This is a genomic window from Candidatus Peregrinibacteria bacterium (assembly GCA_016220175.1).
In the GTDB taxonomy this organism is placed as follows: Bacteria; Patescibacteriota; Gracilibacteria; order CAIRYL01; family CAIRYL01; genus JACRHZ01.
In genome coordinates this window covers 1-57,671 of sequence record JACRHZ010000006.1, presented here as the reverse complement: position 1 = coordinate 57,671, position 57,671 = coordinate 1, and the positions used below count along the sequence as shown (strand labels likewise).

The 57,671-nt window shown below is 39.1% G+C and carries 54 protein-coding genes, 1 tRNA gene and 2 pseudogenes (1 of these 57 running past the window's edge); 22 read left to right on the top strand and 35 right to left on the bottom strand.

Going from position 1 to position 57,671, the window contains the following annotated elements:
• Window positions 1-102, top strand: the final stretch of a protein-coding gene (locus HZA38_00645; GenBank protein ID MBI5414009.1) for a PIN domain-containing protein. It extends 168 nt beyond the left edge of the window; only the last 102 of its 270 coding nucleotides appear in the window; its start codon lies off the left edge, out of view; its stop codon occupies window positions 100-102.
• An 87-nt stretch (window positions 103-189) separates the two neighbouring features.
• Here the strand turns inward: HZA38_00645 and HZA38_00640 are convergent, their stop codons facing one another.
• The 5 genes from HZA38_00640 to HZA38_00620 are packed head-to-tail and all read right to left on the bottom strand — an operon-like array spanning window position 190 to window position 4,454.
• Complete coding sequence (locus HZA38_00640) at window positions 190-1,743, bottom strand: transglycosylase SLT domain-containing protein (protein ID MBI5414008.1); 1,554 nt, start codon at window positions 1,741-1,743, stop codon at window positions 190-192.
• Complete coding sequence (locus HZA38_00635) at window positions 1,736-1,903, bottom strand: hypothetical protein (protein MBI5414007.1); 168 nt, start codon at window positions 1,901-1,903, stop codon at window positions 1,736-1,738. Before HZA38_00635 ends, HZA38_00640 begins: the two co-directional genes overlap by 8 nt.
• Window positions 1,904-1,924: 21 nt before the next feature.
• Window positions 1,925-3,835 carry a hypothetical protein gene (locus HZA38_00630; protein MBI5414006.1) on the bottom strand — a complete coding sequence of 637 codons (1,911 nt, stop codon included), beginning with the start codon at window positions 3,833-3,835 and terminating at the stop codon, window positions 1,925-1,927.
• 5 nt (window positions 3,836-3,840) lie between these two features.
• The gene (locus HZA38_00625; GenBank protein ID MBI5414005.1) at window positions 3,841-4,143 is read right to left on the bottom strand and encodes a hypothetical protein; all 303 of its coding nucleotides are present in this window, start codon (window positions 4,141-4,143) and stop codon (window positions 3,841-3,843) included.
• On the bottom strand, window positions 4,140-4,454 hold the full coding sequence (locus HZA38_00620) for a hypothetical protein (protein ID MBI5414004.1): 315 nt from the start codon (window positions 4,452-4,454) through the stop codon (window positions 4,140-4,142). Before HZA38_00620 ends, HZA38_00625 begins: the two co-directional genes overlap by 4 nt.
• Window positions 4,455-5,004: 550 nt before the next feature.
• Here HZA38_00620 and HZA38_00615 point away from each other — a divergent pair.
• Window positions 5,005-5,910: a M23 family metallopeptidase gene (locus HZA38_00615; GenBank protein ID MBI5414003.1), complete on the top strand. Its 906-nt coding sequence runs from the start codon at window positions 5,005-5,007 to the stop codon at window positions 5,908-5,910.
• A gap of 21 nt (window positions 5,911-5,931) precedes the next feature.
• On the opposite strand, the gene HZA38_00610 is transcribed toward HZA38_00615, so the two are convergent.
• The gene (locus HZA38_00610) at window positions 5,932-6,996 is read right to left on the bottom strand and encodes a 1-deoxy-D-xylulose-5-phosphate reductoisomerase (GenBank protein MBI5414002.1); all 1,065 of its coding nucleotides are present in this window, start codon (window positions 6,994-6,996) and stop codon (window positions 5,932-5,934) included.
• A complete protein-coding gene (locus HZA38_00605) occupies window positions 6,997-8,277 on the bottom strand; it encodes an MgtC/SapB family protein (GenBank protein ID MBI5414001.1) in 1,281 nt (426 codons plus the stop codon). It abuts the gene before it with no gap.
• 264 nt (window positions 8,278-8,541) lie between these two features.
• Between HZA38_00605 and HZA38_00600 the strand changes: the two genes are divergently transcribed.
• Complete coding sequence (locus HZA38_00600; protein ID MBI5414000.1) at window positions 8,542-9,072, top strand: hypothetical protein; 531 nt, start codon at window positions 8,542-8,544, stop codon at window positions 9,070-9,072.
• A gap of 145 nt (window positions 9,073-9,217) precedes the next feature.
• A complete protein-coding gene (nadA, locus tag HZA38_00595) occupies window positions 9,218-10,138 on the top strand; it encodes a quinolinate synthase NadA (protein MBI5413999.1) in 921 nt (306 codons plus the stop codon).
• A gap of 59 nt (window positions 10,139-10,197) precedes the next feature.
• Here the strand turns inward: nadA and HZA38_00590 are convergent, their stop codons facing one another.
• The 5 genes from HZA38_00590 to HZA38_00570 all read right to left on the bottom strand — a co-directional run bounded on the left by HZA38_00590 (window position 10,198) and on the right by HZA38_00570 (window position 17,400).
• Window positions 10,198-11,397: an ATP-binding protein gene (locus HZA38_00590; GenBank protein ID MBI5413998.1), complete on the bottom strand. Its 1,200-nt coding sequence runs from the start codon at window positions 11,395-11,397 to the stop codon at window positions 10,198-10,200.
• Between the two features lie 394 nt (window positions 11,398-11,791).
• Window positions 11,792-12,022: a hypothetical protein gene (locus HZA38_00585; protein ID MBI5413997.1), complete on the bottom strand. Its 231-nt coding sequence runs from the start codon at window positions 12,020-12,022 to the stop codon at window positions 11,792-11,794.
• Between the two features lie 21 nt (window positions 12,023-12,043).
• Window positions 12,044-15,784 (bottom strand): hypothetical protein, encoded by a 3,741-nt coding sequence (locus HZA38_00580; GenBank protein ID MBI5413996.1) that lies wholly within the window; start codon window positions 15,782-15,784, stop codon window positions 12,044-12,046.
• A 2-nt stretch (window positions 15,785-15,786) separates the two neighbouring features.
• Window positions 15,787-16,104 (bottom strand): hypothetical protein, encoded by a 318-nt coding sequence (locus HZA38_00575; protein MBI5413995.1) that lies wholly within the window; start codon window positions 16,102-16,104, stop codon window positions 15,787-15,789.
• Window positions 16,105-16,164: 60 nt separating this feature from the next.
• Window positions 16,165-17,400 (bottom strand): ATP-binding protein, encoded by a 1,236-nt coding sequence (locus tag HZA38_00570; protein MBI5413994.1) that lies wholly within the window; start codon window positions 17,398-17,400, stop codon window positions 16,165-16,167.
• Window positions 17,401-17,635: 235 nt separating this feature from the next.
• Between HZA38_00570 and HZA38_00565 the strand changes: the two genes are divergently transcribed.
• The 6 genes from HZA38_00565 (at window position 17,636) to HZA38_00540 (ending at window position 23,196) form a co-directional block, all read left to right on the top strand.
• Window positions 17,636-18,220, top strand: coding sequence for a hypothetical protein (locus HZA38_00565; protein ID MBI5413993.1), 585 nt, complete (start codon window positions 17,636-17,638; stop codon window positions 18,218-18,220).
• Window positions 18,192-19,028, top strand: a complete 837-nt coding sequence (locus HZA38_00560; GenBank protein MBI5413992.1) for a nucleotidyl transferase AbiEii/AbiGii toxin family protein — start codon at window positions 18,192-18,194, stop codon at window positions 19,026-19,028. The genes HZA38_00565 and HZA38_00560 overlap by 29 nt, the downstream gene beginning before the upstream one ends.
• Window positions 19,029-19,110: 82 nt before the next feature.
• The gene (locus HZA38_00555) at window positions 19,111-19,401 is read left to right on the top strand and encodes a type II toxin-antitoxin system HicB family antitoxin (protein MBI5413991.1); all 291 of its coding nucleotides are present in this window, start codon (window positions 19,111-19,113) and stop codon (window positions 19,399-19,401) included.
• Complete coding sequence (locus tag HZA38_00550; GenBank protein MBI5413990.1) at window positions 19,361-20,023, top strand: type II toxin-antitoxin system HicA family toxin; 663 nt, start codon at window positions 19,361-19,363, stop codon at window positions 20,021-20,023. The genes HZA38_00555 and HZA38_00550 overlap by 41 nt, the downstream gene beginning before the upstream one ends.
• Window positions 20,024-20,044: 21 nt before the next feature.
• Window positions 20,045-22,477 (top strand): hypothetical protein, encoded by a 2,433-nt coding sequence (locus HZA38_00545; protein ID MBI5413989.1) that lies wholly within the window; start codon window positions 20,045-20,047, stop codon window positions 22,475-22,477.
• Between the two features lie 353 nt (window positions 22,478-22,830).
• The gene (locus tag HZA38_00540; protein MBI5413988.1) at window positions 22,831-23,196 is read left to right on the top strand and encodes a hypothetical protein; all 366 of its coding nucleotides are present in this window, start codon (window positions 22,831-22,833) and stop codon (window positions 23,194-23,196) included.
• A gap of 63 nt (window positions 23,197-23,259) precedes the next feature.
• On the opposite strand, the gene HZA38_00535 is transcribed toward HZA38_00540, so the two are convergent.
• Both HZA38_00535 and HZA38_00530 read right to left on the bottom strand, forming a co-directional pair.
• On the bottom strand, window positions 23,260-23,409 hold the full coding sequence (locus HZA38_00535) for a type II toxin-antitoxin system YafQ family toxin (GenBank protein MBI5413987.1): 150 nt from the start codon (window positions 23,407-23,409) through the stop codon (window positions 23,260-23,262).
• 49 nt (window positions 23,410-23,458) lie between these two features.
• Window positions 23,459-23,962: a hypothetical protein gene (locus HZA38_00530; protein MBI5413986.1), complete on the bottom strand. Its 504-nt coding sequence runs from the start codon at window positions 23,960-23,962 to the stop codon at window positions 23,459-23,461.
• Between the two features lie 482 nt (window positions 23,963-24,444).
• Between HZA38_00530 and HZA38_00525 the strand changes: the two genes are divergently transcribed.
• A complete protein-coding gene (locus HZA38_00525; protein MBI5413985.1) occupies window positions 24,445-24,696 on the top strand; it encodes a type II toxin-antitoxin system Phd/YefM family antitoxin in 252 nt (83 codons plus the stop codon).
• The gene (locus tag HZA38_00520) at window positions 24,696-24,968 is read left to right on the top strand and encodes a type II toxin-antitoxin system RelE/ParE family toxin (protein ID MBI5413984.1); all 273 of its coding nucleotides are present in this window, start codon (window positions 24,696-24,698) and stop codon (window positions 24,966-24,968) included. Before HZA38_00525 ends, HZA38_00520 begins: the two co-directional genes overlap by 1 nt.
• Here HZA38_00520 and HZA38_00515 read toward each other — a convergent pair.
• Entirely contained in the window at window positions 24,925-25,113 is a 189-nt protein-coding gene (locus HZA38_00515) for a hypothetical protein (GenBank protein ID MBI5413983.1), read from the bottom strand. The two genes, HZA38_00520 and HZA38_00515, sit on opposite strands and share 44 nt — an antisense overlap.
• A gap of 48 nt (window positions 25,114-25,161) precedes the next feature.
• On the opposite strand from HZA38_00515, the gene HZA38_00510 reads away from it, so the two are divergent.
• On the top strand, window positions 25,162-25,611 hold the full coding sequence (locus tag HZA38_00510; protein ID MBI5413982.1) for a hypothetical protein: 450 nt from the start codon (window positions 25,162-25,164) through the stop codon (window positions 25,609-25,611).
• A 63-nt stretch (window positions 25,612-25,674) separates the two neighbouring features.
• On the opposite strand, the gene HZA38_00505 is transcribed toward HZA38_00510, so the two are convergent.
• The 3 genes from HZA38_00505 to HZA38_00495 all read right to left on the bottom strand — a co-directional run bounded on the left by HZA38_00505 (window position 25,675) and on the right by HZA38_00495 (window position 27,790).
• Complete coding sequence (locus HZA38_00505) at window positions 25,675-25,944, bottom strand: type II toxin-antitoxin system mRNA interferase toxin, RelE/StbE family (protein MBI5413981.1); 270 nt, start codon at window positions 25,942-25,944, stop codon at window positions 25,675-25,677.
• On the bottom strand, window positions 25,935-26,195 hold the full coding sequence (locus tag HZA38_00500) for a hypothetical protein (protein MBI5413980.1): 261 nt from the start codon (window positions 26,193-26,195) through the stop codon (window positions 25,935-25,937). Before HZA38_00500 ends, HZA38_00505 begins: the two co-directional genes overlap by 10 nt.
• Before the next feature lie 74 nt (window positions 26,196-26,269).
• The gene (locus HZA38_00495) at window positions 26,270-27,790 is read right to left on the bottom strand and encodes a YifB family Mg chelatase-like AAA ATPase (GenBank protein MBI5413979.1); all 1,521 of its coding nucleotides are present in this window, start codon (window positions 27,788-27,790) and stop codon (window positions 26,270-26,272) included.
• A 285-nt stretch (window positions 27,791-28,075) separates the two neighbouring features.
• Between HZA38_00495 and HZA38_00490 the strand changes: the two genes are divergently transcribed.
• The 9 genes and pseudogenes from HZA38_00490 (at window position 28,076) to HZA38_00450 (ending at window position 41,918) form a co-directional block, all read left to right on the top strand.
• On the top strand, window positions 28,076-33,142 hold the full coding sequence (locus tag HZA38_00490) for a hypothetical protein (GenBank protein MBI5413978.1): 5,067 nt from the start codon (window positions 28,076-28,078) through the stop codon (window positions 33,140-33,142).
• 794 nt (window positions 33,143-33,936) lie between these two features.
• Entirely contained in the window at window positions 33,937-34,833 is an 897-nt protein-coding gene (gene truB, locus HZA38_00485) for a tRNA pseudouridine(55) synthase TruB (GenBank protein ID MBI5413977.1), read from the top strand.
• Window positions 34,834-34,920: 87 nt separating this feature from the next.
• Window positions 34,921-36,522 (top strand): polysaccharide biosynthesis C-terminal domain-containing protein, encoded by a 1,602-nt coding sequence (locus HZA38_00480; protein MBI5413976.1) that lies wholly within the window; start codon window positions 34,921-34,923, stop codon window positions 36,520-36,522.
• A gap of 80 nt (window positions 36,523-36,602) precedes the next feature.
• Window positions 36,603-37,382: a hypothetical protein gene (locus HZA38_00475; GenBank protein ID MBI5413975.1), complete on the top strand. Its 780-nt coding sequence runs from the start codon at window positions 36,603-36,605 to the stop codon at window positions 37,380-37,382.
• A gap of 264 nt (window positions 37,383-37,646) precedes the next feature.
• Complete coding sequence (locus HZA38_00470; GenBank protein ID MBI5413974.1) at window positions 37,647-38,822, top strand: cell division protein FtsW; 1,176 nt, start codon at window positions 37,647-37,649, stop codon at window positions 38,820-38,822.
• A gap of 21 nt (window positions 38,823-38,843) precedes the next feature.
• On the top strand, window positions 38,844-39,920 hold the full coding sequence (locus HZA38_00465; GenBank protein MBI5413973.1) for a UDP-N-acetylglucosamine--N-acetylmuramyl-(pentapeptide) pyrophosphoryl-undecaprenol N-acetylglucosamine transferase: 1,077 nt from the start codon (window positions 38,844-38,846) through the stop codon (window positions 39,918-39,920).
• A 52-nt stretch (window positions 39,921-39,972) separates the two neighbouring features.
• Window positions 39,973-40,560, top strand: coding sequence for a hypothetical protein (locus HZA38_00460; GenBank protein MBI5413972.1), 588 nt, complete (start codon window positions 39,973-39,975; stop codon window positions 40,558-40,560).
• Window positions 40,544-40,876, top strand: coding sequence for a hypothetical protein (locus tag HZA38_00455; GenBank protein ID MBI5413971.1), 333 nt, complete (start codon window positions 40,544-40,546; stop codon window positions 40,874-40,876). Before HZA38_00460 ends, HZA38_00455 begins: the two co-directional genes overlap by 17 nt.
• 217 nt (window positions 40,877-41,093) lie before the next feature.
• Window positions 41,094-41,918: pseudogene (locus HZA38_00450) on the top strand (KilA-N domain-containing protein).
• Window positions 41,919-41,933: 15 nt separating this feature from the next.
• Here the strand turns inward: HZA38_00450 and HZA38_00445 are convergent.
• The 17 genes and pseudogenes from HZA38_00445 to HZA38_00365 all read right to left on the bottom strand — a co-directional run bounded on the left by HZA38_00445 (window position 41,934) and on the right by HZA38_00365 (window position 57,671).
• Complete coding sequence (locus tag HZA38_00445; GenBank protein ID MBI5413970.1) at window positions 41,934-42,863, bottom strand: hypothetical protein; 930 nt, start codon at window positions 42,861-42,863, stop codon at window positions 41,934-41,936.
• Window positions 42,864-42,922: 59 nt separating this feature from the next.
• Complete coding sequence (locus tag HZA38_00440) at window positions 42,923-43,399, bottom strand: hypothetical protein (protein MBI5413969.1); 477 nt, start codon at window positions 43,397-43,399, stop codon at window positions 42,923-42,925.
• Window positions 43,396-43,845 (bottom strand): hypothetical protein, encoded by a 450-nt coding sequence (locus HZA38_00435; protein ID MBI5413968.1) that lies wholly within the window; start codon window positions 43,843-43,845, stop codon window positions 43,396-43,398. Before HZA38_00435 ends, HZA38_00440 begins: the two co-directional genes overlap by 4 nt.
• A gap of 24 nt (window positions 43,846-43,869) precedes the next feature.
• Entirely contained in the window at window positions 43,870-44,376 is a 507-nt protein-coding gene (locus tag HZA38_00430; protein MBI5413967.1) for a hypothetical protein, read from the bottom strand.
• Window positions 44,373-44,873, bottom strand: coding sequence for a hypothetical protein (locus HZA38_00425; GenBank protein MBI5413966.1), 501 nt, complete (start codon window positions 44,871-44,873; stop codon window positions 44,373-44,375). Before HZA38_00425 ends, HZA38_00430 begins: the two co-directional genes overlap by 4 nt.
• Before the next feature lies 1 nt (window position 44,874).
• Window positions 44,875-45,414 carry a hypothetical protein gene (locus HZA38_00420; GenBank protein MBI5413965.1) on the bottom strand — a complete coding sequence of 180 codons (540 nt, stop codon included), beginning with the start codon at window positions 45,412-45,414 and terminating at the stop codon, window positions 44,875-44,877.
• Between the two features lie 327 nt (window positions 45,415-45,741).
• Complete coding sequence (locus tag HZA38_00415) at window positions 45,742-46,326, bottom strand: hypothetical protein (GenBank protein MBI5413964.1); 585 nt, start codon at window positions 46,324-46,326, stop codon at window positions 45,742-45,744.
• 300 nt (window positions 46,327-46,626) lie between these two features.
• Window positions 46,627-47,652 (bottom strand): tRNA preQ1(34) S-adenosylmethionine ribosyltransferase-isomerase QueA, encoded by a 1,026-nt coding sequence (gene queA / locus HZA38_00410; protein MBI5413963.1) that lies wholly within the window; start codon window positions 47,650-47,652, stop codon window positions 46,627-46,629.
• Complete coding sequence (locus HZA38_00405; GenBank protein MBI5413962.1) at window positions 47,652-48,728, bottom strand: DUF3048 domain-containing protein; 1,077 nt, start codon at window positions 48,726-48,728, stop codon at window positions 47,652-47,654. Before HZA38_00405 ends, queA begins: the two co-directional genes overlap by 1 nt.
• Window positions 48,729-48,800: 72 nt before the next feature.
• Entirely contained in the window at window positions 48,801-49,502 is a 702-nt protein-coding gene (locus tag HZA38_00400) for a 50S ribosomal protein L25 (GenBank protein MBI5413961.1), read from the bottom strand.
• A gap of 74 nt (window positions 49,503-49,576) precedes the next feature.
• Window positions 49,577-49,663: transfer RNA gene (locus HZA38_00395), tRNA-Leu, on the bottom strand.
• 110 nt (window positions 49,664-49,773) lie between these two features.
• Entirely contained in the window at window positions 49,774-50,247 is a 474-nt protein-coding gene (locus HZA38_00390; protein ID MBI5413960.1) for a regulatory protein RecX, read from the bottom strand.
• Between the two features lie 115 nt (window positions 50,248-50,362).
• The gene (locus HZA38_00385; protein ID MBI5413959.1) at window positions 50,363-50,965 is read right to left on the bottom strand and encodes a dCTP deaminase; all 603 of its coding nucleotides are present in this window, start codon (window positions 50,963-50,965) and stop codon (window positions 50,363-50,365) included.
• Between the two features lie 170 nt (window positions 50,966-51,135).
• The gene (gene purB, locus HZA38_00380; GenBank protein MBI5413958.1) at window positions 51,136-52,500 is read right to left on the bottom strand and encodes an adenylosuccinate lyase; all 1,365 of its coding nucleotides are present in this window, start codon (window positions 52,498-52,500) and stop codon (window positions 51,136-51,138) included.
• 95 nt (window positions 52,501-52,595) lie between these two features.
• Window positions 52,596-53,624, bottom strand: a complete 1,029-nt coding sequence (gene ruvB / locus HZA38_00375) for a Holliday junction branch migration DNA helicase RuvB (protein ID MBI5413957.1) — start codon at window positions 53,622-53,624, stop codon at window positions 52,596-52,598.
• A 206-nt stretch (window positions 53,625-53,830) separates the two neighbouring features.
• Window positions 53,831-55,549, bottom strand: a complete 1,719-nt coding sequence (locus HZA38_00370; GenBank protein ID MBI5413956.1) for a class I SAM-dependent methyltransferase — start codon at window positions 55,547-55,549, stop codon at window positions 53,831-53,833.
• Window positions 55,536-57,671 (bottom strand): annotated as a pseudogene (locus HZA38_00365) (Eco57I restriction-modification methylase domain-containing protein). The gene HZA38_00370 and the pseudogene HZA38_00365 overlap by 14 nt, the downstream one beginning before the upstream one ends.

Sequence of the window (57,671 nt, the reverse complement as noted above, 5' to 3'; positions counted from 1 at the left end):
TCTTTTGCAGACATTACTCTTGTATTTCTTGCGTACAAATACAATGCTTCCCTTGTTACTTTTGATAAGGAGCAGGAAAAATTATATTTGAAATACAAATAGAAACAAAACAATTTCGCAGGAATTATATCATTTGCACGAAGAAATTGGGAATGAATCGCGATGCGATGATTCTACGGTGAGGTTCTTTTAGTTTTTTGTCTTTTCTCTCGCGGTATTAGTCATAATTCCGCGGATTTTATCACGATAATCATTCAATGATTGTGGATTGTTAGGATCAATTTTTCCTAAAGATGGTCCCTCATGCCACTGACTTTTGAGAGTTCTTCCAACGCCAGCATAATGCGACACAATAAGGGCATCTTGAAGGTTTTCGGTGAGTGTAAATGTCTTGGAGAGTTCGTTCTCATGATAATTGTAATTTGCCTCCCACAGTTTTAAAAATCCTTCAATTGAGGAATCGATATTAAATGGATTGAGATGCAAATCTTCAGTATTTCCTCTATTAAACTGGAAAATTCCCATACATCCAGTAGTAGATATTTCAAATGGCTGGAATCCAGATTCATTATTTGCTATTGCGATCATCACCGCTTTTAGGTCTTCTTTTCCAAAAAGATGGACAAGATTGTTCTCATTTGGGAGAGAATCTACTGCGGTTGCAATTTTACTTTTCACTTCCGCTGATTTTTCTATATGTAAAATTTTCGTCGATTTAAAAACCGATTCCATCACTTCCCATCCGCCCCAATCCTTTCTCATTTGTAAAATATCCACAGAGCTCAATGTCGGTATTTTATCTTCAAGCCTTTCTCCAGGTTTTACAAAATCTTCAACGAGTCTAATTCTCGTCATCACATTTTTTGGGAATTCATATCCAGGATGATCTTTTGTATATTGCGTAGTAAAGACATCTATATTTCTATTGTCCTCAGAAAAATAATCCTGCAGGAGCTCATCTTCCTCAAGACTGTTTGCATATTTTTCTCGAAGCTCCTGCTCTTTTGCTGCATCAGGGAAATCTGTCTCCTTGAGAGTGGCGAATGGTGCAGGAATTCCTAAAGAATTTTGTGGAGTTTCACCGACTTTTGCAACGCTTGGTGACGATGGAAGGCGTTCAAACGGCTCAAATCTATCTCCATTTACGATAGGAATATATTTCCCACTTTCATCAACATATCCGTTTCTATTTTGACCGCGAAATTCTCCGCTTCCTCGCCTTCCCCAAATCGGAACATCTGAGCCCTCTTTCCAAACGCGTACAAATTTATATTTTATCGGCAAAATATCGCCAAGACCGACATTCTGAAGAGCATCAGTACCTGCTGGAAATTCCGCTTCGTAGACAAGAATTCCCTTTCCTTCGACCGTCTGCGTTGTAAGTGTAGCAACGCTTGCCAAAAGACTCTCTGGATCGCTTTTTCTCACTATTTCTGAAAATCCTTTTGTTTGAAACAAATATTTACTGTCTTCTGAAAGTTTATATTTCTCTCTGAGATCCAAAAAATCTTTAAGTGGCTTAAATTTTCCTTCAGGAGCATTTTTCGCTTGCTTCATGATTTCTTCCATATTTCTCCCCACAACTCCGAACATTTCCCTGCTCTTTTCATGCAGTTCATTCTTCTTTTCTATCGAAAGTTTTGAAAGCTGTTCTTTGTCGACCTGAAGTCCATCAAGTTGCTTTTGCAGCCCTTCAAGTTCTGGATTTTGTATTTCGCCGACATTTGTAGGAGAATCAACCATTTTTTAATGAATGTAAAAATTCTTCAAAAATTTGAATGTTTTTCGCAGTGAGATCAATGTGCATTTGCGTGAGTTTTATATCCATTCTCAGCTTTTCATTATCTTTCTCAAGAGTTTGGAGTTTTTGAATTTGTGATGATGTTTGTGTTTTTGCGGGCATAGGGAATTATTGAGGAGGAGATTACTGTGCTTGTGCTGGAGCGCCAGGAGCAGCTGCTGGAGCTGGTGCTGGTGCAGGTTGAACTGCGGGTCTTACTGGAGATTGAGCTGGAGTTGTTGTTGCCACTCCGCCTTTTAATTCAGTAATTTTAGCGAGAAGATCTGATTCGGTTGTTATCTCGAAACTTTCAACTCCCACTTTTACGGTCCACGACGTTTTTGCATCTTTGGTTGTGATGACGACATCTTTCAGAGGAGGAGTTGTTCCAATTTGATTTAATTTTATTGTGACTTCATTTTTATCGTCGATTTCTACTTTTATATTCGCTTCTGGAACTCCAAATGTCGCCGCATATTTTTCTTGAGCAATATTAATAATTTGTTCCTTGGCATACTCAGCACCAGTAATAGCAGCAATAACATCTTCTAAGGATTTTCCCTTTAAGGAATTATACATTTTATCGATTTGTCCTTTTGCTTTATCAAGCTCGGTTTTCGCTTTACCTGCTTCTGTTATTCCGTGAGTAACATCGCCCTGCCAAAGTTTTTTAATGCCATCGACCACAGGAACGAGTGAAGTTTCTTGTATGGGATCCAAATCTAGAGTATTACCACCATTTTCTAATGGTGCCGAAAGTGTAATTTTAAATTTATCTCCTTCTAGCAGAGCAATTTTATCTATTGGCAGTTGTTTATTTCCCACCATCTGCAAATTTTTTATTGTGGCGCCATCATCATCAACTGCTACCTTTCCCACATGCAGTTCCTCTGCAATTTTTTCAGTAAGCACTGGAATGAGACTCTCGCTTGCGGCTATTTTTTTTACCTTTTCAGGTGTTCCAGATTTGATCTCCAGATCGAATTCTTCTTCTGTTCCCTTAATTCCTTTTTGTGCAAATTGATAAATTACTAATAATTTTCCTACCGACTTTTCGTCTTTTATCTTTTCTGCAAAAACTTTTTTATTCTCCTCATTTACAATTTTAATTTTCCCCTTTTCCTCATCAATAAATTTTCGTACAGCTTCTTCCGTTGCTCCCCCTTTTATCTTCCCATCTAAAGTTTTAATAAAATCTCCTGTTCCAAATGTTTCGATTGAACTCAATGTTAAATCATCAGGCTTAATCGAATATCCTTTCGTTCTCATTAATTCAGCAAACTTTTTAAAATTCGCATCATCTAAGCGGGCATTCATTTCCTTCATGAAATCTTTATCTTTATTTGCAGGTACGCCAAGAACATTATCCCTCAAAGCGATGATACCTTTTTGCCAGTCTTGTGCCTGCACAACATATTTTTTGCTTTCCATAAGTTTTATGGTTGCGTTGAGATTGGCTTTTATCCACAATTTATTATAAAAACTGTCGAGCTCTGTCCCAATTGCCCATCCAAAACCTTCCTTTATCCACTCGATAAGCTTCAAAAAAATTCCGCTCGCGATCGATTCTCCAAAAGGGAGTTTATCTGTAAACTTCGTCACAAAACCTTCTATTGCTCTTATTCCTTTCTCTTGTGTCGAAAGTTTCGCCTTTTCATTTTTTTTCGCGGCGTCAATACTCTCATTCATCTCTGTCTCGAGCGTTTGGATCGCGATTCGGAGTTGACCAATATTTGTAATATTTCCTTCCTTCTGTAAACACTGAAGTACATCACTGCTGTCGTTATCCGAAATTAATCCTTTCTTTTCCAAAAAACTCTGCCACTGTTGCTGTGCTTCGATTTTTTCAGGACTATCTTTAAGCGTGGAAATCAAATCGTTAATTTGATTTATATCATTTTGTAAAACTCCAGAAACACTTATGAGTGCGTCTTCAGACACTTCTGTTTTTTTGGTTTTTTCCAATGCTGCAACGGCAGCTTCTGTCAGATCTAGATTGGCATTCACTTTATTTTTTTCTTCCTCTGCCTTTGGTTTTTGCTCTTCTTGTGCCATATGTTTTAAGAAAGTTGTGCTTCAAAATTGCTTAATTGTCCTGTTTCCGCCTGCCGATAAATCTCCTCACCCTTCTTCCGAATCAGTTTCTGCATTTCTCTTCCCTTTGCGCGTATTTTGTCCGCCTCTTCTTTGGGAATCATTGCTGATCTTTCGTCATTAATGCGCTTCGTAAACGTGATCACGAGAGTAGAAATATGACCTTTGTGTTCTTCGTCTGCCACGCATGCAAGCGTTATCAGCCTGTCCTTTTCTGCCTGAGGGAAAGGAGCGTTTTCGATGAGCGCGACGAGTTCGTCTGTAGTCATGGAAGAAAAATATGTTTTAAAAAGTTGAGAATTTTTTGCAGAAATGTCAGTTGTTGTTTTGGTGGATTTTTAAAGGGAGCTGTTTTTGTTCCTATTAAAGCGGATTCTTTTTGGAAAATGGTATCCATTTTTGTTTCGGCCATCGGGACTTCAAGCTCACTATGATGTTTTTTAGATATCTCTCGGATTTCATCTGCTATTTTCCCGCCCCGTATTATTTTTGCCCGCATATTTCGCCTTTGCTGCGCTGTCATCCGTATATTTCCCCTCCACATTGGCTCTGATTCCATAAATTTCAGTGAAGTATTCATAGTATTCTAGCACAAAAATGAGATTTTTTCAAAGGAAAAGAAAGAGGAGCAATTTGACATTTTGAAGCCGATATTTTTCAAAAACTTTTCAGAACTTATAAAAATAAGAAAGAGGAAATCGTAGCTTTTAAAGCCGAGTTTTCCAGAATTCTGAAATGATGAATTCTGAGTTTTGAGAATTTTTTCTGAGAATTCTGAGGGGTTGACAAATTCACAGAAGATATCTTAATGAGAATATTCTCTTGCCTTTCTTGTAAAAAGTGGATAAAATCTCCCGTCGAGAAGTTAAAAAGGGTATGGGAAAGGGAAGGGAGAGGGCGTCTAACCCAACTCAATGAGTTTTTTAAACTCAGATATCTCTAGCGTGAATAGAGCCGCTCAAAGGAAAAGACATGCACGCATTAAAGTCTTTTCCCCATTTTTTTCGACGTGGAATCGTATTGAGGGTGCATTACCTCTTCGAGAAAAGAAGATTGAGAGGAGCTTTTTCTGGAGAGTAATTTCCTTTAGCACAGTTGGATTTTTCTCCCTTGCAATTCTCCCCCAGGTGGTGAGTACAGAAGAGGAGTTTTGGCTCGTGCCCGATGCTCCCGAAGTATCGTCGACACTTGAGAAAGTAGCGAGCCTTGGAAATGATGGATTTATTATGAAACCAGAGATTGTCAATGCTGAAGGGAATAGAACAGGTTTAACGGATATTGTCTATTACGAGGTTGAAAAAGGAGATACTATTTCTAGCATTGCTCAAAAATTTGGTGTCACGAGAAGAACCATTTCCGAGAGCAATGAAATGGGGAATTCAAATTATCTCAAAACAGGGCAAATCCTCAAAGTTATTGCAGTAAACGGGCTCGTACACACGGTAAAAAAAGGCGAATCGGTGAAAAAAATTGCAGCAAAATATAGTGTAAAAGAAGAGGATATAATTGCTCAAAATAAACTCGAAGCCTCAGAAGAGCTTTCGGAGGGAGCGGATCTTATTGTTCCCGGCGCAAAAATGCCAGAACCTCCTCCACGTATTGTCGTGACGCAGCCAAAATATCCAACTGGTATTCCTGGAGATCCGAGTTCAGAAGTTGCTGCTAATGGAAAACTCATCTGGCCTACAGCAGGAACGATCACTCAAAAGTTTCATAGTGGTCACTATGGCTATGATATTGCGAATAGATCGGGAGGAAATATTTATGCCGCGGCTGATGGTGTTGTAGAAAAAGCTGCGTATGGATGGAATGGTGGATATGGAAACGAGGTAATTATTGATCATGGGAACGGGATGAAGACTCTTTATGGTCATAATCGAGAACTCTATGTTTCTGTAGGACAGACCGTGTCTCAAGGGCAGGTAATTTCTGCTATGGGGAATACAGGACGAGTATATGGCGTCACAGGAACGCATTGCCATTTTGAGGTGATCATAAATGGAGTTAAGAGAGATCCCGGGATTTATCTAAATTAAGTAAGGAAAATTTTTTGCACCTCAGAGCCTCTCGAATATCTCGAGGAAGCCTATTTCCTTTGAAAGAAACTTTTCTACGGCTTCATCATTTCTTTTGCACAGTTCCGCACATGCTTTCTCTCCTTTTTTTAGCGCATTTCGCGCGAGCTCTAGAGAGGGGAATCTCTTCTCATCAGGTGGGAAGAATGTGAGTTTCATGCCGTTTAAATAGAGTTTTTCTGGAGAATCTTTGTGAACACCAAGCGCTTCGGAAAGTATCATCGCTATGGTTTCCTTCATATCTGGATTTCCTAAATGCGCCACAATTTGTCCATCTGAAAATTGTACTGCAGCATGAAGAATAGCTTCTGGATGAATTACCACTTCAATTTTTTCGTGAGGAATTCCAAAGAGTCGGACAATTTCAATCATTTCAAATGCCTTGTTCATGAGCGTGGCAGAATCGATGGTAATTTTTTCCCCCATTTTCCACCGAGGATGCCGGAGCGCTTGATCTGGAGTCACATTTCGAAGTTTTGAAATCGGCCATTTTTTGGCATCGAAAAATGGACCTCCAGAACACGGAAGAAACACTTTTTCTACATGCGATATTTTTCGATGTTTGAGGAGAAACCACAGAGCCGTGATTTCAGAATCTACAGGAAGAATTCGAGCACCTGTTTTTTTTGCGGTTTTTACCAGGAGTTTTCCAGAAATAACGAGAGATTCTTTATTCGACAATAAAAGAGTTTTCCCCTCTTTTACCACCTTCATGCTTGGCAGAAGTCCACGACTTCCCGGAAGAGCATTCAGGCAATGTTCATACTTGGAAATTGACATCATCTCGAAAAGTCCTTCGTCTCCCGAGAAAACATGTGTTTTCGGAAATTTTTTCTGGAATTTTTGCGCTACTTTTGCATCATGAATATGGAGATATCTTGGTGAAAATTCCTGAAGAATTTCTGTAATTTTCGGCTTTTTCCTTCCAAAAACAGAAATCCCCTCAAGGCAAAAGAATTTTTTTAGGGACCGCAAAACTTCAAGTGTTTGAGTCCCAATTGAGCCGGTTGCTCCGAGAAGAAGAAGCTTTTTCGGATAGCCGCTCATTTATAAAATGAAATAAAGAGTTATTCCTCCGGCTCCTAAAACTATCAATTGTGCCAGTACAACACCCCAAAATAGAGAGCGGGATCCAAAAAAGTACACAATTCCCATTTTCATAATCGTATTCACGACAACAGCAAGAAAAATGACCTGAGCTCCAAGAAAAAATGCGATCTTTTCCGATCCTGACAAATTTGCCATGGCAAGAGTAATCGCATCAACATCAGTAAGTCCCGCGAGTCCTCCTGTTACGAGAAGCCCTGCGTTTGCGACGACATCAAGACTTTGAATTTTTTCAGAAAGAAGCACAATTCCGAGAAAAAATGCTCCGAAAATGAGCGCTGGCCGAAGCTCGAAAGGATGAGTAACTTGAATCGGCTCCTCCAAATTATTGTTCTTTCGACTCTGAAAAAAAACAATACCACCAACAAGAGCAAGAGTAACAATTCCCATTACAAAAAGTGGCCAAACGAGAAAACTCAGGAGATCAGGAGAAAGAAAAGAGATCTCAAAAATTACCCGAAAAAACATAATTCCCGATGCAATCAGAATAGCAATAGCATAAGGAGTACCTTGCTTCTGATTCCGAGATTCGAGTGAAAGAGCCGTGGTCACTGCAGTAGAAGAAAGAAATCCTCCAATTATTCCGGAAAGAAGAATACGTTTTTGTACTCCCACAATTTTTGAGAGGAAATATCCTATGAATCGAATCGCGGCAACAAACGTCACCATAAGCCACACGAGCCGAGGTCTCCAATCAAAAAATCCCCAGGGATCGACCCAACTCGAAGGCATTACTTGAAGGGTTACAAACGAAATGAGGAGAAATTGAAGAATCGCAAGAAGCTCTTTGTGGTTGATATTTCGTGCCACTCCATGAAGAATTTTTTTCAGTGCGAGAAGGCTGGTGAACAAAATACTCACCGTAATAGCAAAAAATATTTGATTCATGGCGACAAGAACTCCAATAAGAAAGCTTGCAAGACTCGAAAGCTCTGAGGTAATGCCGTTTTCTTTTTGTTGGAAAACTTGAAATGTGTGAGAAACAAGAGAAAAACCGAACACTGCGAGAAAAAGAATGATGAGAAACCAAATATTTTCAAATGTTTGAAAAAGATACATTCCCAAAAACCCAAGAATTCCAATCATCGCAAAAGACCGAAGACCGGCCGGTTCGAACTCCGCGGGGGCATCCTGAATGTGCATTTCTCGCTCAAGACCTATGAGTCCGGCGAGCGCCGTCGCCATAATGATCTGCAATAGGAAGGATATGGGGCTTTCCATTCGTCTCTTAAAAAATCACTTATGAACATTGTACAAAAAAAAGCTCTTGAAAAAAATGTCGATATAGGGCGAAAATGAACAGGGATATATTGGATTCTCAAGATTTTCTCTTTCTGAAGCGGTTTTAAAAGATAGAGTGTTCATCTGTACTTTTAAAATTCGTTGTCAAAGAAGGGATTTATACGGAAAATCGCTTGACAAAAAGCAGAATACACCCTACAATTAGACCTTAACGCTCCCTCATTTTTCTTGAACATCTCTCAAATGAACTCCATTTTCGAAAATGAGCAGGCAAAAGTGAAGAAAGTAGAGAAAAAACTCTCAGAAAATTCTTCATCACATGAAATTCCTTCCGCCGCAGAAGTGCGAGCTGCTGCCCTGCAGGTAGAAACATCTTCTGGAGCTCAGGATATTTTGATGGGAATGGAAGGAAATGAGATCAGAGAAGCAGTTTCTGGAAGGTCTGAAAAAAAGGGGAGTTCGACTCAAGGATCACAGTCATCTGGAACTTCGGATGAAGCTACCATTCGAGTACAGCTTCAGGCACAGATAAAAATACCGGAGAGAAAGGTGATGGTCCGAAAAGTGAAGACGGCAGTCCTCGAGGAAATGCAAATTCTCGAAAAAGAAATCAAGCACCTCAAAAAAATTGTTCTAAAGTCAGCTCAAAGATTGGCTGATGTAGTGCAAAAACTCCGAAATCTCAAAGAAATTCTTCGAAGTGTTGCTACTTATGCCATCGAGTTTCTAAAAAAACTCTATGAAAAAGTAATGAAAAGGGAGTCGCTTGCGTAGTCAATTACGAACTTGAAAGTGAATAGCGAATAGCTAAGAGCGGGAACGCAATATTTTTCGTTCTTAGCTCTTCGCTTTTAGCTATTAACTCTTGTTTTCTCGTCATCCGCAATACTTTTTGCGATAATGGAACTGAAAAAACACTATGTCAAAATTCCAAATTTCACAGCAGCAGCAAAAAATTATCAAGGAAATCGCACAACTCAAAAAAGAAAAAAATGCGATTCTTCTCGCGCATAATTACATGCGTCCAGAAATTTTTGAAGCGGCAGATGTATGTGGCGATTCTTTTGAACTTTCCAAAAAGGCGATGGAAACAGATGCGGAAATTATTGTATTTGCCGGAGTACATTTTATGGCGGAAACGGCAAAACTCCTGAATCCAGAGAAAAAAGTATTGCTCCCATCTCTTCGAGCCGGATGTTTTATGGCAGACATGATCACCGCTGATCGGCTCAAAATTATGAAGCAAAAACATCCAAATGCGGGAGTCTGCCTTTATGTAAATTCAGCGGCAAGTGTCAAAGCAGAGGCCGATATTTGCTGTACATCTGCAAACGCAGTGGAAATGGTGGAGCGCCTTCCGCACGATGAAATCATTTTCGCTCCTGATAAACATCTTGCTGAATACGTTGCCACAAAAACCAAAAAGCGAATCATTCCGTGGTCAGGATTTTGTCACGTTCATACAAATTTTTCTCATGAAAAAATCGTGCGAGCGAAAGAAAAATATCCACACGCGAAAATTATGATGCATCCAGAAACACCAGGCGAATTTTTGAAATACGCAGATCATATCTGCGGAACTGGCGGAATGATCACTTTCTCCAAAAAAGATGATGCGAAAGAATATCTTGTAGGAACAGAAGAAGGAATGGTGTGGCGGCTTCGCAAAGAAGTTCCTGAAAAGGAATTTTATCCGCTCATGGGAAGCTGTATTAACATGAAACAGATCACGCTCGAGAATATTCGCGAGAGTTTAATTCAAGAAAAATATGACATCACCATTGATCCGAAGATTTTTGAGAAGGCGAAGAGGAGTTTGACGAGGATGATGGAACTGTAGCTAAGAGCTAATAACTAAGAGCGAAGAGTTTTTCGCTTTTAGCTATTCGTTCTTAGCTATTAGCTACTTTCTGCTTCTCCATAAAAATATTGAAGGACGTCTTCATGCTTCAAAAATTTTATTGGAATATTTGGATATATTTTTCGAAATACTTGAGAAGACAAAGAAGTATCTTTTGCTCCTTGAAACTTCACTTCCAGAGCATTTTTTCCTTCTACAACAAAATCTACTTCATGCTTCTTTGTATCACGCCAAAATTGAATGTCCTCCAGCGCTGTTCGAAAAAGAAGTTCACGAAAAACAATATTTTCGAGATAGTTTCCTTTATCATTTCTCTCAGAAAGAGAAGTAAAGTTTTTGAGAAAATGATTTCGAAGACCCAAATCATAGAAAAATACTTTTTGCATTTTGGTAAGTTCTTTCCGAATATTTTTCCAAAATGGTCTTATAAGAGCCACGTGAAAAGATTTCTGCATAATATAGAGATACCTCTGAGCAGCAGTTGTAGAGAGCCCAAGGGTATTCGAAAGTTCGTGGATATTTACGAGTTCTCCGGAGTGATTTGCAAAAATTTTAAGTAAGTAGAAATATTTTTCAGGATTATCAACATTTGCTTCGAGGACATCTTTTTTTACATAGTCATAGCCCAAATCTGCTAATCGTAATTTTTTTTCCTCGGGATCTTTGAGAAGCACAATTTCTGGATATCCACCGAAAAGACAATATTCATCAAAAAGACGTTCCGCTTCGTGGACATACAGCGGAGAAGATATGTTTCCCAAATGAGAAAGAATATCTTGCTGTCCCTTGAAGACAAGAAATTCGCGAAAGTTCAGGGGATATAAATAAAAAATACGTTTTCTCCCTGCAAGACTATCAGTAAATTTTTGATCAATATAAAATGAAGACGATCCTGAGACGATAAGTTTGACACTGTCTTTATACGTATCAAAAATAAGTTTGAGGAAATTCGATGGATTTTGAAGATACTGAATTTCATCTAAAAAGAGTATTTGTTTCTCTTCTGGACTTAATTGTGTCATTTGGAAAATCTGAAACGGATGTTCGTCGAGTTTTTTCCGAATACTAAAATCTTCCAAATTAAAGAAAAAACACTTTTTTTCTTCTCTGATGGCATTATCATAAAGTTTTCGAAGCACACTCGTCTTTCCCACCTGCCGAGCTCCAAGAATGAGAAGAATAAGATTGCTTTCCAGATTTTGCCGTAGGGACACCTCAATATCTCGAGGGAAATACATATTTTAAGAAATATTTACTTACAAAATCAATATATCCTGAATTTTTTTATTTGTAAAGTAAAAAAATTCTAAATAATACAGAATACATCGATTTTTTCATAATGGTCTGTAAAAAAATCAATTAAAAACATACAATCCTTGAAATTTTTACTTTAGAAATAAAAAATTCTCAGGATTTTGTATTTCTTAAATAAAAAATCTCCAAATCATCATTGATCCGAAGATATTTGATGCGGCGAAGAGGAGTCTTCAGAGGATGATGGAATTGTAGAGACGTAGCCACGAAGTGGAGCCTTCGGCTCATACTACGTCTCTACGGTGATTTATCCCGCTTCTATTTCTGCACAAAGCTCAAAACAGCTGTATTGTTTTGCACTTTGATCTTTGAGTTTTTTCATTTTGAATCCTCTATTTCCTTTGTTACTTGCTCCGTAAGTACATCTGCTTTGAGCTCCGCCTCTTTTAAATACTGCAGAAGCTGGTTTTGATCTTTTTCTAAAATACGTCCTATTTCTTGGATTTGCTCTTGAGAGAGCTTTGGAAGGATATCGAGCAATAAAACTTTTGTTTTTGGATCGAGACTGCAGTTTTGAAGGTAGCCGGCGAACTCTTGAGGAGTGATCATGAGAAAAGAGAAATATAAAATTTAGTTGGGAAGAATTCTTCCAAAAGGTGCTGAGCTCGGAGTTTCAGGGACCAATGCTTCAGAACTTTCTGCTTCAAGAGAAACATCCTCCTGCCCTGATGATTTCTCCTCGAGAATTTCTTTTGCGATTTCTTCTGGAACAGGCGCATCTGTGTCAAACAAATATGAATATCCGTAAGGGAGCGCTATGGAAGCTGCTGTGACGGCAAGTCCAGTTCGAAATGCTCTCTTTTCTAGTCCCTCTGCCATTGTTCCTTTTCCAGCTTTCAAAAACTTTCCCGCTTCTTCTAAAAATTTTCCTACTCCTTTCGTTTCAATGATCTTTTTTATGGGCCCCCATTCTTTCATGATTTTAGCTGCAGTTTCTGCTGCCCTTCCTCCTTTCGTGGCGAGAAGAGCTATCTTCCCTCCCATTTCAAGTGGAACAGCGGCACTTGCTGTGCCTGCACTTCCAACAAGTGCAGCAATTGTTCCCGCATCACTCAAAAGATTGACAATCCCCCATCCTAAACTCGATAAGCGACCTACGTCTCGTCCCGTGAAACGTTCTTTTCCATAAATAACATTATAGCCCATGGAAAGTGTTCCTGTAATCGGAGCGACATCAACAACAAGTTGCAATGCTTCCGGCCCCAATCGCTGAAAGATACTTAGTAATTCTTCTTCAGGGTTGTTTTTGTACTCACTAAAGGCTCTTACTGCCATCATAACTCCAGCTAATCCTATCGAAAAACGAAGTTTTCCTCTGACTATTTCTTTCGCCTCCAGGGCAATTCCTCCGCGAGCTCCTTCTACGGCAAATTTGTACTGATTTCGTAATCCTCCTCTCCGCAAGCCTCTTGGGATTTTTTTCCATATGGCTTCAAGTTCCGTAAGTTGTCTCTCTCTCCTTCCAAGAAAAGTAGAAATATCTTGTTTTAATTCCTCAAGATATTTCGTTTTTTCAGCTTCATTTGCTAGACCCTGTATACTCGCTGAATTCTTTTTAAAAATCTGATTCATTCCGGCGAATTCACCTTCCACTTGTGCAGTAGCTCTTCGAAAACCTTCTATGAGTTCCTTAGTTTCTTTTTTCGGGTCTAATTTTTTTATGGTTTCAAAATCTATAGGAGAAAATCTTGAGGTGAGTCCTCCTGCTTGAAATGTTTCTATTGCACGAGCCTCCCCAATAGCACTAAACTTTTCTGCCACATCCTTGCTAGCAACTCTTCTTGCTGTTTCAAGTGATTCACTAAGTTGCTGAGGATTTTTTCCTTCAAATATTTCTGCAATATCAAGAGGTTTTGAATAATGAATCTTCGATGCTCCAAAAGGATATTCACCTTCTCGAATTTCTTCGATAGCTTTCCCCATGGTCGACGGCATTCCCTCAATCCCTCTTCTTTTCGCCTCATTTACGAGTTTTTCATAAACTGTATCGAGCTTTGCCGTATTTATTCCAATGGATTTTTTGATACTCGCTCGCTTTGCATACAGCTCCATGAGATCAATAATCCCTTCATTTGCAAGTATTTTTTTCCCAAGAGGAAGTTTTCGAAGAAATTTTTCAGGGATATCCCGAAGCTCTTTTCCCACTTGATCAACAACTTCTCCTCTCTGGGCAATAAGTTCGCTTGCATGCACAACTCCCTTTCCGACATTTAGTGCAAATTTTCCAGCTTTGACGGTGATATATGCGGGAACAGCAAATCCCATAGCAACACCAAATCCCATGGCGTGACCACCATGAAAAACACCACCAAGAACCATAAATGGAGCGGCGATTCCACCATATTGACAAACAGCCTCTTCAGCACCTATATCCTGAGCAATGGCCACATGGTACAAAAGGCCAACAACATCGCTGGTAGTATTGCACATTACTCCAAATCCATTTCCAATAATTGCCATGCCTGTCTCTGAAAGAACGACTCTCAGCTCAAGACCTTTTTTGTTTTCTTCTGCAATAATTTCGTAAAATCCCTGAATCCACTTAACTGAAAACGGCTGAAATCCTTTTTCTTTCTCGAGAGCATCAATTTTCTCAACCAAATGCGAAGTTTTTGGGTTTGCTTTGAGCTTTGAAAGAATATCAGCGCATAAATTGACTTGCCATGCATGGAGTTGTTCCACGCTCTTTCCCACAATGGTAACGCCAAATTTATAGAGGAGAGTATAGTTTTCATCATCGCCAAAAGCCTCCTGCAATTCAGCATTATCTTGGTCAGAGATTTTCTTCTGTATCCTCTGATAATCTTTGTACAGACAGTAGAGAAGAAATGCTCCCATTCCTTTCCAAACAGCTTTTCTAAGTCCAATTTTCTTTAATAAAAATATTACGGTGCCTACAGAAAGAATTCCCTCACCAAAACCGACCAATGCTTCCTGAAACTCATTACTCTTCAATCCGCCCTTACACATGAGAGTTATAAGGGAAATTGGGTTTAAATTATTCAGACTTTCTGCATCAAGTGGTAGAAAATTTCCCAAAAAAGGTATTTCTTTCGCATCTTCCCTGAGCATTTCAATATGTTCTTTGAGATATTGGAGGAATTTCCCTATGGTGACTTGAATTTCTCCACTTTTTAAGAACTCCAAAACATCTTTCAGTATTTCTGGTGCATCTATAATTTTAACAGCGTCCTGAATTTCTTTCGGAACAATATCATCAGCAATAGGTATTTCTATGCCGAGAGCTTTTAGTCCAAAGTATACTCCAAGTGCGAGAGGAAGATGTTTTGCTACACTTATTCCCAGTTTTGCTAATTTTGTTGGACTTAAAAGAGTGCGTCCTATAAGGAACAGGATGAAACCAACACCAACGGCTCCACCAAGTTTCATCATCTCACTGCTTATTGTTTTTCCCGCTATGACCACAGAATTCCCCTGAAGCGCCGCTTTGAGTTTGTCTATTCCAAGAGTTCCTTCCAGTTCTGTAACCGAGTCAACGATATCTTTTTCTGTGATATTTTTGAGAAAATCGAATTCTATTCCAAAAGGTCCGAGAATTCCTTCCAGTTGAGCTTTTGCTGCGGTAAGAGCTTTTGTAAAACTCGGGTCTTTCAAGAGATCTTCTATTGCTTGCTCTGCTTTTTCACCAATGCCAGCCGCACCGGCCACTTTTGCTGCGACATAATTCCATACTTCTGGCGGCAGTGCTATCCCTTTGTCATATATGAGTTTTAAAAATGCAATCGGTCCTTTTGCCGCTGCTGCTAAAACTTCTGAGAGTGTCACCTTTCCTCGCATCGCTTCGATAAGAGCTCCGCCGGTTATTCCCAGTGCACCGAGTCCTGTGGTAACGAGTAAACCTTTTACTATAGACCCCAATATTCCTCCTTCACTTCCTTCTTTAATTCCCAAAACACTTTCTGTAAACCATCCGACAACTCCCTTCGCTTCTATATAAATCGCTTTCAATCCTTTCGCAACGAGTATTCCCGCACCGAACATAACTGCGAGTTTAATACTTCCCTTTGCATAATCGCCTTTTTCAAAATCACTCATCATCGTATCAACCTGTGTGGTTACAAATTTTTCAACTCGTTGATATGTGCTGGGTTTTTCCGGCGTTTTTTCTATCTGTTCTCTCACTTCCGCCGCATATTGTTCAGGAGGAAGTGTTTCAGAAGTTTCTATCTGTTGCGCTACCTTGTCAGTATTTTCAAGAACTTCTTGATCTACTACAGCAGGTGACGACTGCTCTTTGAGCACTTCAGTATTTGCCGCTGGTTTCGTTGATGAATCTTGCTGATGTGCCATAATTATTTTTGAAATGAAGGTGTCGGGATTTTTTTATTGAGTTCAATGACAATGTCTCTCTCTTTTTTCTTGTACCTCAAATTTTCTCGAATCACTGCCGTCATGAGTTTTTCCAAAAATTCATCATCGAGTTCATCGAGAATTCGAAGCCACTTTCGTTTTCTTTCCTCATCTTTCTCGAGAAAAAGCGCATTTTCGATGAGGAGAGAAAGTTGCTGAATTTTTTGTTTTCGCTGTTCTTCGTACACGCCAGAAATCGTGTTTGATTTCAGCATATCGAGTTTTTGGTCGTTGAGTTTTGTTTGTATAAGGTCCGCCATGATGCGCAAAAATTTCTCCTCATTATAGCAAAATTTCAGCAGGAATGAAAGGAAAAAGCTTTATACACTGTCCCATGGAAGCGCATAATTCTTTTCAGAAAGAGGGATTTTTTTCTCTGCAGGAGAAATTATGAGTCCCGGTGCAATATTAAGATGGGGATATGTTTTTCGAAAAAATTCAATTCCGAGAGTATCTCCACGAGTTGGTCTCGTTGAGGCTTTTACTTCGATCGGAAAATATCTGCCGTCTTTTTCGAGGAGAATGTCGACTTCCGCTCCTCCATGAGATCGCCAATGGTAGATGTTTGGAGGAAGCGCCAAGAAAGAAGAATGTTTTCGAATTTCTGCTGCGACGGCAGTTTCAAAAAGTGGTCCCCAAAGTGGATGACCTCCAATCGCCTGAGGAGAAGAAATGGCATGGAGATTACAGATAAGCCCGGTATCAACAAAATATCCCTTCGGCTTATTGCTGAGTCTTTTAATGGCATTTCTTGAAAATGCGGGAATTTCAAACCATTGAAAAGTAGCTTTCAGAATTTCCAGCCACCTTTTTGAAGTTTGGGGAGTTATCCCCAGTTCACGACCGAGTTCGCTATAATTTACTTCTTGAGCTGAGAGTGCAGCGACAAGTTGGACAAAACGGCGAAAAGTCTGAATATCCGACACGTCGGCAAAAAACCGAACATCTCGTTCGATATAGGTTTGTATATAGGAACCATAAAAATCGGGCACAGTTTCGAGCGGAATATTTTGCCCTTCTGGAAAAAATCCTCGCCAGAGTTGTTCATAAATCCCAGAAGAAAGTTTGAGTCTTTCTAATTTTGAAGATACAAATTTTTCAGGGTTTTCTAAATAGCGCGACAACCAAATTTTTTTTTTCGTTTCTTCTGCTATTTCCATGAGAGAAAAATTTTCGAGGTGTATAAAAACCGCTCTTCCCGCAAGGCTTTCCGCCATAGATTTCAGAATACCCCACTGCTGAGATCCGGTCATAAGATATTGTCCGGGAGCGCGATTTTCATCTACTTTTCTTTTGATGGCAGAAACCAACCCTGGAACATACTGAACTTCATCAAGAATTATTGGAGTACGATGATTGTCCAAAAAAAGTTCAGGATCTTTTCTGGCGTTTTCAATATCGATGAGTGGATCAAATACGACATATTCTGCTTTTTTTCCAAATATATGCCGGAGTAATGTGCTTTTCCCTACCTGTCTTGCTCCAATAACAACCACTATTGGAAATGTTTTCGCAAGTTTTTGGAGCCGAGCGGTTCCTGCTCTTTTTTTATACATACTTGAATTCTAATGATTCCATCATCAAAAATCAAGGAAAAATACGGAGTCGCCGTATTTACAAAATTGTATTATGTTTCTGTACATATACATTTTTGTTCATTATGAGAAATGAAGAGGCTTCTTTTTTGCAGGTATTTCTGGAGAAATTTGACTCTTGTCTTTTTATCATGTATCATTTTATTAAATTATAAAAAACTATAATCAAATGAAATTAAAAGAATTTCGAAAAAAAATGAAAAAAGGCATTTTTAGCTCTCAAGAAGCTCATCTGGTTGCATTTCCTGAAAATCCAGCGCTCATAAATCTTCAGCTCCACCAATGGAAAAAAAATGGGGACATTCTTTCTCTAAAACGAGGACTATTTCTGTTTGCTGACGCTGCTCCCGAGAAGGCTGAAATTGCAAAAAATCTGTATTCTCCGTGTTATTTCGGTCTTGAGTATGTTCTGGGCAGCGCTGGGATTCTTCCAGAAGCAGTGTTTACATATACACTGGTCACGCCCAAACTTCCGCGTCATTTTGAAACGTCACTCGGAACATTTTCCTATCAGAAAATTAAGAAAGAAGCATTTGTAGGATTTGATTCTGTCTCGCTTATGGCAGAAAAAGAAAAGGCTCTTGTGGATTATTTCTATCTCCACAGCGCGGAACTTCATTCGAACAAAGAATTTTGGGAATCGTCACGGCTCGAAGCGGTGGTGACAGAAATAAATTTTAAAAAAGTTTTTCAATATGCAAAACTTTTTCGTTCAAAAAAACTTCTTTTTCTGCTTCATAATTTTCATTCCTATGCAACATCTTACACGTCTTATCGCTGAGGCGAGAAAAAAAGGAATTTCCGGCGAACAGCAGATTTTTAATATTATTCGCGAGTATCTGCAGGTTCTGATTCTCAAAGCAATCTATCAGTCAAAATATGGAAAGGGTCTGAGTTTTATGCGCGGAACGTGCCTTCGCATTTGCCATGATCTCAAAAGATATTCTGAGGATCTCGATTTTGCTCTCGACTGGAAAATTCCAAAATACTCTTTTGAAGAACTCAATAAAACCATTGTTTCATTTCTGAAAAACACAGATTTTGAAGTTGATCTCAGTATTGATGAAGAAAAAATAGTACAAAAATCATTCATCCGCGTGAGCAAAGTACTTCATGCTTTTCGCCTGAGTCCACTCAAAGCTCAAAAAATTCATGTAAAGATTGAAGTAGATACGAATCCGGTAAAAGTAAGTAAAAATGAAGTGGAAACATTTTTTGTCACAAAATTTGATGAAATTTTTCCGATTATAAAACACACGGATGAGACCATGTTCGCCGGGAAAATTTGCGCAGTTTTTAACAGCGCCTATACAAAAGGAAGGGACTTTTATGACCTCATTTGGTATCTCAACAAAAAAATGGGTATCAATTTTGAGTATTTGAACAAGGCTTTAAAACAACAAGGAGGAGATGTATCGTTTCAAAACAAACGTGAACTTCTTCACGCCCTTCAAAAAAAGATTGAGAGTGTAAAAACCGAGGAAATTATGAAAGATATTGGGCGATTTTTGGAGGATCCTTTGGAAGAAAAATGGATTCAAAATTATCCGGCAGTTTTTCTTCAGGCAGCCAAGCGATTTGAAACATAACAGATTAAACAGGGCTTGTTACGAAAATATTTATTTTTCTGGGAAAATATGAGAAGCTGGAAATACCTTCAGTCAGAAAATGATGAAAATACCATATTCATTTCAGGCAATCTTTATTCCTCAAGAGGAGGGTGGGTATACTGTGGAAATTCCTGAACTCCCCGGATGTGTTTCAGAAGGAGAAACTCTTGAAGATGCAAAGAAAAATATCGAAGAAGCAATAGAATTGTACATAGAAACTCTTCTTGAACGCGATCTCCCCTTGCCAATGCGATCTCCAGAAGATATTAAAATGGAAGTATATATCGAATATCCACTCTCACGAAAAACATATGTCAAAACTTCCCGCTCTTACTCCAAAAGAAGTCGTTAAGCTTCTTGGGAAACAAGGTTTTATGAAGCTTCGACAGAAGGGAAGCCATATTATTTTGGTGAATGAACAAAAAAATATTCAAGTTGTCGTTCCCATGCACAATGCATCTCTAAAGAAAGGAACTCTTATGAGTATTTTGAGACAGGCAGAAATCCCTCTTCATAAATTGCGAGAAGGGAATTCGCAAATGAGGGTATCCAGTTTGCATTTTTCCCCGATTTTTGCTAAAATAAGGAGAAATATATATCAAAAGTTCATGGCACAAACTCAAAAAAATCAAAAAATTCAAGTGGCGGAAGTGGATCTTTCAGAACTTATAGAAGACGCAACGCGACTCCTTTCCAAAAAAGATCAAGCGTTTTGGCTCGGGAATTTGGAGCGGATGAATGCGGATCAAAAGCGCAAACTCGCGAAAGCAATTCTCGATGCGAATGCAAAGCTCGATGAGATCGAAGAAAAAGCCGGGGAAGAGCGAGGAAGAATTAATGCGGATTTTTTGAAGAAGCTCACGAAATTCCAAAAAGAGAAACTCAAGAAAATTCGAAGTGTTGCGGAGAGTGAAGATAGGAAAAAAGATGATCAGAGAGAAGAGGCGCTTCTCAAAAAACTCAGTGACGCATAATTTTATTTCCCCAAAATGGAAATGATACAAAAACATATCGTGTGGCAAAAAGATTTTCTTTCAAAGCAGCTTTTTTGGGAGGAGAGGAGGGTGTTTGATGCAGGAGCAGGAGGTGAAGCGTTTAATGCTGCCGAGGCAGAAACAGTTGATAATAAAGTGGAAGACAAAAGATTAAAAAAAGGAGGTGAAGAAAAAATTCCTGATGAGCAAAAAGTAACCGCGAAAGCGAAAGAAGTGTTTAACTCTCTTTCGGGAACAATAGATGCCCAACTTAAAGCAGAAGAACTTGCAGGAGCAAAAACATCGATGAAACAAGAAGTTCAACGAGAAATGGATGAAATTATGAAGGAATGGGGGAAAAAATTGGATGATTTAGATAAGTGGGCAAAAAGAGGAACATCAGAAATGAAATATGATTTTGAAGGAATTATGACGCCTATACGAATAGATCTTGCAAGATATGAAAAAGATGAAAGTGATGAAATTAAGAAAGAGGTATCAATACTTGAAGCACTTTTCAAAAAAGAAAAATTTGAGGTTTCTTCCATTGAGAATCCTCTTGAATACGGACTTTACGCACCTTTATTTCCGAAGGATGCAATAGATGTTCATTTAGAATCAAAACCCAAAAAAGGATTTGTAAAATTCGAATTTAAAGCACCTGATGGCGATCGATTTACCGGAGAATTTCATATGCAAGACGGGAAATTTTCAATTACAAATCTCGTGAGTAGAGAGAAGGGAAACAGAGACATAAAGAATATTACCGATTATTCAAATTTTGATGCTGAAGATATATCGAATTTTTTTGAGCAAATTATAAGTCAAAAAGAAAAAATTAAAAGCGCTAAAAGGAACAAGCCGGTAGAAATTTTGTATAAAGATAAAAACGATCAAAATGTAGAAGAAATTGTTACAACTGGAATTAATTCTGATCCAAAAACTGGAGCTGAGATAAAATTTCAAGATGGATCAATGCGAATAGAAAAAATTGCAGATAAAGTAATACTTAATTTTGGCGATAAAGGAAAATTACGACTCGTTGATAGCGTTCATGGTTCATCGCTTGAATCCAATGGAGATGGGAAAACGAATGAGCTCGTCATCTACAACAATTCTCAAGAAATCAGAATTTCGCTGAATGAAATAAGAAGCTTTGATGAGATGAAAAACAGCCTTCAAGCTAAAAAATTACTAGCCCCCTTAGAAGGAAAGGTAGTTGCTGAAGCTGCAGCAGAAAAAAAACCAGCAAAACCAGAAAATATATCTCAAAAACTTAAAGATCATGCGAAATTTGGCACAAAACCTACAAATTCTATTGGAGATGGTGAGGGTGTGAAAGTAACTGATAAACAACCACTATGGGTTACTACGAATGGAGGAGAACTTATTCTGAGGTCAAAAACCGATGCAGGCGAAGTGAAGAGATTCCCAAACGGGACTCCTGTAACGGTCGTAAATACAGAAATTACTTCCGATGCTTGCCAACAGAAACATAAGTGGGTAGAGGTGAAGATTGGAAAAGAAACTGGGCTGATGCCGTTGTTTTATTTATCAAAAGAAGCACCGGTGCAGGCAACAGAAAAACCATCATCATCAGATCAAACTTTATCAGCAGTGGATGCAGAAACAGGAAGGGAAGCAGCACCAGCACAACCAGCCACGACTCCTGAAAATCCTTTTACAGCTATTGAAAAAACACCAAATTTTCAATCTCCTATTTTTCAGGTAGGATATGATTTATATCAATTTCAAACTAATGAAAAAGGCGCGGAGGAATGGTTTGCAAAATTATATAGGCAGAATCCATATCGGAATGACAGAAATTTTGTTGAAGTAACAAAAATCAGTGATAGTTCTATTTGTGATATAAAAAGAAAAACGTATCAAGAAGGTCTTAAAGTAATTTCAAAAAATGGGGAGATCAGAATTAACCCAAATGGAAAAGAGTTTCCTTTGGGACATATCAGAGCGGTGAGAGATATTATTGAAACATACAAAACGAAAGAGCTTCCGAAAGAGAGTGAGGGCACTACAACTCTTCACAAGAACCTAAACAACATGTTGAAGATTATGAGAGAATTAAGTAATAATACAATTCAGAATGTTAAATTATACGAAGGGGAATGGAATACTTATACTCCTGATGAGTGGAAAGACAACGATGACTTTGCACGAATCAAGTTTGAATATAAAGGGAAAAGTTTTTTGTTAGAAATAGACAATGACACTTTTGGAACCGATATTTACATTTGGGACCGTGATAATTTGAGTGAAAATGAAAGCGCAAGCATTGATGGGAACGGAGGGTACACAGATAAGGCAAGGTTTAACGCAGCTTATAATGCAAAAGAACTAATGCAAGAATTGGGTAAATATTGTGCAGTAGCAACAGCTGCAGCACCAGCAGCACCAACATCAGTAGCAACGCCACCACCAACACCATCATCTTAACGTTTCCACAACATCTTCTTTTTCACCTCATTCAAAAGCATTTGTAATTTTGAGAGGCTGACTTGGATTCGCCGATGACCAATACCAATGTTCAGGACATTCCACATACTGCTTTCGCACAGGGTTCTCGTGAATATATTTTTGTTCTAAAGCGGGAGCTGCCTTTCAGGCGGGTCCCAAACTTTAAAGTTGCTGGTATATTCTCCGACGACAAAAAAAATGCAATTGTGTTGTCAAACTGTCACACTGAGCTTGTCGAACCGCGTCGACACTTTTTGGCTTTTTGAAGAGAAAAATTCTTGCACGCTACTAAAGAAATATTTACAATACACTTTGTCTTTTTTACTTTTCTCGTGACTCAGTACGCATTTCAAAAGGAAGTACTCACGGCATTACAAGAACTGAAAAAATCTGTTGGGAAGATTGAAATGACATATAAAACAGAGGTCTTAGTAAGACTCCAAGAATTGAAGAATTTTGTTGAGGAACAAAAGAAATTTAATGAAGAACAAAAGAACTTCAATGACGAGATCGAGGGATTTGTGAAAGAACAAAAAGAAACGAATAAAAGACTCGAGATGACATATGATGGATTGACATTCCTGGTTCAAAATGAGGTCATCACCCGTCTCGATGGCATTGCTGACGAGATAAAGCTGTATACTGACAAGAAAATACTAACCCATGAAGAAAAGTATAAGCATGCTCTCGCAGCCTAAAATTCTTCTTTTCATTCTTCGCATAAAACACCGAAAGGATGTCTACGATCTTTAGGAATGGCATTATGACAGTTCCAATTGCGAATGCGTGCCTATCGCTTCCAAAACCGCGATATTCTCTTTCTCGCGAAATATAATTCGGATATCGCCTCCAACCTGAAGTTCTTCATATCCATACCAATCGCCTTTCAGTTTTTTCCTTCGTCGGAGCAACTCTTCCTAGAGTTGCTCCCTAACGTTTCTGTGACACCTTTCTTTCAAATTACTCAAAACCATTTGTGATCTTGAGAGGTTGAGTTGGATTCGCAGATGACCAATACCAATATTCTGGATTTTCCACATATTGTTTTCGTACTGGATTTTCATGAATGTATTGCTGTTTTTGTAAAAAGAATTTTTCTGACTCAATAATTATTGGACAATTCGTTTCCTGCCATATTTTGAATTTCCCATTTTTTTGAGGAAAAAGTTCTGCTACATGTGGTTCTGCTAAGAGAATATTTTTCATAAGTTCTCGGGAAGTATACTTTTTAAAGTCGCAAAGGACGCGAGACATATCTGGCGCTTGAGCGAGAAGATGTATATGGTTCAGCATAAATATATACGCAAAGATTTTTAGATCTTTGTGCCTTTGGCAGTATTCAAGACTCTTCGCAAGAATTTCCCAACGATTATGCCTGTCGAAGAGATAGTACCACTTTTGTATCGTGCAAGAGATAAATACGGTCTGATCTTTATATTCACGAGCAATTCTTGGAGATGGCATAGAGAAGGGAAAACATAAGAACATCATAGAATTTTCGTATCAAAAACAAACTTCAGAAAACAGAATCGCTTGAATGGCTCAATGGTATGCGGTTTTTTTATGCTCAAAGTGTCGTCAGTGTTCGACGACAGAAAAATGTTTTGTGAATCTTTGAGGGAGATGCCATAGAAACGTGGGGAGCAACTCTCAAAAGAGTTGCTCCGACGGAAGAGGAGGGTTAAGTCCCCTCATTTATGGAGTGCAATATGTATCTGAACTTATGCAGATAATTTTTTAATTCTTCCTCTTTCTTCAGTACGAATCTGTCGACGATGTCCGACGACACATTCGTGCATCGTTTTTCCCTCATTGCAAAGATGCAGAGCAGATTCTTCTCTCTGCTCAGATTTTCTATTTCTCTCGCCATATCAGAAAATACAGTTGAGAAAGATTGATATTTCTAATTTTATAGTGTACACTTCAGGTGCTCTTAAGTATACACTATGGTTACAAAACTTATTGGAATGAAAGATTTTCGCCAAAACATGGCCAGCTATGTAAAGGCTTCTCGAAAAGGAGGAATTCGCTACATCATTCTGAAAAAGAATGTTCCTGTTCTGGAAGTAAAACCAATTGATGAAAAAGAATTCGCGATGGAGAAACTCTACCAAGAAATTCTTGCAGCTGAAGAAGAAGTTAAGAGAGGAGAAGTCTATAGCCTCGAAGAAGTGATGAAAGAATTTGGAATGCTCTAATGCAATATAAAATTTTTCTTACAGATACGGCAAGAAGAGATCTGAAATATCTCCAGGAAGATGCGGCAAAAAGAGTTATCCAAAAATTATTTTTCTATTCAGAACAAGAGAATCCTTTGTCTTTCGCCAAATCTTTACAGGGTGATTTTCATGGAAGATATAGATTTAGAATTGGTCAATATAGAGCTATTTTCAGAATTGAGAAAGATGGACAAATTAGCATACTTTTCATTCTGCGAGTAAAACACAGGAAAGATGTTTATGATCTTTGAGCAGTACCCTCGTCGGAGCAATTCTTCCAAGAGTTGCTCCAAAACGTTTTGTTGTCATCATCTTTCGCGATTCGCAAAGAAGTGCGATTGTGTTGTCGAACCGCGTCGACACTTTTTGGCTTTCTGAAGAGAAAAGTTCTTGCATGCTACTAAAGAAATATTTACAATGCGCTTTGCCTTTTTTACTTTTCTCGTGACTCAGTACGCATTTCAAAAGGAAGTACTCACAGCATTACAAGAACTCAAAAAATCTGTTGGGAAGATTGAAATGACATATGAAACAGAGGTCTTAGTGAGGCTCCAAGAATTGAAGCATTTTGTTGAGGAACTGAAAAAGTTTAATGAAGAACAAAAAGGATTCAATGAAGAACAAAAAGGATTTAATGAAGAACAAAAAGGATTTAATAACGAAGTATTTACAGCACTACAAGAACTGAAAAAGTTTGTTGAGGAACAGAAAAAGTTTAATAAAAAACAAGAAGAAACAAATAAGAGACTTGAAATAAGTTATGACGGACTGTCATTCATGGTAGAAAATGAAGTGATCACTCGCCTAGATGCTTTTTCTGATAGGACAAAGCTTTATGCAGATAGAAAAATACAAACCCATGAAGAAAAGTATAAGCATGCTCTCGCAGCCTAAAATTCTTCTTTTCATTCTTCGCATAAAACACCGAAAGGACGTCTACGATCTTTAGGAGTGGCATTATGACAGTTCCAATTGCGAATGCGTGCCTATCGCTTCAAAAACTGCAACATTCCCTTTCTCGCGAAATATAATTCGGATATCACCCCCAAGCTGAAGTTCTTCATATCCATACCAATTTCCTTTCAGTTTTTTCCGATAGAACTCTGATCCTCTTCCTTGCATCGAAAAATCCTTGATAACTGTGTTGATCTTTTCTTTTCGTGAACTTGAATTTTCTGAGATTTTTTTTGCCTGTTTTTTAAAATTTCTCGAAAAAATTATTTCCATAACTTTTCCTCAAGAAGTTCATCAGTAATTTCTTCGCCATTTGGATTTGCGGAAATATATTCTCCTGTTTTTCCTCTGAGTGATTTTTTTACCTTTTCCCAATACACCTCCTCAGCTTTTTCTAAATCTTGCTCTTTGTCAAAATACAGCTCGAGAGCAATGTATATAACGCTACTTCTGTTTCTATATTTCTTGAGTTTTTTCCAAGTTTCCTTCGGAAGAGAGATGCTCGTTTTTACTGTGGTTTCCATAAAAGATATCATGAGAGAAGTGTTATAATATTAAAGTATTACTGAGTAATGGTCAAGATGGTGAGAAAAAACCCTCACTCCTGAAACTTCGGTCTATACTGAAGTGCTTCCGCCACATGATTTTCCGAAATATCGGTTTCATGAGAAAGATCAGCAATCGTTCTCGCCACTTTGAGAATACGATGAAAACCGCGTGCAGAAAGTCCAAATTGCTTCATCGCCATTTTGAGAAGGTCTTCCGATGCTTCAGAAATTTCGCAAAATGCCTTTATCTCTTTTATTTTCATTTCCGCATTGCAAAAAATTCCAGCTCCTTGGAATCGTTTTGATTGTGAGTCTCTTGCTTTCTGTACCCTTTCAGCAATAATGCGAGAAGGCTCAGCGTCATGCTTTTCTCTGAGTTTTTCAAATTGTACGGGGGCAACATCAGCATACAAATCAATCCGGTCGAGAAACGGTCCCGAAAGTTTTTTTCGATATTTCTGATCAATATTAAAAGATTTTCCATCAGAATTGGGATCATATCCAGATGGCGTCGGGTTCATGGCAGCGACGAGAAGAAAATGTGCTGGGAACGAGGCGGTTCCGCTTGCCCGGGAAATGGTAATCCGCCGATCTTCTAGGGGTTGCCTCAAAACCTCGAGAACCTGTCCGGGAAATTCCGCAAGTTCGTCCATAAAAAGCACTCCGCGATGCGCAAGAGAAATTTCTCCTGGTCTGGGATTTTTCCCTCCGCCAACAAGGGAAATACTCGACGCAGTGTGATGAACCGTACGGAATGGGCGAGTGGTAATCAAGGGAACATCAGGCTTTAAGAGGTTTGCAATCGAATGGATTTTGGTAACTTCGAGCGCTTCTTCCTTTGTCATTTTGGGGAGAATAGAACGAAGCGCTCTCGCCATAAGCGTTTTTCCTGATCCTGGAGTTCCATTCATAAGAATATTGTGCCCTCCAGCAGCGGCGATTTCGAGCGCCCTTTTGGCATGTTCTTGTCCGCGAATATATGAAAAATCCTCCAAAATTTCTTCGGGAAGATAGAGTTTTTCCGCATCAGTTGGCGGAAACGCAGAAAGCGGATTTACACCGGAAAAATGAAGAATGAGTTCTTGGAGCGTTTCTATACCATAAATTTGGATTCCTTCCACGAGTGCAGCTTCTTTGGCATTCACTTTTGGAAGGAACACAGATTCAAATCCTAATTTTTTTGCTTCGGTAGTGATGGGGAGAATTCCATTCACACTCCGAAGACCGCCATCAAGGGAAAGTTCTCCAATAATCACACTTTTCTGAAGAATATCAGGATCAATTTCAATCTGATCAAATGCGAGAAGAATTCCAAGCGCGATCGGAAGATCAAAACTTGGGCCAATTTTTCGGACATCTGCCGGCGCCAAATTGACAATAACTCGCGTGAAAGGGAATTTGAAACCAGAGTTTTTTACCGCAGATCTCACGCGCTCCCGCGCCTCCTGCACGGCAATATCTCCGAGTCCAACTACAAAAAATTTTGTTTGCCCTCTCAAAATATCGGCTTCTACTTCAATCGGGATAGAGTCGAGTCCCCGAAGAGACATGGAGTGGACTTTTGTATGCATTTTTTGAGCAAAATAAGATTTCTTCTATTTTGAAGAAATTTTTTCCTATGGAAAATCACTATTTGCCTTAATATTTTGATGGAATCAGAAAGCTCGCTCCGTAGCTCGACTTTCGAGGCGAAAAGAAATTGCGAATGTGTCGTCGGAAGTCGACGACAGAAAATATATTGATGTCATTTCTTAAAAATATATTAAAAACAATATTTTTAGGATTGAAAAATCAGCACAAAATTGCTATAATTAGAGACAACTTCACCTTTTTTTACATTTTTATACAAAAACAAAATGAAAAAGAAAAATCTTCTTCTCGGAAGTGCAGTACTTGCACTCGTCGCAATATCGCTCAGTTTTTTTGGAGACATCAGCCGTTTCCTCAAGGCGGATGTTCTGAGTCTTCCAGGAGGAGGGACGTATAATAGGACCCTTTCCGTCGGAACACTCGGTTCGTACGCGTATAACGACGACATTATCAACTACGAAGCGACGAACTTTTTGTGTAATCCTGGACCACTCCAAACTTCCGGAAAATTTGCTGGTTCTTACAATACTTATTATCACAGCTATGCTGTGGCATATAGTAATTCTGGAGTTCCCGGAAACTGGTGCAGTGCGTACAGTTCCAATACTACCAATCCTCCTCTGAAGGCGGGGACAACAGATGTCTATGTCATCACCGATGCAAACGGAAATGAAGATTTGAATAACGCGCTCCTGACAAGATGGCTCGATCATGTTACCGCCGCAAAAAAACACGAAGGAATTATCGTGTTTTATGGCGATGGTCTCAGCGGTTCATATACAGTAGGAGGATATATAGCTTCCTCTAATAATTATGCCTTTAACGTCGGCGCAAGTTCAGATTTCGCGAATGGTCAGGGTGGATCTTTCCCCACGAGTAAGGGGGGATTTTTTCCGGGATCAATTGTTCATTGCCCCGTGGGCGATCCTATGGTGGATCATACGACGTATGGAGCTCCCATTTCAAGAGCCCATCTTACCCAGCAGAATAACGCTCAAGGGTTTTATGATGGAGATGGTCACAGGTGGTGCGCCCGAAGTGGAGTCGCTGAAAATCCTCTTTTAGGAGTTTGGGATGCATCGGATTGGGTGAGACTCGAAACGACATATCCATTTTCAAATGTAGCGAAACTTATAGTAGCAACGACTGTAAACGGAATTCAATACTATAAATATGTAAAAAGTGATGGAAATCTTGTTGACCAAAGTGGAAACACAATATGGCCATCCACCGACTATGTAAAATGTCGCTATACCATGGCAGGACCATTTACTGGAAACACCAGTAACACAAATGGTCAGTCATACTATAAATGTGTGAGTGAAGATGGTTCGAGGCTCGTGAATCCAGAAAAAACCACAGCTCCTATCACTTGGACACTTCTTGATCCAACAAATCTCATGCTGAGTAGTATCGCAAATCCAGGAAACACGACTTTTGTGTCGACACAGAGTATCCCTTTTTCTTCTCAGTTTCAGGCAAGCGGAACGCTCCCGTCAACACTTTGGGTTGCTATGACCGTAAAGGTTAGTACAAGCGCCACGAATTTTTCAAGCCCAATTTGGCAGAATACTATTTATAATTTCATAAATAGTATCGGACAAACTTTCGGAACAAGTTATGCGAGTGTTTCTTCTACTACTGGTTCAGGAACAATTCCCGTAGGAGGACCTTATTATTTTTGTGTGGAAAATTCTGCGTTCAATGATGGAAGAACAGTTTCAACCGCTGACACCACAAGAGATCAAAAGACAAATTGCGTTGTTGCTTCCCCCACTTTTACGATCATCGCAGAACCGCCGGCAACTTGTGAAGATCCCGATGGAGAAAATGCTACGACCATGAATAGCACGACATCTCCACTCGTTTCTTCTCAAAAGGGAGTAACCACACGAAATACTCTTCAGTATAGTGATTCCTGTTCAAGCAGAACGGACGTGTTTGAATACTATTGTAACGCGAATAAAGATATCGCTTCAGTTACAAAAACGTGTCAGTACGGATGTTTTGAAGGAAAATGTCGAACACAGACAGAATATACGACCTACAGCATAGAGCGTTGTGGAAATACGTATGTCTGTAACAATAATTCTCTCTATGGACCGAGCACGTATGACATAACATCAGATAGTTGTATCGTGAATCAGACGTCACTTGGAAAAGTAAAAGATTGCTCCAGCACGCAAGTGTGTAATGCAAGTACTCAAACCTGTGATGCTTTCGGTACAAATTCCAACCTTTCGACTTCCATTCTTCCAAATACAACAAACACGACAACTTCCACTACAACAAATACCACGAACACAAACACTACTGTAGCGTCATCAACCCCTCGTCAATGTTCCCTTGGAGAAGTGTGTCCGAGCGGTTCTTGGTGTTATCAGGGGAAACAATGTAATTATGGAGATGGTGGTCTTACCTGTGTTGATTGGCAAAAATCCTGTCCATTTGGAACAAAAAGATGTGCTCAGAATGATTCGAATTGCATTGAACCGAGTGCAACAGGACCAGTAAATGGATGGTGTGTTGATAGCATGGAGTGTTTCACCGCTGATGGAACAAAAAAATATTGTCAACCAAACACAAATAATCCAGCAAATATGATACCGACAACATGTCCTGTCGGGTATAAGATATGTAGTCCAAATGATTCAAATTGTACCGAACCGGGAAAATATGGTCCATTAAATGCATGGTGCAAAAATTCTCAACAGTGTTATAAAAAAGATGGAACTGGGATTTATTGTGCTGAGTGGCCTCAAGGAAGTCCAAATGGAGCCTCTTCTCAGCCTCAATGTCCATTAGATACGGGATTCTGTAATCCAACGGATACGAATTGTCTCGAACGTGGCGAAACGGGACCCGGAACAGCATGGTGTGGTGGAGGGGGAAGTAAGCAATGCTATTTAGGAGATGGTTCGCTCTATTGTGCTGGGATGGACGAAACATGTCCATCAGGATCCGGAGTATGTCGTCAAGGAGACACCATGTGTGTTGAACCAGGGAAGGAAGGTTCAAATGATGGATGGTGTGGGGGAAATGCCGTTTCGTGTTATAAAAAAGATGGAAGCGGAATGACGTGTGTAGCCATTAATTCTCGTGATTCAAAAGCCTGGGAATCAATTCAGTGTCCGCAAAATACCGGAAGATGCCGTGCAAAAGATCAATACTGTCTGGAGCTGGGACAAAGTGGTCCTTCCGGTTCTTGGTGTGCGAGTGGAATGACGAAATGGAAGAACGATGGGACAATGACTTGTGTTTCACGTGACGACATAACAACAAGTGAAGTCACTACAACTGAGACAGAGAAAACGTGTCTTCAGGTGATCACTTCTGCACTTGACCCCAATGATTCCAGTCGCTGTAAGAATTTCTCATCTTCATGCAATGTTCCTGAAGGATGGAAGACACTTGAAGCAAATATGGTGTGTGAAAATGGGATAGTTCTTACTCTTGAAAATATTTCCGACAAAGAAACTGTTTTCGGAATTCTCCAAAAAGATGAACAACATCTTCTTGATTTGGAAAGACAGATGAGAAAACTCCCAGAACACATTGTCGAAAAGCGCGTTATTACTGATCTCGTAAAAAAAGCATTTGAAATTCTCAAAGAAGCACAGGAAGAAATGCAATCTTATAGAAAGAATACAGCAGACGTTGAAGACAAACTCAAAATACTTCATCAACAAACTTTTCCTGAAATCGAAAGTAAAATGGCAGCAGTACGTCCGTACTTAGACTTCCTCTTTCTCGAGAAAGAACTTCTGGAGAGTCTCTCTTCTTATAAGGCAGAACTCGCTAAAATTGAGAAAGATTCAGAGTATTATGCAAAGCTCGATGCTGGAGTAAAAAATCTCGAAGCACTCCTCGAATCTGCCAAAAATCAACGAGGACAAGGTCTGGAAAAGCTTCTGGAAGCCCTTCACGATACAAAATCTCGTGTAGAAAAACTCATTCAGGAAAAACGCTCTTTTGAAGCAGATTCATTCATAGAAGGAACTGTTCAGGATCTCATAAAATCCCGCGATGCAATTCACGATTTTATCGAGGAACGTAAAATTTCAGACGTAAAAACACAGGAAATTTTCTCCAAGTTTGAATCCCTCGTAAATGACATTCAAAAAAATTCTGTGAACATGACAGAAAATGGTGAAATTCTTCGACTTATAGATAAAGCGATTTCGCTGAGAGATAAACTCAAAAACCGTCTCCATGGGTATGTATCTCAGGAAGAAGAGACAGCGTCACTCGATGATCTTTTCGCACATCTCGAAGAAAAAGTTGCCGAAAAAGTAGATAAGATTTTCCAGAACTTTACCAATAAACTTGAAATTGTTTTAGATGAGGCGCTTCAAAAGGCAGCAGTAAAACTTGCTGATCTCACGGAGAGATTCTCAGAGAGTTTTACGAATGCTGTATCTCAAAGCGTTTCTAATATTACTGCAGTAGGAGAAAAACACCGAGATCGAATCATTGCTGATAAAAACATAATTCTTGAGCGCGTGGATAATTTGGAAAAATCCCTCGAAAAAGCCGATCTTGGGAGTTTCACTAAAGAACGTCTCAAGGAAGTAATGCAAGTAGTAGCGACGAGAAACTGGTGTGGAGGGATATCAGAAGATGTGAAAGCAAAAGTAAATAGCGCAGGACTTGCACTCGAGGCAAATGAATTTACTCCTCAAGAAATAGAAACTTTGGCATCGGATGTAACAGTGCTTGCAGAAGAAAATAATCAAGAATGCTATACAATTGGAGCAGCCAGTTTCTTGGATGTTCCCATGCACGAATGGTATTTTGCTCCGGCTGAGTACAATACTTCTCATGGATATGTACGCGGATACGGTGGCGATCGCACAGGACAATTCGGAGCGATAAATCCTACCCTCAGAATTGAAGCGCTGGTTATGGCAATGCGAATTTTCGGACTTCCTCTTGGGAATTCTGAAAAGCTTGATGTGGATTTCCCTGGAGTTCCGGATTGGGGATATGCGGCATTTAATGGCGCACTTGCTGTTGGATATACTCCAAATCCATCAAGACCAATGGATCAGCCAATTACGAGATGGGAAACTGCAGAACTTTTTGCAACACTCGGAAAAAAATATATTGATCAAAATTCAACGATCGATTCTGCAAAAGAGTATCTCGACTATACTGAATTTGCAGCAAATACATCGGCGTTACAAGCAATTGATGCCTTGAGTGATGTCGATGTTTTCCAGGGATCTCAGGGGAAATTTCATCCAAATGATCCTCTTGTTCGCTCTGAATTCGCGACGATAAATCAGCGTCTTACTGAAGGACTTGGACTCGAGACAAGCGCTGCAAGATAACTTTTTTCCTCCGAGATGAGGAATATACGAAAAGGAAGATGTGAGAAATCATGTCTTCCTTTTTCAAGGTGTCGATAAAAATATTTTGATACATCTATTTTTATGCGCAAAAAAAGCACAAATATTATTTGTACTTTTTTTGTATTGGTATTTTTCGATATTCCAGCGTCTTTTAGGAATCTTTTTAATGATTCCAGAGCCGGGATTCGAAGAGCTCACTGACCGAGTGAGAATTTCTTGCTGTCCTTTGGATGTGTTTTGGTCTATCCGTGACCTGCCCTTTGGCGTCGCATGCGCATTTCTCTAGGAGATATGGAAGAGACAGGACATAGTGGGGGTGGAATTTTTTCCCGGTCTTTGGAAGAAATCCACGTCGGAAAGCGAAGAAAGCGGAGCCTCTTCTCTGTTCCTGCACTCTCTTAAATATGTATTATGATTGGCCAGGGAGAAGAAAGGCTCGGCTCTCCCCACTTTCTTTAGGAAAGGGAGAAGAGAACAAAGCAAGCAATTGTAAAGAACAGGGAGTATTGGTATGTGTGTTGATCTGTTTTTCTGTGTGTTTGTAGTGTATGTTTTTGAGAGGAAACGAAAGAGAGGCGAAGATGAAGAGAGACGTTAATTTTGAATTTTTGTCCTCCACTTCTGTCTCAAGGTTTCAGGTCATCTTATCGAAAAGAATGAGTATTGTCAAAAAATAGAGCTTTCTTGATGTAGTGGAATATTTCAAAATAATATTTAAATACCAAAAGATAATGGAATAAAGCCATTTTTGAAGAGATTAAATTTTGTTTTTTATGGACATATCGTGTTCCTTGCAGGGAATTCTTCTCATCGATAAACCGCCTCATATTTCCAGTTTTGATGTCATTCGTAGCGTCCGAAGGACTTTAAACATAAGGAAAATCGGACATGCGGGCACTTTGGATCCTTTTGCCTCCGGATTACTCGTTTTGGCGATGGGAGAAGGAACAAAAGTTCTTTCTGAGCTCATTCTTGCGGAGAAAGAATACTCTGCCGATATAATTTTTGGTGCGACGTCTTCTACAGATGATCGAGAAGGCGTTCTTTCTCATACGACGGAAAATATTCATTTTTCAAAAAAAGATCTCCTCGGAGTATTTCCCAATTTTTTAGGAGAAATTGATCAGATTCCTCCTCTCTATTCGGCGCTTAAAATCTCAGGAAAAAGAGCATGTGATCGAATGAGAGCTGGAGAAAATATTGAAAAGCAAATAGAGAAGAAAAAAAGAAAAGTGAAGATTCTCGAGATAGAAGTTTTGGATTTTGAATATCCACGGGCAAAAATCAGAGTCCATTGCGGCTCAGGAACATATATTCGAAGCTTGATACGTGACATTGGATCTGAGCTTAGGACGGGAGCGTATGCGAACGAACTCCGCCGAACAAAGATTGGGAATTTTGATGTGGCAAAAGCGAAAAACATGGAAGATATTTCAGAAAACGATATTCTCGAGCTGAAACCAGAATTTTTCCCATTTCCATCACTTGAAATTTCAGAAAAAGAAGAAGAAATGGTGCGACTTGGAAAATCCTTTTTTTTAGATAAAAACAAAAATTTCGACAGTCAAAAAATTTCACTTTTTCGAAAACAGAGAATGATCGGATTTGCAGAAATTCAAAAACACGGAGAAGAATATGTGGTTCAGCCACGGAAACTTTTGACACCATAGAGAAACATCCTTTTGAATTTTCTCAAGAAAACTTGTGTTTCAAAATAGGAAACCGTACTCTTTTTTACGAGTTTTCTTCAAATACGAATGAATATTCTTTCCAGAATGAAACAAAAACTTTTTGGTCCGCTCGGTGCTGGGGCTGGGGCATTTATTCTTGCGGTTGCTTCCACCATGAGCTATCTCTTGGGATGGCTTCGAGATGCGATATTTGCAAGAACATTTGGCATAACTGCATTCACCGATTCATACTTTAAAGCATTCATACTTCCCGATTCTCTCCTCACAATTTTTATTACTGGAGCGCTTCTCGGAATTCTGATTCCGCTCTATGTTCGTGCGCAAAAAATATCCGAAGAAGAAGGAGCCAAAACATTTGGAGATTTTTTCTTTGTTCTGAATAGTTTTTACGCTATCGCAGCTTTTCTCTGTCTCCTTTTTTTGGGTCCGATTCTTTCTCTATTTTTTCCCGAAACATCGGTCGAGCAAATGCCAGTTCTCCTCCAAATTACGAAAATGTTAATTTTTTCGAATTTTTTCTTTGCCCTTTCGAATTTTCTAGGGCATTTTCTTCTCGCCCACAAACGATTTTTTGCGTATTCCATTGCACCACTTTTGTATAATCTCGGAATTATTTTGGGAATACTCGTGGGAAGCTCAGAATATGGAATTTATTCCGCAGCGTATGGTGGACTCTTTGGCGCAATGCTGCATTTTCTCCTCCGCCTTTATGATTTCCTCAAATCTCCCGGAAGATTTGTGATTTCGTTTGATATTCATAATCCACTCTTGCGAGAACTTCTTCGAAGCATGTGGCCGAAAGTTATTTCTCTTCTTTCCCTCCAAATAGGTTTTTACTTTTTTGCCCGCATGGGAGACGGAATTTTAGGAGAAGGGAATTATTCTTCTTTTCAATATGCCCGCAATCTCCAAAGTTTTGCCGTTTCTCTTTTTGGGATTTCTTTTGCGACGGCGGTTTTTCCATTTCTCGCCGATTTTGTTGCAGAAAAAAAAATGGATCATTTTCTTTTTCGTTTAGAAAAATCTCTTGGACAAATTCTTTTTCTCGCCCTGCCATCGGCAGTGGGAGTGATTCTTATTGCGCCAGAAATTGTCAGACTTGTGTATGGAGTTCAGGAAAACAACATTCTCACCGTGATGGCACTTATTCCGCTTGCTCTCGCGATTCCACTCGAAAGCATGAATCACCTTCTCGTAAGAGCATTTCATGTGCTCAAAAATACATTCATCCCCATGATCGCGAGTCTTCTTTTTCTCACTGCTCTCATTTCTTTTTCACTTCTGCTTGTTTTCGAATTTAACTTTGGAGTTGAGGCATTCGGAATCGCATACTTTTTGAGTTTCGTAGTGCAAGTCATTTTTTTGTTCCTACTTCTTCCAAGACTTGCGGGATCATTTCCGTGGAGTGATTTTTTCCCAAAAATTCGAAAAACATGTTTCATCTCTGCCATTATGGGAATTTCAGTATTTTTTACGATCGAGTTTCTTAGAAATACGCATTATCTTCCGCGCTTTGCCGTGGCAGTATGTGTGGGAATAGTGACATATTTTGCTGCGGCACTTCTCCTCAAATCACCAGAAGTGTACGAAGTGCCATTTTGGAAATGGTATCCACTCTCTCGAAAAAAATCTCAGACAAGTATTCAAAAAATTGATGATAGCGTATGAAATTTTTTCGGAAAAAAATTCGGCGGCGATCGATTTTTCGAAACATATTTTTCGAACTCATCTTATGTATGGGATTTTTCGTGGGAATATACCTTTTTCCGAAAGTAGAAACGCGGATAGAGATCTGGAGAGCAGAAAGGGATCTTCAAGAATATAGCGAGCGAATCGCTGCTATAAAGAATGTTGCGTCGCCATATAGAGAGAGTCCGGAAATCGCTCAGTCTTTCGAAAAAATATCACTCTCGGAAAATTTTTCTGAAAAAATCTCTCACTTAGAAGAGAAAGATATTCCGAAAGAAAAAATTCTTACAGTTCCTTTTATATGCCAAAATCCATTTCGTGATGAAGCTCATTGGAAGTTTCATGAAGAAAGTTGCGAGGAAGCAGCACTGCTGCAGACATATCTTTTTATGACGAATTCGTCTGCATCTCCAGAGAAAGCGCATGAAATTATTTTGGACATGATCGAATGGGAAAAGCGCCCAGAAAATTTTGGAAGACACAAAGATCTCCTCGGGGAAGAAATGAAGCAATTTATTGTGGGATATTATCATCTCCCGGAGGAATCGGTATTTCACGTCAAAAATCTCAATAAAATTCTTATTCAGAAAATTATCACTTTGGGATATCCACTTATCGTTCCCATTCAGGGAGACCTTCTCCGGAATCCGTTTTATCCGTATCCCGGATATCACATGCTCACGGTTATTGGATTCACAGAAGATCGCGTTATCACGAATGATGTCGGCACAAAACGGGGTGAAAAATACTCTTATGAATGGGAGAGATTTTTAAGCGCCAATCTTCCGGTAGGGAATGATGCGTTTGTGATTTTATCAACAGCCAGGAAGAAGGAATAAGGAAGTAGGAAGTAGGAATCAGGAAGTAGGAATCAGGAAGTAGGAATCAGGGAGCAGGAATATGGTTTTGTAGAAGTGACACTCTTCGAGTGGTAGTTTTTGGTATTGGTCCCTCCCTAATTCCTTATTCCTAATTCCTTATTCCTGCTTCCTTCATTGAATTTCTCCTTCTTTTCTGCCACAATATTTTTGATGTTTCAGCGCTACTCGCCCGATATCGGCCTGCTTCTTTCGGTCCTTTTCCTCGTGGCATTTGGACTTTTCATGTTGAGCTCTCTCAGTGTGTACAATTCTTACTCGAAAGTCTTTGCGCAGCAGGTAGTTGACTATTGTGACGCTCATGAAGAAATTCCAAACTGTCAGCAAGAAGAAGGACGTCGATATGCAGAAGGTTATTGTCAGGAGAATAATTGTAATAATCTCTATTTTGAAAGACAGGTAGTCAATGTGTTTATTGGTCTTCTCCTCGGGTTTTTAGCATTCATTATTCCTATGGGAGTATGGAGAACTCTGGCGCCAGTATTTTTTGTCGCAGCATTTCTTCTCCTTTGCCTCGTATTTACTTCTCTCGGAACGGGGTATGGAACCTCAAAAAGTTGGCTGAACATTCCCTTATTTCGATCGGTTCAACCCGTGGAGGCAGCAAAACTCGCTATGATTTTTTATTTCGCTATTTGGATGTCAAAAAAACAAAATACCATCCAAACATTCCAAGGAGGGTTTCTTCCTTTTGTTATTCTTGTCTCTGTCATGATCATTCCCGTCGCTTTTCAGCCGGATTTTGGATCGGTACTTGTCCTCGGAATTATCGGAGTCACTATGTTTTTTGTCGCAGGAGGAAATATTTGGCACATCATTGGGGGAAGTATTGTCGCGACGATGCTCTCTTGGCCAATAGTTTTTTCGCATGCCTACATCAGAGCCAGATTTTTTGCTCTTTTCATGAGTGATCTCGCGCTACAAGATGATAAATATCAGTTGGATCAATCTCTTATGGGAATTGGGAGTGGGGGATTTTTTGGAGTAGGACTCGGAAACAGTACCCAAAGGTCAGGATGGCTTCCGGAAATTCAAGGGGATTTTATCTTTTCAGGAATAGCGGAAGAAATGGGTTTTTTTCGGATTCTCCTTCTCCTCCTCGTGTTTATTTACATTGCGCTCAAAGGGTTTCAGATTGCAAAAAATGCTCCTGATCGATTTTCATTTCTCGTAGCAGTAGGAGTGACTTCGTGGATTATATTTCAGGCAATTATCAATATTCTTGTGACGCTCGGACTTTTTCCCCTCACGGGAATTACTTTTCCCTTCCTGTCCTATGGAGGATCTTCACTCGTAATGTTTTTGTTTGGAATAGGTCTCCTTCTCAATATTTCCTCTCTTTCTCCACCAGTCGTTTCTCGGGAAACCACAAAGCTGAAGGGAAAAGGAGTGTATGCATAAAAATTCTCTCACCCTATTTCTATGAAAATTTTGTTTGCTGCTGGAGGTTCAGGCGGTCATATTACTCCCGCTCTTGCCGTTGCAGATGTGATCCAAAAAAAATCGAAACATACAGAGATCGTATTTGTGAGTTCAAATGCTGCACTTGATGATGAAATTTTTTCCGCACATTCTCAAAAATATCGAAGGCACACTTTGTCACCGGCAAAATTTCGCAGATATTTTTCGCCTCAAAATATTCTTGATATTTTTCGCGCTCCAAGAGTATTTCGAGAAGCATGGAAAATTCTGAGAAAAGAAAAACCTGATTTGGTGTTTTCTAAAGGTGGATTTGTTGGATTTCCCATAGGAATGGTGGCAAAAATTTTGAGAATTCCCGTTATTATTCATGAGAGTGATATCGCTTCTGGTCTTGCGAATCGTATGCTGCGAAAGATCTCCAAAAAAATTCTCACTTCGTTTCCCACGGGAGAAGGAGAATGGGTTGGAACGCCAATCCGTGAAGAAATACTGAATGGAGATGCCAAACGAGGAAGAGAATTTTTGGGATTTCCTGAAAAAGAAAAAATTCTGCTCGTTATTGGAGGAAGTCAGGGAGCGGAAATAATAAATCAACTTCTTCTTTTCTCTCTCGATGAACTCTTAAAAAAGGCATGCGTTGTGCACATTTCTGGACGAGGGAAGTCCGCAAGAAAAGACACAAATAGGTACCGCAGTTTTCCCTATCTCGGGTCAGAATATGGCGATGTTCTCGCTGCAGCTGACCTTGCCATCTCGAGAGCTGGAGCGAATTCGCTCTTCGAATTTGCTGCGCAAAAAAAAGCAATCCTTCTTCTCCCACTCCTTTCTGCTGCAAATAATCATCAGAAAAAAAATGCTGAATTTTTTGCTTCTCGCGGAGCAGCAAAAATTTTATATGAAGATCATTTGAGTTCTGGTGAATTTCAAAAAACAGTTTCTGCTTTTTTGGAGGATGAAACCACTCGAAAGAATCTTGAAAAAAATATTGCCACACTCGCGCAAAATGGCGCATCTCAGAGGATTGCCGAACTCCTTATTCTTACGGCAAAAGAAGTCGCGGAGAGAATTTCACTTTGATTTTTTTGAGCTTTTCGAGTAGCATTTGGAGGTCGCCTTTTTCCCACTAAGAGTGAAAAAAATTGATATTCTTAAAAGAGAATTACGGTTCTTGCCATTTTCACGGAAACTCGTCCTTTTTGGGGCTTTTGGTGTGCTTCTCTCTCTTTTCTTCCCATGGGGAACTCACAGCGGGAAAATCACGAGTACTCTTGGATTTGAAGCGGAAAGTTTTAATGCATTTGGCATTTTTTCCATATTCGGGTGGCTTCTTCTTCTCATTCAGTGCGTGTCACTTCTTCTTCTTGTTCGGGAAATGATCACGAAAAATGGAACTTTTCGAGGACTCGCCAATTCTGTATTATGGATTATTTTAGGAGCTCTCGGCATGTACACTATTTTTATTGCGCTTTTTATCTTGAGTTCATCATATCTCACAAATAAAGATAGTAATTTTGAAGTCCAAATCAGCGTCTTTCTCGCGCTTTTTTTAGAAACGCTTCTGCTCCTCGGAGGATGTATGGGAATGAAGGATGAGGTAAAGCGCCACACAAAGGAATCTTTGTCGAAATATCACACCGTTGATACCTCTCATATCCATCTTGAGCCAGAAGTACAGGACGAACAACTTTCATTTGGAGATTATGACGAAAAAAACTGACACAATTGTTTCATCGGAACCTCTCGAAAAAAAAGCAGCGACTCCTGTTTTTGAATTTGTTGAACACGATGAAAACGAAAAATCTTCTGATATCAATTATGACGAACTCTTGAATGTGCGTGTGAAAGTACGTGGGGAACCAGAAGAAGCACAGGATTCAAATATTGTTTTTTACTGTTGGGAATGCAAGCACATCATTGCGGCACAAAAAAAGAAAACGAAGAAAGTAAAATTTGTATGCTCTGAGTGCAAAAGTGGAGATGTGTACTTCGGAACGGAAAGGGGAATAAAGGGATATTTTCACCTTGCTGCCTAGTGTTCAATTTTCACGAATGATACATAAAGTCTTTTGTCTTTCATCCATGACACTTAAGTCCATTTGTTACTCATAAAACATAAAATGTGAGCCACAAAGAAATTTGTAGAGAATCTATGAGCGACAAAGATTATAGAGTTTTTACCTTCGTGTACCATGAAACTAAAATTTGAAGCCAATTAGGGATATTTATCCAATTCCATAAGATTAAAATCTCATGAACAATCAAAAAATCACTGTGAAAGGCACAGAAATAATCATTTTTTAGCAAAAGAAAAGCGATTATATTTCGTTGACGGATATAGCCAGAAATAAAAATCCTGAAGAACCGAAAGATGTTGTAAAAAACTGGATGAGGGTCAGAAGCACAATAGAGTTTTTGGGGCTATGGGAGATGGTTAATAATCCTAGTTTTAAAGGGGTCGAATTCGACTCCTTTAAAAATGCGGCAGGGAGCAATAGTTTTGTTCTATCTCCTCAAAAATGGATAGAAAAAACAAATGCTATCGGGATTATCTCAAGATCAGGTAATACTGGCGGAACATTTGCCCACAAAGATATCGCATTTGAATTTGCTTCGTGGATCTCCGCTGAATTCAAGCTCTATTTAATAAAGGAATTTCAGCGACTAAAACTGGAAGAAAATGAAAGAAAGGCGCTTGGGTGGGACGCGAAACGATTATTGGTGAAAGCAAATTACAAGGTTCATACGGATGCGGTAAAAGAATATATCGTTCCTTCACAAATTTCTCAAAAGCAGAGAGATTTTATTTACGCGGATGAAGCTGATGTTTTGAATATGGCTCTTTTTGGAATAACCGCGAAAGAATGGCGTGACCAAAATTCTGGCAAGAAAGGGAATGTTCGCGATTATGCCAATGTGACTCAATTGGTTTGCCTGTCCGGCTTAGAAAGTTTAAATGCAGAATTTATCAGGCAAGGTCTATCACAAGGAGACAGATTAAAGAAGCTTAATCAAATAGCGATTATCAAAATGGAATCTCTTTCGGGAAATCCAAGTATTAAGAAATTGGAAAATTAATTTTTATACTGAATATTAGGGAAGAATTCGTAGTGAAAGATCTATGGAACCAGCAGAATGCGTAAGGAAACCGCAAGAAATTACGTCAACTCCCGAATGGGCGTATTCCATAAAATTTTCTGCATGGATGCCGCCAGATGCTTCGAAGAAAATATTTTTTTGATGATATTTTGCTTTTGAAATTTCCGAAAATATATTCCGAATTTCTTTTGCAGAAAAATTGTCGAGGAGAAGAACTCCCGGCCACTCTGGTGATTGTTTCTGAAGCACTTTCAATAAGGAAAATAGGTCGGATGCGGTTTCCACCTCAATCTCCCAAAAACTTCCAAAATTGTTCTTTTCAAATGTCTTCGCGTTCGCAATGAGGTGCGCTACCTTCTCTATTCCCTCGGGGAAAAGAGCGAGGTGATTTTCCTTTACGAGAATTGCATCAGAAAGTCCGAGCCGATGAGAGAGTCCTCCTCCTACAGCTACTGCTTTTTTATCGAGCATGCCCCAAAGAGTTTTTCTCGTAGCTGCGACAAATACTCCCGGAGGAAGTACATCTGCAATTTTTTTGGTTTCCGTTGCAATTCCGCTCATTCGAGAAAGAATACTCAGCATCATTCTTTCCCACTGAAGAATTGTTTTTGCGCTTCCGCGGAGATCACAAATATTTTCATGTTCATGGAAAGCATCACCATCAGCGTATTTCCAAGAGATACTCAGCTTTTCTCCAGAGGAAGCATTCCAAAAATCAATCTCTTCCCTTCCGGCAAGTATTCCGCTCATTCGAGCAGTAATTCCGGCACTTTTTTCTTCGTCATGATCTCCAAGGAGGAATTCGGTCGTGATATCATTTCCATCATTCGCGATTTCACGAGTACAGAAATTAAGCACATACTCGACGTACTTCGCGTTGTTCATCATGAGAACTGAAGAACGATCCTGTGGAATTTGCGGCATAATCAAAAGAAAAATACGTTTGTATTTTGGTCTTTTTTCTTTCAAAAACAAAGGGGTTCCTAAAACACCTCCAGCACATTCTCTGAACTGGGAGTATTATCAAGACTCGTTCCTGCGGAACTAATTCGCACGATATTTATGATGATTGCCCACGCAAGAATGGTCATTAGGAGTCCGAGCACGGACCAAATAATAGTTTTTTTTGCAGCAGTCATTCCGTCTTCTTCTCCGACAGAAATAATATATCGAATTCCGCCAACGATAATCATTACTCCAGAAGCTGTTCCGCAAAGATACAAGATGACATTTATCACCTGAAGAAAAGTGTGATCAATTTTTCCCTCTCCGCTATTTCCCGGAAGCGTTACCATTTCGGGCGGAACATCATCACAAATAGCTCCGCCCGAAGCATTTTTTAAAGTTTCGCACAGGCTATTTCCGAGAAGTCCTGATGGCGATATTTGAAAAAGGAACATGCTCGCAAACATTGTAATCAAAAGAATTCCCAGAACGGTATGAAATTTGTGTGGGGTCATGTGCGGGTAAAAGTAAGTTTTGTAATAGCTTCAACGGCAGCATAAGCAATCACCACGAGAACAATGCCGACAACTGCATACACAAGAAGTGATTTTGCGTGTTTCAACTTTTCCTCATCGCCATAATTGACAACAAAAAGAACTCCAGAAACAATAAGAACTCCAAGAGTAGCGGTACTCATGAGCGCAAGAACTATTTTAATAATTGCAGGAAGGAATTCTGTTTCGATGTTTCCCTCAGGAGGATTTCCGTTCGGACGTTGCTCCTTTGTAGGGATAACTCGCGCTTCAAAAACATTCGGAGAAACGGAATTATTCGTTGAAACTTTCTGAGAAATTGTATTTTGGAGTGGCGTTGCGGTGAATGCAAAGACTTGAATTGCCACTCCAAATAAAAGTGGAATGATGGCAAAAAGATGGATGGAGTGTGATGATATTTTATTCATAATTTCTGCTGGCAAAATAAACAATTACTCAGTTGTTCCGGGGAAAGGAATATTTTCGATAATTGCCACAATAACAAATGCAAACATAGCAATAAGGAGGCCAATAAGTGCCCATGTAATTGCCTTTACTCCTTTCCCTCTTCGCTCCGAATTTTCTCCCGCAGTAAGAATGAGGATGCCTCCTCCCATAAACATGATGACCGCAACACCAGCGGCAAGACCCAAAAAGTAAGAAATCCACCAAGGGAGAGCTTCGCTCAGAATCCAAGTTTTTGTGAGGAGATCTTGTGGTCCACTGGTATTCATTTGCGAATCATTACATGGATTTCCAAGGAGTCCGGTATCACATTTCTCCGATCCTTCAGGAAAAATTGGAGGGACCACCTGTGCGGAAAAGATGTTAATTCCAGTGATAAAAATACTCGCCAAAAATCCAATAACGAGTGATATTCCCGCAAAAATAAATTTTCCAATCAAATGAAAACTATTTTTTCCTCTTTTTGATCGATGGCGAAATAGTGAAAATTTCATGTAAGTCGAAAGAAACTTGGATTGATAAAATTGAGGAGAAGCGCTGAGAGAAATACAAGGACAAGCCCAAGAAGGGCTTGAGTAATTCGTTGTTTTGCGGCATCTGTTTTCGAACTTTCTCCTCCTGCACTCATGTATTCAAATCCTCCAACAATGAGTATGAGAACCGAAAAAATCGAAACAACTCCCATTCCAAAAAGGAAAACTTGTGAAACATACTTTCCCATAATATCCACAGCTGTCGCATCTTTTTTTATTTCAAATCTTCCCGTCTCATCTTGTCCTGGAAAGGGAGCGAGGAGTTCTATACAATCTGAAGAATTTGGCGGACACCCTTTTTTCGCATCAGGAATTTCAATCTTTTTACCGCCCTCTTCTACTGTTGCTCCTGCAGAAGCAATATTTTCAGAATCCAGAAAATGGATTTCTCCTGAAATTTCAGAGAAAATTCCAAGAGAAAATATCGCCAGAAATGCAATGATTTTTATTTTTTTCATATTATGTTCCAAGTGTGTACAAAGCGACCTGAAAGAGTTTTATCAGCGCATATGATCCAAGAACAACGAGAATTCCGACGATAGAATAGGTCATGAGATCTTTTCCCCGCTCTACGCGAGATTCGTCTCCCGCTGAGAAAATCCAAAATCCAGCACCGATCATAAATGTGGCAATCGTTGCGAGCACCACAGTTCCCGTAAGGAGCCGAATGAATGAAAAGCTGAGCTCCCCCATGTTTGCATATGGTGTTGGATTGATATTAAAATTCTTTGGTCCAAGATCAACTCCTTCTGATTTGTATTTTAAGATATTATTTTTTTGTCCTAATGGATCTGCGCTTACACCAGCTTTTGCTCCTTCGAAGGCTTTAGATGTAGAATCAGATCCTTTTTCTGAAGTTGTACTGCCTCCTCCATCCGCTGGTACTACTGTAGCTCCGGGAGTTGCAAATACCGTGTTTTTCAATCCAACAACATTTCCCAAAAAAGTGTTGAGAAGAAGTACTCCAAGAAAAATTCTGATAAATGTGTGTGTTCGCAAGAAATGCATATTTTTTAATATTTTTGTTTCTTTTCATTATATCTCAAAATACGTATTTTCTCAAGGAAACTCTGAAAAATGCGAACTCCTTCGTCATCTGCGGCAAAAAATTCCTCATCGTACTTTCAGTACGTTTGCGGATTTTTTGCCTTGATTCCTCGTATTTCATCATTTTTCAGAGTTTCCTACACAGTGCATAACCCCAAAGAATTTTCTCTTTTTGCTTATTTATCACCGTTTTCTCAAGACAGAATGCATTTCGAAAATGGAGGGAACACAGAATATGCGTCCCCTCCAAAGTGGCGATTGCCACGCATTCGTTGACAGCTAGTCTTCACAATCCATTTCCGGAAGCGGGAACCTCTCTTCTTCACCATTCCAAACCGAGAACTCATAGGTGAAGAATTGAAATCCCCGGCGCGTAACGAGGCGTGCTCCGAGCTCGGAAAGAACGAACTCTGCTTCGACCTTTGCCGGAGGAACCATGAGTGTCATTTCCACATGGAGCGCATATTTCTTGATGCGCTCGGGAGATGACCAGATGATCCAGAATTCCGACTGGTCCTTATATGGCAGAGCGATCGTCCTCATTGTGTCCGCAGAGAGACGCGCAGTTTCTCCTCTCCCGCCGTACGATTTGTCCTCAGTGTACGCTTCCAGGTCGAAGCGGTGAGAAGTAAGAGAAGTTCCATCGACGACGATGGCGTCGTTTTCATCTTCGTCAATTCCGTCGAAGATTTTAATGTCGAGTGCCATGGGTTTCAGGTGAGAAGTGAGTTCCTCGCGAAGCTCGATGGAATCATCCACTGAATCCTTTTTGGAGGCGCCTTTGTACGCGCCGAGAAGGAAAAGTGCGAGGATTCCGAGAGTGAGTGTCAGAATAGTGCCGCGGAATCGTGGTTTTCGTGTCACGAAAAACCTCCTTTTTGGAGTGAAGAAAGTGAAGGAAAAGCCGGCACAAATGTCCACATTCACTCGGTTGACAGAGCATTACTCGTGAAGCCGAAGTGACTGCAGACAAATACCGACTTTACATATGTCAAAGATCATACCGATATGATCCTTGAGAAAAAGTTTTTCTTCGAATTCCATTTTTTGATGGGTTCTATTTTTGCGGCTTGAGAAGCTTGTACTTCTCATAACGATTGTGTCGACGGAAGTCGTCGACAGATTTTTTTAAATTAGAACTCAGAGGAATATTTTGTATGGGAATTACCAAATAAGGGTGGCATCTCCAAAAGAATAAAATCGATATTTTTCTCGAATCGCCTCTTCATATATATCTTTTACAATTTGAATACCATCAGTTTTTTGAGGACTCAAAAACGCAGCAACAAGCATAATGAGCGTGCTTCTCGGAAGATGAAAATTTGTGAGAAGATGGTCAACCACCTGAAATTTTGCTGGAGGAGAGAGGAAGAGCTCAGTTTTTCCTGTTTTTGGCATAAGTATTCCATTTTCCGCACAAGATTCTAGTGTTCGAAGCGCTGTTGATCCAACAGCGGTAATTTTTTTCCCAGAATTTTTTGCTTCCTGAAGGCGCGTTGCGGTTTCTTCGGAAAGAGAAAACCATTCCGAGTGCATTTTATGATCCGTAATATTTTCTGTTTTTACGGGAAGGAATGTTCCTGCACCAACATGGAGAGTGACATACTCTATTTGGACTCCATTTTCCCTAAGTTTCTCCAAAAGTTCAGGTGTAAAATGGAGTCCTGCCGTTGGAGCAGCAACAGATCCATCATTTTTAGCATATACGGTTTGGTATCGCTCAGAATTTTCCAATTTTTCATGAATATACGGAGGAGTTGGCATCTCTCCAAAATGTTCGAGAAATTTTTGAAAATGTGAGCTTCGAAATTGGATATGTCTCAGTCCATTTTCTTCGATATGTTTTACCTTTATTTCTGTTCCATCTCCAAAAGTGAAGGTCATTCCGATCTGAAAAAATTTCCCTTTTCGAACCATGCATTTCCAGATGTTTTCTGAGGAAGGAAGAAGTTTTTCGAGAAGGAGAATTTCTTTTTCCTGTATTCGAATTCTCGCAGGAATAACGCGACTATTGTTGAGCACGAGAACATCATTTTTCCCAAAAAGAGAAAGTACATCTTTGAATTTTTTATGAGTGATTTTCTTTTTTCCACGATCATAATAGAGAAGGTGAGACTCATCCCGATGTGCTAAGGGATGCTGTGCAATGCGTTCCTCGGGGAGAAAAAAATCAAATTGTGAGAGTTCCATCAGAGAAAAGAGAGTTTTTGAAGATCATCGAGAATTGCAATCCATGTTTTCCCCGCTAAAAAGGAAATCGGGTTTTTATCGAGATCAAAAAATTGAATCTGGGCATCGCGTGAGGATTTTTTCCACGTGCCGCGAATAAAACTTCCATTCTGGAAAAATAGAATATTTCCCGTCCCGATATTTTCCATTTTCATTCTTCCTTTCGGATCATCAGGAATTGGCCACATGCGAGCTTCCATGACGACAAGGTTTTGTACGGAGATATCGAGAGAAGACGATTCTTGAGAGCGTACGAAAGATTCTCTTTCTTCATCCCATACCCAATCTGCAATATATTCTGGTGCAGAAAAATTTGTGCGAATTTTTAAAACTTTTTCTGCAGAGAGAGGAATACGAGAAAAATTCCAAATATTCTCTATGAGAACGGAAAGACTATTCGTATCTTTAGAGGATGTAATATATCTTCTGATTTCAGCAAGACTCGTAAAGAGGTTATGCGGCGCTGGATACTCCAAATCTCTCCAAAATGTTGGATTCTCCAAGGAAAAATACCCATCGTCAATATCAAGAATACTCCTCAGAGTTCTGAGTTCTGCAAGAACCTCATCGCTTCCTCCCGCATGGACAAAAGCGCCATGAAGTGGTTTTAAAAAATCAAGAAAATATGGGCGGGCGCTTCGAATTGGACCAACTTTTTCTGTATTTTGTCGTGATGAAAAAAATGCGAGAAAACGAGTAATTCCACCTTCTGCCACGGCTTCAACAACAAGTGGTGATTCATCAATCCCCACCTGTCCTTTTCTGGCGCTGAGGAGGTTATCGATCATAATTCCAACGACGTACTCAAATCCAATTTCACTCCTCTGTATGGATATCCCATCGAAAAAAGAAGTTTGTTCTTTCGGTGGACTAATAAAAAAATTGGAAAAAAAAGAAGTGTACTCCGAGGGCAATGTTCCAGATTCAGTGAAGAGCGGGGCAATCGGCTCCCTCAACTTTTCTTGAGAAGAAGTTTTCCCCGAAGAGAAAATAAATTTTTGGAGAGGGGCATACTTCCATTCTCCGAATCCCAACAAGAGAAAAAATATGAATGTGATACCCACAAACCAAATTCGATACATAGTTTATTGCGAAAATCTGGAAAGGAGTTATTCTTTCTTTTTTTCGCTGCCCTTTTCCGGAGCGCTCTCTTTTGGAGCTTCTCCTTCTGGTGCTGGACCGGCAGCGGCGGTTATGGCGGCGGCAGCAGCGGCAGCGGCGGCGGCAGCAGCCTCTTCTTCTTCTGCACGATCTTTTCTCGGTGCTGCAGCAGAAATAATAACATCGTCTGGATTATCTACAGCGACAACTCCTTCAGGGAAAGAGAGATCTTTGACAGAAATATGGTCGTGATAGTCTGAGAGAGAAGAAATGTCGACCGAAATATCATGAACCAGATGTTTTGGAAGACACTTCACGTGAACTTCAGATTTAGATGTCACAAGAACAGCACTCTTCTCCTTTACAGCAGGAGCAGTTCCAATAAATATGAGAGGAATAGCAGTTTCTACCTCTTTCATCATATCGATTGCATAAAAATCAATATGCTCAAACTGGGAAGAAATCGGATCGTAATCCACCTGGTGCACAAGAGCAGGAATAATTTTCCCCCCAAGAGAGACATCGACTACAGTTGATTCTCCCGAAACTCGAAATATTTTTCGAAACGCCTGATATTCGACAGAAACATGAAGCGTTGTCCCCTTGAGTCCCGGACCGTAGATAACCGCTGGTATTTGTCCCATGCTTCTCAACTTTTTGGCTTCGCCTACGTCAGCTCGTGTTTCTACTGTAATTTGTGAGGTTTGCATGATTATGAAAAAAGAAGATGTTTTTGAAACGAAAAGTTGTGGGGGGAAAAGAAGAACACCGCAAGAGAGGCATCTGGTGCCGAGAGTGGGACTCGAACCCACACTCCTTTGCAGGAACGAGATTTTGAGTCTCGCGCGTCTACCAATTTCGCCATCTCGGCCTGCGAATAAAAAATGTAAAGACTCCGCTTTTTCCCCAAGGCTGAAGGATTTTAGGTTTTTCGAGAAAGAGAGTCAAGATGTTTCCGAACAAGCTTCCTTAGAAAAATTCTCAGAGATCTTTCTCAGAAAAAATATCAAAAATAATATTTGGGGCAATTCCTCTCGAATGTAAAAATCGGAAAAGTTTCTCTTTTTTCTTCTTTTTTTCAAGATTCGGAGACATAAATTTGAGTTTTTGTTCAGTCAATTTTTTGGCGAAATCATGCTCATCTTCATCGGAAACATTTAAGAGAGCAGCATCAATTATTTCAGAAGAGACGCCTTTTTTTCTGAGTTCAGAGCGGAGCGCACTTTTTCCTCGAGGAGAAGTTTCTGTGCGATATCGCAAATATTCCTCCGCAAAAATTTTGTCATTGAGGAGTTTTTGATCAAAAAGCTCACGAAAAACTATCTCAATCTCATTTTCTGCACCGCGAAATTTTTTCAGAAGTTTTCTCCGAAGTTCATCTTCAGAATGATTGCGCATTCCGAGATATTTGAATGCCGCGTCACGAATGTTTTGAAGAATTTTTTGGTGTTCCATGCTTCTAAAAATAGATTCTGCTTTTGCTGTAATGTAAAATATAAAATGTAAAATGTACAAAAAAATCTCAAATCCTAATGTTTAAAATTTAAAAATTAGAATTTGTTTTAAAATTTTACATTTTATATTGTTCCACCTCGTGGAATTCAGGATCATCTCCCACACGGCTTTCCGCCGGCAATTCTTGTCCCTGATATTTTGCTGACGATTTTTTCCCATACGGAATTTCTGCAGGAGAACTCATTTGTTCAAATGCGATCTGACATACTCGCATTCCCGGATAGAGTGCGATTGGCATTTTGTTTACATTCGAAATTTCCAGAGTAATTGTTCCTTCGAATCCGGCATCAATAAATCCGGCGGTAGAATGTACAACAATTCCAAGACGGCCGAGCGAACTTCTCCCTTCAACTCGTGCAACGATATCATTTGGGAGTGCAATTTTTTCAAGGGTAACTCCCAACGCAAATTCTCCGGGCTGAACAAGAAACGGTTCGTCCCCATGAATCTCGATCATGTGAGTGAGATTCTCCTGACCGCTGAGTTTTTTTGGATCAAGAAGCACATATTTCCCCGCCTTGTACACCTTAAAATATTTCCCCAGTCGAAGATCCATTGAAGAAGCATGAATTTGATCCAGATAACCATCGTTCGAAGAAAGAATTCGAATCGAACCATCCTGAATCTTTGCCTTAATGTCACGATCGGAGAGAACCATGGGGGGAAATTTTAAATTCTAAATTTTGAATTTTAAATTAAATTCTCATGAAAAATGTTTAAAAATTAAAAATTAGAATTTATTTAGAAATTAAAAATTTCAAAATTAAAAATTTTCATCTCAGCTTCACTTTTTTTTGTAAACAACACTCGAAGATCTAACATTTTCCATTACCCGAACTTCTCCACAATCTCCTCTGCAATTCCGGTGTAAGACTGAGGAGTAAGATTCTGAAGCGCATCCTTTGCTTCCTTCGGAATTTTGAGATCTCCCACAAATTTTTCATATTCCTTTCTCGTGATTCTTTTTCCACGAGTGAGTTCTTTGAGTTTTTCATACGGATGTTCCACTCCATATTTTCTCATGACTGTTTGTACCGCTTCTGAAAGTACTTCAATATTTTCTTCGAGGTCCTTTTCTATTTGGGTCGTGTTCACTTCTAATTTCTGAATTCCTTTTGAGAGGCTCGAAAGTGACAAAAGCGTGTGACCGAATGCAACTCCGATATTTCGCTGAAGAGTCGAGTCGGTCAGATCTCTTTGCCATCTGGAAATAGGAAGTCGCTCTGCAAAAAGGTGAAAAAGGGCATTGGCAATTCCGAAATTTCCTTCGGAATTTTCAAAATCAATCGGATTTACTTTATGCGGCATAGTGGAACTCCCCACTTCTCCTTCCTTGAGTTTTTGCTTGAAATATCCAATGGCAATGTATCCCCAGATGTCACGAGAAAAATCGGTACAAATTGTATTTAATCTGAAAATATTATGAGAGATTTTTGCGATGAAATCATGAGGTTCAATTTGATCAGAAATTGGTTGCCATGTAAGACCGAGAATCTCCACGAATGTTTTGGAAATTTCAAGCCAATTCACCTTTGGAAATGCCACCACATGAGCGTTATAATTTCCCGTCGCTCCGTTTATCTTTCCCAAAAAATCAACACCTTCGAGTCCTGCAAGTTCTCGCCGGAGACGAGCATAAAAATTAAAAAGCGCCTTGCCCACAGTTGTTGGTGAAGCCGGCTGTCCATGAGTGCGGGCAAGCATCGGAATTCCTTTCCATTCTCTACTTTTTTCCCCAATAAGGTCAGCGACTTCCGTAAATGCAGGAAGAAGACATTTTCGTATCGCATCCCTCAGCATCATAGCGTAGGCAAGATTATTTACGTCTTCAGATGTACAAGCAAAATGAATCCATTCCACTACATCTTTTAATGATGTCGCTGCGAATTTTTCTTTCAAAAAATATTCTACTGCCTTTACGTCATGATTCGTCGTTTTTTCAAAACTTTTAATTTTTTCCGCATCTCCCTCAGAAAAATTCTCAGTGATATTTTCTAAAATTCTTTTTTCCTTCTCGGTGAAAGCTCGAAGTTCTTCAATGTCATTTCGGTCGCTCAAAAATTGAATCCAAGAAATCTCAACTCTCACGCGATAATACATGAGGGCTTTTTCTGAAAAAAATTCTTTCAGTGGCTCAATTTTATGGCTATATCTTCCATCAAGAGGCGAAAGAGCCGTGAGTGGCGAAGTCATGCTTGGGAGAAAAAGGCGCTGTTATTATAGGGGAAAAAGAGAAATTCGGCGATGGAAGTAGGAAGTAGGAAGCAGGAAGCAGGAATTAGGAATTCTCATAAAAGTTGCATGCTGTTCTTTGGATATACCTTTCCACAGTGTTCAAAGGCATGTTCTGTGGCGATGCGCCCTTTGGGAGTCCTCTCTAAAAATCCGAGTTGAATAAGAAATGGTTCATAGATTTCCTCAATTGTTTCTTTTTCCTCAGAAAGCGCTGCTGCCAAAGTGGAAAGTCCAACTGGACCTCCTGAAAATTTTTCGATAATTGTCGTGAGGAGTTTTCGATCAGTAGAGTCAAGCCCAACATGATCAATGCCCAAATGGCGAAGAGCTTTTTCTGCAAGGGATTGTCCAATAGTTTCCGTGTTTTCCATGTCGGCAAAATCTCGAACTCTTTTGAGAAGTCTATTTGCAATTCGTGGAGTAGAGCGTGCTGACTCAGAAAGAAATTTTCTTGCGTCATCTTCCAGCACACACTCTAAAATTTTAGAGCTTCTCTCGAGAATTTTTTCAATTTCTTCCGGAGCGTAAAATTCGAGTTTATGAATACTGCCAAACCGATCTCTGAGTGGTGAAGAGAGCGATCCCATTTTTGTGGTAGCACCAATAAGGGTAAAAGGAGCAAGGGAAATTCTCATAGATTTTGCGCCGGGTCCATTTCCGACCATGAGATCCAGAGCATAGTCTTCCATTGCAGAATAGAGAATTTCCTCAATAGAGGTCTTGAGGCGATGAATCTCATCAATAAAAAGCACATCTCCTTTTTCCAAATTCGTAAGAAGTGCCGCCAAATCTCCACCTTTTTCAATTGCTGGACCAGAAGTTATTTTCAAGTTTCCCCCCATTTCATGGGCAATAATATGTGCCAACGTCGTTTTCCCGAGCCCGGGCGGACCATAGAGAAGAATGTGCTCGAGGGGCGCGTTTCTTTTCCGTGCTCCAGAAATAAACACGTGGAGATTCTTTTTAATTTGTGCTTGTCCCACATATTCTTCAAATGTTTTCGGTCTTAGGCCGACTTCAAAAAGATCTTCACTTACGCGAATTTCTGGTTTTATTGGCGATGGAGAACGAGAAATACTCATTGAGTTTTATGAATGATACATCTATTTGTATTGTAGGGAAGGCAATGGAAAGATACAAGGATGAGTCTTCACCAGTACATGAGAGAACGATAATCAATAGGTATAGCGTAGGTATAGATTATACCTTTCCAGTGTATGCGATGTTTTATGAATAGTAGGCGGACGCGACTGAAATGACTGAATTCAAAAATATTTTTCAATTAAATTCACTTTGATAGGCTTTTTTCTTCAAATAAAGATAAATTTGGCATTTTTTTTTGGCGAAGAGTAGACGGGATAAATCGCTGAACGATGGGGTCAAAAACTCTTTTTTTATTTAACTTACTTCTATTTAATCTCCTTGCAGATAACTTTTTCCAAATATTGTCTGCAAATTTTATTTCTTCATCATTAAAACCATATCCTTTTTTTAGAATTTGCTCATTTGTGATTTTTAAAATTTGGTCTATGCTTACTTTATTTCTCATCATTTTATCGATGGTTGAAAGGAGCTCAGCGTTTTCAATTCTAAAGGGGAGAAGTATTTTTTCTGCTTCGCTTGGCATTAATTCTAAAACACCTCCCCCATAACTACGACCAACAATCTCAGCAAATGCTAAAGAAAGTGAATTGTAAAAGCTAGCTATGAAGGCGTCTTTATTAGTATCTTTTTTCATAAATACACGGTGCATTGTATCCGTTGTATGGGCATTGGCTTCATTCAAAATCAATCGAGGATATAAGTTGTTTCTTCTGATAAATAAGGCATCGGATAACTTTATTGAGGGGATCACAAACCAATCATCACGGATACCGGTTTTGTAGCCTTTGTTTATTTCCATTGATTCGCCTAATTTAATGTAAGAGTTTGCTCCACTGTGCTCGTTAATTTCTTTCTTTGGCGGGAATACTAATAAATGAGTTTTGGCTTTTGTTTGTCTGTTTAGCTTCCAATCTTCTTTTGTAAAAATTACACTGTTCACCTGAACACTTCTTCCAACCATTGGCTTAGCATATTCTTTTAAGTCATATGTTTCTACCACAGGCAAAGGAACCGTGAAGTAATCATTAGACCCCGTAGTAATTCCGACTTCAACATTTGCATATTTTCCAATAGTAGGGATATTTCTTTTTACTGAAATTTTTTCGAGAAAGTTAATTTCTTCCTGTGCCAAGAAATAATATGTCCACTTGTTTGATTTGAAATCAATTTGTTTTGAAGGACTTTTTAGCCTGTTTACATCCAATTTTTCAAGATCGGAAGCATCTCTTAGCTCTAAATGCTCAATCAAGTGAGAATTACTTCCATTCTTTTCGCAAAGTAATAAAACAACTTCTTGCTGAATATCTGGAAACACTAATTTCTCAAAAGAAATAATATTGATTTTATTATAAAAGTGAGCCAAAAATTCACGTAATTGTTGTGCATAAGAAACTTGTAAGAGCTCTGCTGGAATTACAAAGCCAATTTTCCCTTTGTCTTTGAGTAACAAACTTGAGCCTACAACAAAAGAAACCCATGCATTGGTAAGTTTTGAATATTTTAGTTTTGCCCGATTAAAAACCTTGATGGCTTCATTTTGCTGTTCTTCCTGAAAATATTGATAACGAATGTAAGGTGGATTTCCAACCACTAAATCAAACTTCTGCGTGGTTTCATTGCAATACAAATGAAAGTCAGTATTAATTACTGATTTTTTATTGAGCATGATTTTATCTGCTTTGATAGCTTCTATTTTGTCAAATTCAATTGCGGTAACTGATTTGAACTTATAGTTATTTGCTTTTAGTTGTTCGATAAAAACGCCATCTCCACAACTAGGCTCTAAAATTTCATAATCAGAACTTCCACTGATGCCCCATTTTAAAATGAATGCAGCAATTGGCTCAGGTGTATAAAATCCACCTCTCAATTTCACGGCTGTTGCGTTCTTAATTAGCTTCATACAATTCTTTGATTAACGGGATTAATGAATCTTCACTACCTAAATCGTATAATTTGGCTAATAGCTTTTCTAGGTTGGCTTTCTCTCTTGCAAATTGTCCTTGCAATGGAATTAATGCCCTTTTATTTCCTACGTTTACATCTATTTGGTCATAAATTTTAATTAACTCCTTTTGTATTTTTACGATACTATCGTGTAATGTTTTTTCTTTTGTATTAGTAAAATCAATTTTACGAATCGGCAAATTCTTTAATACCTTTGTTCCTCTTGCAATATAACCACCTCTGAAAACTTCACCATACAAAGCACTGAACCATTCTAAGTATTTTGAGTTTAAAATGGCTTGAATGTAATAAGCCGAATAATCCGAATTCGTTGGAACAGCAACGACACAATAACCGGCTGTTCCACCTGATGAAATTAATGTTCTATAAACATCAATAGCGTATTTATCGCCGACCGAAAGAACACCAACAATAATTTTTAAGGGCAGCCCGCAACTTTCCAAGCTTTGATGTCTGCCGTATCTGTGCCACTCATTTTTAGTTTTGGGTGTCGGCTTAATGTCTCTTTTTGGATTGTTCAAAATTGCTTTATGCTTTTGCAGATATTTATACGTAAGTGGAAATTTCTCTTGGATGGTGATAAGCGAAATTAATTCAACTCCTTTCACGGTATTTTTATACGGAAAAATTACTCTAGCGTTGGGTTTGAATGTTCGGTAGGTGTTCAAATTGTCTTCACCTGTTGAAGTTTGGAAATATGGCTTAGTAATTCCCTTTTCAATTTTATAATCAACGTGCTTTTTGGAAAAATAATAATATTTTGCATCTTCCTTGGTAGGAGTGAAAATGTAAATATCATTAGCACTGGTTTGAATACCGTTGAAAATATTTTCATCCCCAACCAAATCAACCAATTTGACGCTTTGAGAAATAATTTTATTGTAGGCATTTGTCAATTCAGGAGGAACCAACACCCAAGCTTGACCATCTAATTCAGCTGTGCTTTTTGACGCATATTTAATCGCTTCAAGTTTTCGTACTTTCCAACTTTTTAAACTTTTTACTTCTGCATACTGAAAAGTTTTTTGTGGCTGTTTATTTAAGATGAGTAAGCAAGTATAGGTTGTTTTGTCTGTAAATACTTGGTTTGCCCCAAACGAAACAATGGAGTGCAAATATCCTTTGCTTGAAAGTTCCTCTCTTAATTTCTTACCTGCTCCAACTTTTGTCAACTTGCTCGGAACGATATAGCCCAAAACTCCTTCATTGGTAAGCAAATTTACTCCTTGTTCAATAAACAAAAAGTATTTATCAAACTGTTTGTAAGCAGAAACAAAATTCATTTTATATAGTGGTAATTCAAAAGGCGTAATGTTTTTCATGTCCTCCAACTTCATATATGGTGGATTGCCAACAATAACATTAAATTTAAGTTTGGAAAAATCAAAAGGATTGATAATCACTTGGGCTTTTTTTGTTATTACTTGTTTTGGATTTAATAAACTGTTCCCGAAGAAGATATTGCTCGCCAAATCAGGTAGAACAGGCTTGCTTGAATTGGTTGAATTCACATCCTCGTCTTCTAATAATTTTAGCAATAAGCCAAATTTAGTAGCTTCAACAGCGTTATAATCCTTATCAATTCCAAAGACGCAGCTCAATAAAAGTTCTCGCTTTATCTTAAAGGAAAGTTTATATGTGTTAATGTTTGTTCGAATGAGTTTTGATCTGTCTGTTTTTAGATAGTAATCAATCAAAATGTCATTCAACAATTGGAATAATTCTAAAAGAAATGCACCTGAACCGCAGGAAATATCTGCAAATTTAAGTTTCAGTATTTCTTTTTCAGTTTTCCCTGTGCATTTTGGTAAAACCGTGTTTCTTAAAATATCATTGATAATAAAAGTCGGTGTTGTGATAATATCCTTGTCAATATTTTCAGGTTTTTTTACTAATGCAATTGATCCATTCTCAATAGCTAGTATTATTTCCAATAAATAATTTCGTGTGATATACTTGGGACGATATTTTTCTTGATACGCATGAAAAAATATATCGTTCATCTTTCTCAAAAGGAAAAAATACAAATACAGAAAATATTACAAAAAGGAAAGCAT

What these genes read in the sequence shown, in the direction of transcription:
- HZA38_00640 (MBI5414008.1), bottom strand. Translation starts at nt 1,743, where the DNA reads ATGGTTGATTCTCCTACAAATGTCGGCGAAATACAAAATCCAGAACTT.
- HZA38_00635 (MBI5414007.1), bottom strand. Translation starts at nt 1,903, where the DNA reads ATGCCCGCAAAAACACAAACATCATCACAAATTCAAAAACTCCAAACT.
- HZA38_00630 (MBI5414006.1), bottom strand. Translation starts at nt 3,835, where the DNA reads ATGGCACAAGAAGAGCAAAAACCAAAGGCAGAGGAAGAAAAAAATAAA.
- HZA38_00625 (MBI5414005.1), bottom strand. Translation starts at nt 4,143, where the DNA reads ATGACTACAGACGAACTCGTCGCGCTCATCGAAAACGCTCCTTTCCCT.
- HZA38_00620 (MBI5414004.1), bottom strand. Translation starts at nt 4,454, where the DNA reads ATGAATACTTCACTGAAATTTATGGAATCAGAGCCAATGTGGAGGGGA.
- HZA38_00610 (MBI5414002.1), bottom strand. Translation starts at nt 6,996, where the DNA reads ATGAGCGGCTATCCGAAAAAGCTTCTTCTTCTCGGAGCAACCGGCTCA.
- HZA38_00605 (MBI5414001.1), bottom strand. Translation starts at nt 8,277, where the DNA reads ATGGAAAGCCCCATATCCTTCCTATTGCAGATCATTATGGCGACGGCG.
- HZA38_00600 (MBI5414000.1), top strand. Translation starts at nt 8,542, where the DNA reads ATGAACTCCATTTTCGAAAATGAGCAGGCAAAAGTGAAGAAAGTAGAG.
- nadA (MBI5413999.1), top strand. Translation starts at nt 9,218, where the DNA reads ATGTCAAAATTCCAAATTTCACAGCAGCAGCAAAAAATTATCAAGGAA.
- HZA38_00590 (MBI5413998.1), bottom strand. Translation starts at nt 11,397, where the DNA reads ATGTATTTCCCTCGAGATATTGAGGTGTCCCTACGGCAAAATCTGGAA.
- HZA38_00585 (MBI5413997.1), bottom strand. Translation starts at nt 12,022, where the DNA reads ATGATCACTCCTCAAGAGTTCGCCGGCTACCTTCAAAACTGCAGTCTC.
- HZA38_00580 (MBI5413996.1), bottom strand. Translation starts at nt 15,784, where the DNA reads ATGGCACATCAGCAAGATTCATCAACGAAACCAGCGGCAAATACTGAA.
- HZA38_00575 (MBI5413995.1), bottom strand. Translation starts at nt 16,104, where the DNA reads ATGGCGGACCTTATACAAACAAAACTCAACGACCAAAAACTCGATATG.
- HZA38_00570 (MBI5413994.1), bottom strand. Translation starts at nt 17,400, where the DNA reads ATGTATAAAAAAAGAGCAGGAACCGCTCGGCTCCAAAAACTTGCGAAA.
- HZA38_00565 (MBI5413993.1), top strand. Translation starts at nt 17,636, where the DNA reads ATGAAAAAAGGCATTTTTAGCTCTCAAGAAGCTCATCTGGTTGCATTT.
- HZA38_00560 (MBI5413992.1), top strand. Translation starts at nt 18,192, where the DNA reads ATGCAACATCTTACACGTCTTATCGCTGAGGCGAGAAAAAAAGGAATT.
- HZA38_00555 (MBI5413991.1), top strand. Translation starts at nt 19,111, where the DNA reads ATGAAAATACCATATTCATTTCAGGCAATCTTTATTCCTCAAGAGGAG.
- HZA38_00550 (MBI5413990.1), top strand. Translation starts at nt 19,361, where the DNA reads ATGTCAAAACTTCCCGCTCTTACTCCAAAAGAAGTCGTTAAGCTTCTT.
- HZA38_00545 (MBI5413989.1), top strand. Translation starts at nt 20,045, where the DNA reads ATGATACAAAAACATATCGTGTGGCAAAAAGATTTTCTTTCAAAGCAG.
- HZA38_00530 (MBI5413986.1), bottom strand. Translation starts at nt 23,962, where the DNA reads ATGCCATCTCCAAGAATTGCTCGTGAATATAAAGATCAGACCGTATTT.
- HZA38_00525 (MBI5413985.1), top strand. Translation starts at nt 24,445, where the DNA reads ATGGTTACAAAACTTATTGGAATGAAAGATTTTCGCCAAAACATGGCC.
- HZA38_00520 (MBI5413984.1), top strand. Translation starts at nt 24,696, where the DNA reads ATGCAATATAAAATTTTTCTTACAGATACGGCAAGAAGAGATCTGAAA.
- HZA38_00515 (MBI5413983.1), bottom strand. Translation starts at nt 25,113, where the DNA reads ATGCAAGAACTTTTCTCTTCAGAAAGCCAAAAAGTGTCGACGCGGTTC.
- HZA38_00505 (MBI5413981.1), bottom strand. Translation starts at nt 25,944, where the DNA reads ATGGAAATAATTTTTTCGAGAAATTTTAAAAAACAGGCAAAAAAAATC.
- HZA38_00500 (MBI5413980.1), bottom strand. Translation starts at nt 26,195, where the DNA reads ATGGAAACCACAGTAAAAACGAGCATCTCTCTTCCGAAGGAAACTTGG.
- HZA38_00495 (MBI5413979.1), bottom strand. Translation starts at nt 27,790, where the DNA reads ATGCATACAAAAGTCCACTCCATGTCTCTTCGGGGACTCGACTCTATC.
- HZA38_00490 (MBI5413978.1), top strand. Translation starts at nt 28,076, where the DNA reads ATGAAAAAGAAAAATCTTCTTCTCGGAAGTGCAGTACTTGCACTCGTC.
- truB (MBI5413977.1), top strand. Translation starts at nt 33,937, where the DNA reads ATGGACATATCGTGTTCCTTGCAGGGAATTCTTCTCATCGATAAACCG.
- HZA38_00480 (MBI5413976.1), top strand. Translation starts at nt 34,921, where the DNA reads ATGAATATTCTTTCCAGAATGAAACAAAAACTTTTTGGTCCGCTCGGT.
- HZA38_00470 (MBI5413974.1), top strand. Translation starts at nt 37,647, where the DNA reads ATGTTGAGCTCTCTCAGTGTGTACAATTCTTACTCGAAAGTCTTTGCG.
- HZA38_00465 (MBI5413973.1), top strand. Translation starts at nt 38,844, where the DNA reads ATGAAAATTTTGTTTGCTGCTGGAGGTTCAGGCGGTCATATTACTCCC.
- HZA38_00455 (MBI5413971.1), top strand. Translation starts at nt 40,544, where the DNA reads ATGACGAAAAAAACTGACACAATTGTTTCATCGGAACCTCTCGAAAAA.
- HZA38_00445 (MBI5413970.1), bottom strand. Translation starts at nt 42,863, where the DNA reads ATGCCGCAAATTCCACAGGATCGTTCTTCAGTTCTCATGATGAACAAC.
- HZA38_00440 (MBI5413969.1), bottom strand. Translation starts at nt 43,399, where the DNA reads ATGACCCCACACAAATTTCATACCGTTCTGGGAATTCTTTTGATTACA.
- HZA38_00435 (MBI5413968.1), bottom strand. Translation starts at nt 43,845, where the DNA reads ATGAATAAAATATCATCACACTCCATCCATCTTTTTGCCATCATTCCA.
- HZA38_00430 (MBI5413967.1), bottom strand. Translation starts at nt 44,376, where the DNA reads ATGAAATTTTCACTATTTCGCCATCGATCAAAAAGAGGAAAAAATAGT.
- HZA38_00425 (MBI5413966.1), bottom strand. Translation starts at nt 44,873, where the DNA reads ATGAAAAAAATAAAAATCATTGCATTTCTGGCGATATTTTCTCTTGGA.
- queA (MBI5413963.1), bottom strand. Translation starts at nt 47,652, where the DNA reads ATGGAACTCTCACAATTTGATTTTTTTCTCCCCGAGGAACGCATTGCA.
- HZA38_00400 (MBI5413961.1), bottom strand. Translation starts at nt 49,502, where the DNA reads ATGCAAACCTCACAAATTACAGTAGAAACACGAGCTGACGTAGGCGAA.
- HZA38_00390 (MBI5413960.1), bottom strand. Translation starts at nt 50,247, where the DNA reads ATGGAACACCAAAAAATTCTTCAAAACATTCGTGACGCGGCATTCAAA.
- HZA38_00385 (MBI5413959.1), bottom strand. Translation starts at nt 50,965, where the DNA reads ATGGTTCTCTCCGATCGTGACATTAAGGCAAAGATTCAGGATGGTTCG.
- purB (MBI5413958.1), bottom strand. Translation starts at nt 52,500, where the DNA reads ATGACTTCGCCACTCACGGCTCTTTCGCCTCTTGATGGAAGATATAGC.
- ruvB (MBI5413957.1), bottom strand. Translation starts at nt 53,624, where the DNA reads ATGAGTATTTCTCGTTCTCCATCGCCAATAAAACCAGAAATTCGCGTA.
- HZA38_00370 (MBI5413956.1), bottom strand. Translation starts at nt 55,549, where the DNA reads ATGAAGCTAATTAAGAACGCAACAGCCGTGAAATTGAGAGGTGGATTT.